General features: G+C 61.8%; 51 protein-coding genes and 5 pseudogenes (1 of these 56 running past the window's edge). 31 read left to right on the forward strand and 25 right to left on the reverse strand.

What is annotated here, in order from left to right:
* Positions 1 to 209: pseudogene (locus AC0L15_RS25030) on the reverse strand (glycine C-acetyltransferase); the annotation flags it as partial.
* 282 nt (positions 210 to 491) lie between these two features.
* On the opposite strand from AC0L15_RS25030, the gene AC0L15_RS25035 reads away from it, so the two are divergent.
* Complete coding sequence (locus AC0L15_RS25035; protein ID WP_353813196.1) at positions 492 to 2564, forward strand: putative bifunctional diguanylate cyclase/phosphodiesterase; 2073 nt, start codon at positions 492 to 494, stop codon at positions 2562 to 2564.
* A 116-nt stretch (positions 2565 to 2680) separates the two neighbouring features.
* Here the strand turns inward: AC0L15_RS25035 and AC0L15_RS25040 are convergent, their stop codons facing one another.
* A complete protein-coding gene (locus AC0L15_RS25040; protein WP_473497459.1) occupies positions 2681 to 3106 on the reverse strand; it encodes a MarR family winged helix-turn-helix transcriptional regulator in 426 nt (141 codons plus the stop codon).
* A 116-nt stretch (positions 3107 to 3222) separates the two neighbouring features.
* On the opposite strand from AC0L15_RS25040, the gene AC0L15_RS25045 reads away from it, so the two are divergent.
* A complete protein-coding gene (locus AC0L15_RS25045; protein ID WP_287250684.1) occupies positions 3223 to 3630 on the forward strand; it encodes a hypothetical protein in 408 nt (135 codons plus the stop codon).
* 400 nt (positions 3631 to 4030) lie between these two features.
* Positions 4031 to 4492 (forward strand): preQ(1) synthase, encoded by a 462-nt coding sequence (gene queF, locus AC0L15_RS25050; protein ID WP_091600610.1) that lies wholly within the window; start codon positions 4031 to 4033, stop codon positions 4490 to 4492.
* 104 nt (positions 4493 to 4596) lie between these two features.
* Here the strand turns inward: queF and AC0L15_RS25055 are convergent, their stop codons facing one another.
* The 3 genes from AC0L15_RS25055 to AC0L15_RS25065 form a co-directional block, all read right to left on the reverse strand.
* Complete coding sequence (locus tag AC0L15_RS25055) at positions 4597 to 5127, reverse strand: hypothetical protein (protein WP_287250685.1); 531 nt, start codon at positions 5125 to 5127, stop codon at positions 4597 to 4599.
* 4 nt (positions 5128 to 5131) lie between these two features.
* Positions 5132 to 5611 (reverse strand): DUF3828 domain-containing protein, encoded by a 480-nt coding sequence (locus AC0L15_RS25060; protein WP_287250687.1) that lies wholly within the window; start codon positions 5609 to 5611, stop codon positions 5132 to 5134.
* 701 nt (positions 5612 to 6312) lie between these two features.
* On the reverse strand, positions 6313 to 7293 hold the full coding sequence (locus AC0L15_RS25065; RefSeq protein ID WP_287250689.1) for a GlxA family transcriptional regulator: 981 nt from the start codon (positions 7291 to 7293) through the stop codon (positions 6313 to 6315).
* 204 nt (positions 7294 to 7497) lie between these two features.
* On the opposite strand from AC0L15_RS25065, the gene AC0L15_RS25070 reads away from it, so the two are divergent.
* From AC0L15_RS25070 to AC0L15_RS25130, 13 genes and pseudogenes are all read left to right on the forward strand, one after another.
* Positions 7498 to 8184 (forward strand): GntR family transcriptional regulator, encoded by a 687-nt coding sequence (locus AC0L15_RS25070; protein ID WP_287250691.1) that lies wholly within the window; start codon positions 7498 to 7500, stop codon positions 8182 to 8184.
* A gap of 511 nt (positions 8185 to 8695) precedes the next feature.
* Positions 8696 to 9607, forward strand: a complete 912-nt coding sequence (locus AC0L15_RS25075) for a dihydrodipicolinate synthase family protein (protein WP_287250692.1) — start codon at positions 8696 to 8698, stop codon at positions 9605 to 9607.
* A complete protein-coding gene (locus AC0L15_RS25080) occupies positions 9600 to 11117 on the forward strand; it encodes an aldehyde dehydrogenase (protein ID WP_287250693.1) in 1518 nt (505 codons plus the stop codon). Before AC0L15_RS25075 ends, AC0L15_RS25080 begins: the two co-directional genes overlap by 8 nt.
* On the forward strand, positions 11114 to 12445 hold the full coding sequence (locus tag AC0L15_RS25085; protein ID WP_287250694.1) for an NAD(P)/FAD-dependent oxidoreductase: 1332 nt from the start codon (positions 11114 to 11116) through the stop codon (positions 12443 to 12445). Before AC0L15_RS25080 ends, AC0L15_RS25085 begins: the two co-directional genes overlap by 4 nt.
* A gap of 81 nt (positions 12446 to 12526) precedes the next feature.
* A complete protein-coding gene (locus AC0L15_RS25090; RefSeq protein ID WP_287250696.1) occupies positions 12527 to 13378 on the forward strand; it encodes a glycine betaine ABC transporter substrate-binding protein in 852 nt (283 codons plus the stop codon).
* A gap of 90 nt (positions 13379 to 13468) precedes the next feature.
* On the forward strand, positions 13469 to 14560 hold the full coding sequence (locus tag AC0L15_RS25095) for a quaternary amine ABC transporter ATP-binding protein (RefSeq protein ID WP_287250697.1): 1092 nt from the start codon (positions 13469 to 13471) through the stop codon (positions 14558 to 14560).
* A 15-nt stretch (positions 14561 to 14575) separates the two neighbouring features.
* Complete coding sequence (locus tag AC0L15_RS25100) at positions 14576 to 15424, forward strand: ABC transporter permease (protein WP_287250698.1); 849 nt, start codon at positions 14576 to 14578, stop codon at positions 15422 to 15424.
* Positions 15421 to 16281 (forward strand): ABC transporter permease, encoded by an 861-nt coding sequence (locus AC0L15_RS25105; protein WP_287055441.1) that lies wholly within the window; start codon positions 15421 to 15423, stop codon positions 16279 to 16281. The genes AC0L15_RS25100 and AC0L15_RS25105 overlap by 4 nt, the downstream gene beginning before the upstream one ends.
* An 18-nt stretch (positions 16282 to 16299) precedes the next feature.
* A complete protein-coding gene (locus AC0L15_RS25110; RefSeq protein ID WP_473497464.1) occupies positions 16300 to 17298 on the forward strand; it encodes a 4-hydroxyproline epimerase in 999 nt (332 codons plus the stop codon).
* A gap of 642 nt (positions 17299 to 17940) precedes the next feature.
* Positions 17941 to 18075: a 2-oxoglutarate and iron-dependent oxygenase domain-containing protein gene (locus tag AC0L15_RS25115; RefSeq protein ID WP_353813197.1), complete on the forward strand. Its 135-nt coding sequence runs from the start codon at positions 17941 to 17943 to the stop codon at positions 18073 to 18075.
* 1 nt (position 18076) lies between these two features.
* A pseudogene (locus tag AC0L15_RS25120) lies at positions 18077 to 18229 on the forward strand (hypothetical protein); the annotation flags it as partial.
* 22 nt (positions 18230 to 18251) lie between these two features.
* On the forward strand, positions 18252 to 18482 hold the full coding sequence (locus tag AC0L15_RS25125; RefSeq protein ID WP_287250700.1) for an isopenicillin N synthase family oxygenase: 231 nt from the start codon (positions 18252 to 18254) through the stop codon (positions 18480 to 18482).
* 15 nt (positions 18483 to 18497) lie between these two features.
* Positions 18498 to 18845 carry a 2OG-Fe(II) oxygenase family protein gene (locus AC0L15_RS25130; protein WP_287250710.1) on the forward strand — a complete coding sequence of 116 codons (348 nt, stop codon included), beginning with the start codon at positions 18498 to 18500 and terminating at the stop codon, positions 18843 to 18845.
* Between the two features lie 38 nt (positions 18846 to 18883).
* On the opposite strand, the gene AC0L15_RS25135 is transcribed toward AC0L15_RS25130, so the two are convergent.
* A complete protein-coding gene (locus AC0L15_RS25135; RefSeq protein WP_287250701.1) occupies positions 18884 to 19762 on the reverse strand; it encodes a LysR substrate-binding domain-containing protein in 879 nt (292 codons plus the stop codon).
* Between the two features lie 156 nt (positions 19763 to 19918).
* Between AC0L15_RS25135 and AC0L15_RS25140 the strand changes: the two genes are divergently transcribed.
* Together AC0L15_RS25140 and AC0L15_RS25145 are read left to right on the forward strand one after the other, a co-directional pair.
* On the forward strand, positions 19919 to 21157 hold the full coding sequence (locus tag AC0L15_RS25140; protein ID WP_287250702.1) for an aromatic ring-hydroxylating oxygenase subunit alpha: 1239 nt from the start codon (positions 19919 to 19921) through the stop codon (positions 21155 to 21157).
* A gap of 4 nt (positions 21158 to 21161) precedes the next feature.
* Entirely contained in the window at positions 21162 to 22229 is a 1068-nt protein-coding gene (locus tag AC0L15_RS25145; protein WP_287250704.1) for an FAD-binding oxidoreductase, read from the forward strand.
* Positions 22230 to 22393: 164 nt separating this feature from the next.
* Here AC0L15_RS25145 and AC0L15_RS25150 read toward each other — a convergent pair.
* Positions 22394 to 22994 (reverse strand): annotated as a pseudogene (locus AC0L15_RS25150) (dimethylsulfoniopropionate lyase).
* Positions 22995 to 23040: 46 nt separating this feature from the next.
* Positions 23041 to 25077 carry an oxidoreductase gene (locus AC0L15_RS25155; RefSeq protein ID WP_473497467.1) on the reverse strand — a complete coding sequence of 679 codons (2037 nt, stop codon included), beginning with the start codon at positions 25075 to 25077 and terminating at the stop codon, positions 23041 to 23043.
* Between the two features lie 148 nt (positions 25078 to 25225).
* Between AC0L15_RS25155 and AC0L15_RS25160 the strand changes: the two genes are divergently transcribed.
* Genes AC0L15_RS25160 through AC0L15_RS25170 form a run of 3 tightly spaced genes read left to right on the forward strand, consistent with a single transcriptional unit; the run spans position 25226 to position 28694 of the window.
* Positions 25226 to 25855 (forward strand): TetR/AcrR family transcriptional regulator, encoded by a 630-nt coding sequence (locus tag AC0L15_RS25160; RefSeq protein ID WP_287250706.1) that lies wholly within the window; start codon positions 25226 to 25228, stop codon positions 25853 to 25855.
* A 15-nt stretch (positions 25856 to 25870) separates the two neighbouring features.
* On the forward strand, positions 25871 to 26665 hold the full coding sequence (locus AC0L15_RS25165) for a pyrroline-5-carboxylate reductase family protein (protein WP_287250707.1): 795 nt from the start codon (positions 25871 to 25873) through the stop codon (positions 26663 to 26665).
* A gap of 43 nt (positions 26666 to 26708) precedes the next feature.
* Positions 26709 to 28694 carry an oxidoreductase gene (locus AC0L15_RS25170; RefSeq protein WP_287250709.1) on the forward strand — a complete coding sequence of 662 codons (1986 nt, stop codon included), beginning with the start codon at positions 26709 to 26711 and terminating at the stop codon, positions 28692 to 28694.
* On the opposite strand, the gene AC0L15_RS25175 is transcribed toward AC0L15_RS25170, so the two are convergent.
* From AC0L15_RS25175 to AC0L15_RS25185, 3 genes are all read right to left on the reverse strand, one after another.
* Positions 28689 to 29384: a corrinoid protein gene (locus AC0L15_RS25175; RefSeq protein WP_023802321.1), complete on the reverse strand. Its 696-nt coding sequence runs from the start codon at positions 29382 to 29384 to the stop codon at positions 28689 to 28691. The two genes, AC0L15_RS25170 and AC0L15_RS25175, sit on opposite strands and share 6 nt — an antisense overlap.
* A 95-nt stretch (positions 29385 to 29479) precedes the next feature.
* The gene (locus AC0L15_RS25180) at positions 29480 to 31129 is read right to left on the reverse strand and encodes an ABC transporter substrate-binding protein (protein ID WP_287249709.1); all 1650 of its coding nucleotides are present in this window, start codon (positions 31127 to 31129) and stop codon (positions 29480 to 29482) included.
* Positions 31130 to 31172: 43 nt separating this feature from the next.
* Positions 31173 to 32723: a trimethylamine methyltransferase family protein gene (locus tag AC0L15_RS25185; protein WP_287249710.1), complete on the reverse strand. Its 1551-nt coding sequence runs from the start codon at positions 32721 to 32723 to the stop codon at positions 31173 to 31175.
* A 92-nt stretch (positions 32724 to 32815) separates the two neighbouring features.
* Between AC0L15_RS25185 and AC0L15_RS25190 the strand changes: the two genes are divergently transcribed.
* Positions 32816 to 33718, forward strand: a complete 903-nt coding sequence (locus tag AC0L15_RS25190; RefSeq protein ID WP_128247843.1) for a LysR substrate-binding domain-containing protein — start codon at positions 32816 to 32818, stop codon at positions 33716 to 33718.
* Between the two features lie 15 nt (positions 33719 to 33733).
* Here AC0L15_RS25190 and AC0L15_RS25195 read toward each other — a convergent pair whose 3' ends face one another.
* Entirely contained in the window at positions 33734 to 34726 is a 993-nt protein-coding gene (locus AC0L15_RS25195; RefSeq protein ID WP_287249711.1) for a zinc-dependent alcohol dehydrogenase family protein, read from the reverse strand.
* Between the two features lie 104 nt (positions 34727 to 34830).
* Between AC0L15_RS25195 and AC0L15_RS25200 the strand changes: the two genes are divergently transcribed.
* Together AC0L15_RS25200 and mutL are read left to right on the forward strand one after the other, a co-directional pair.
* Entirely contained in the window at positions 34831 to 35733 is a 903-nt protein-coding gene (locus AC0L15_RS25200; RefSeq protein WP_287249713.1) for a LysR family transcriptional regulator, read from the forward strand.
* 80 nt (positions 35734 to 35813) lie between these two features.
* Positions 35814 to 37673 carry a DNA mismatch repair endonuclease MutL gene (gene mutL, locus AC0L15_RS25205; RefSeq protein ID WP_287249715.1) on the forward strand — a complete coding sequence of 620 codons (1860 nt, stop codon included), beginning with the start codon at positions 35814 to 35816 and terminating at the stop codon, positions 37671 to 37673.
* A gap of 239 nt (positions 37674 to 37912) precedes the next feature.
* On the opposite strand, the gene AC0L15_RS25210 is transcribed toward mutL, so the two are convergent.
* Positions 37913 to 38806, reverse strand: a complete 894-nt coding sequence (locus tag AC0L15_RS25210; protein WP_023802314.1) for a DMT family transporter — start codon at positions 38804 to 38806, stop codon at positions 37913 to 37915.
* A gap of 89 nt (positions 38807 to 38895) precedes the next feature.
* Here AC0L15_RS25210 and AC0L15_RS25215 point away from each other — a divergent pair, with 89 nt between their 5' ends.
* Together AC0L15_RS25215 and AC0L15_RS25220 are read left to right on the forward strand one after the other, a co-directional pair.
* Positions 38896 to 39819: a LysR substrate-binding domain-containing protein gene (locus tag AC0L15_RS25215; protein WP_287249716.1), complete on the forward strand. Its 924-nt coding sequence runs from the start codon at positions 38896 to 38898 to the stop codon at positions 39817 to 39819.
* Between the two features lie 146 nt (positions 39820 to 39965).
* Entirely contained in the window at positions 39966 to 40199 is a 234-nt protein-coding gene (locus AC0L15_RS25220; protein WP_027153867.1) for a DUF2093 domain-containing protein, read from the forward strand.
* A gap of 107 nt (positions 40200 to 40306) precedes the next feature.
* Here AC0L15_RS25220 and lpxK read toward each other — a convergent pair whose 3' ends face one another.
* The 6 genes from lpxK to AC0L15_RS25250 all read right to left on the reverse strand — a co-directional run bounded on the left by lpxK (position 40307) and on the right by AC0L15_RS25250 (position 45905).
* On the reverse strand, positions 40307 to 41335 hold the full coding sequence (gene lpxK / locus AC0L15_RS25225) for a tetraacyldisaccharide 4'-kinase (protein ID WP_473497472.1): 1029 nt from the start codon (positions 41333 to 41335) through the stop codon (positions 40307 to 40309).
* 1 nt (position 41336) lies between these two features.
* Positions 41337 to 42653 carry a lipid IV(A) 3-deoxy-D-manno-octulosonic acid transferase gene (gene waaA / locus AC0L15_RS25230; RefSeq protein WP_287249719.1) on the reverse strand — a complete coding sequence of 439 codons (1317 nt, stop codon included), beginning with the start codon at positions 42651 to 42653 and terminating at the stop codon, positions 41337 to 41339.
* Positions 42650 to 43438, reverse strand: a complete 789-nt coding sequence (locus tag AC0L15_RS25235) for a lysophospholipid acyltransferase family protein (protein ID WP_128170771.1) — start codon at positions 43436 to 43438, stop codon at positions 42650 to 42652. The genes waaA and AC0L15_RS25235 overlap by 4 nt, the downstream gene beginning before the upstream one ends.
* Before the next feature lie 5 nt (positions 43439 to 43443).
* On the reverse strand, positions 43444 to 43689 hold the full coding sequence (locus AC0L15_RS25240) for a DUF4170 domain-containing protein (protein ID WP_128247851.1): 246 nt from the start codon (positions 43687 to 43689) through the stop codon (positions 43444 to 43446).
* A 76-nt stretch (positions 43690 to 43765) separates the two neighbouring features.
* Positions 43766 to 44575 carry a 3'(2'),5'-bisphosphate nucleotidase CysQ gene (locus AC0L15_RS25245; protein WP_473497475.1) on the reverse strand — a complete coding sequence of 270 codons (810 nt, stop codon included), beginning with the start codon at positions 44573 to 44575 and terminating at the stop codon, positions 43766 to 43768.
* Entirely contained in the window at positions 44562 to 45905 is a 1344-nt protein-coding gene (locus AC0L15_RS25250; protein WP_287249721.1) for a TldD/PmbA family protein, read from the reverse strand. Before AC0L15_RS25250 ends, AC0L15_RS25245 begins: the two co-directional genes overlap by 14 nt.
* A 437-nt stretch (positions 45906 to 46342) precedes the next feature.
* Between AC0L15_RS25250 and AC0L15_RS25255 the strand changes: the two genes are divergently transcribed.
* Genes AC0L15_RS25255 through AC0L15_RS25265 form a run of 3 tightly spaced genes read left to right on the forward strand, consistent with a single transcriptional unit; the run spans position 46343 to position 48411 of the window.
* Positions 46343 to 47317, forward strand: a complete 975-nt coding sequence (locus AC0L15_RS25255) for a glycosyltransferase family 2 protein (protein ID WP_373420475.1) — start codon at positions 46343 to 46345, stop codon at positions 47315 to 47317.
* Entirely contained in the window at positions 47292 to 47978 is a 687-nt protein-coding gene (locus AC0L15_RS25260) for a class I SAM-dependent methyltransferase (protein ID WP_287249722.1), read from the forward strand. Before AC0L15_RS25255 ends, AC0L15_RS25260 begins: the two co-directional genes overlap by 26 nt.
* A complete protein-coding gene (locus tag AC0L15_RS25265) occupies positions 47971 to 48411 on the forward strand; it encodes a GtrA family protein (RefSeq protein ID WP_287249723.1) in 441 nt (146 codons plus the stop codon). Before AC0L15_RS25260 ends, AC0L15_RS25265 begins: the two co-directional genes overlap by 8 nt.
* Before the next feature lie 22 nt (positions 48412 to 48433).
* Here AC0L15_RS25265 and AC0L15_RS25270 read toward each other — a convergent pair.
* Positions 48434 to 49268, reverse strand: a pseudogene (locus tag AC0L15_RS25270) (GNAT family N-acetyltransferase).
* 175 nt (positions 49269 to 49443) lie between these two features.
* Here AC0L15_RS25270 and AC0L15_RS25275 point away from each other — a divergent pair.
* Positions 49444 to 49563: pseudogene (locus tag AC0L15_RS25275) on the forward strand (FAD-dependent oxidoreductase); the annotation flags it as partial.
* A 221-nt stretch (positions 49564 to 49784) separates the two neighbouring features.
* On the opposite strand, the gene AC0L15_RS25280 reads toward AC0L15_RS25275, so the two are convergent.
* Positions 49785 to 50762, reverse strand: coding sequence for an ornithine cyclodeaminase family protein (locus tag AC0L15_RS25280; RefSeq protein ID WP_473497478.1), 978 nt, complete (start codon positions 50760 to 50762; stop codon positions 49785 to 49787).
* Positions 50763 to 50986: 224 nt separating this feature from the next.
* Between AC0L15_RS25280 and AC0L15_RS25285 the strand changes: the two genes are divergently transcribed.
* The gene (locus AC0L15_RS25285; RefSeq protein ID WP_473497480.1) at positions 50987 to 52012 is read left to right on the forward strand and encodes a threo-3-hydroxy-L-aspartate ammonia-lyase; all 1026 of its coding nucleotides are present in this window, start codon (positions 50987 to 50989) and stop codon (positions 52010 to 52012) included.
* Between the two features lie 105 nt (positions 52013 to 52117).
* Here AC0L15_RS25285 and AC0L15_RS25290 read toward each other — a convergent pair whose 3' ends face one another.
* From AC0L15_RS25290 to AC0L15_RS25305, 4 genes are all read right to left on the reverse strand, one after another.
* A complete protein-coding gene (locus AC0L15_RS25290; protein WP_473497482.1) occupies positions 52118 to 52741 on the reverse strand; it encodes a hypothetical protein in 624 nt (207 codons plus the stop codon).
* A complete protein-coding gene (locus AC0L15_RS25295; RefSeq protein WP_473497483.1) occupies positions 52728 to 53891 on the reverse strand; it encodes a hypothetical protein in 1164 nt (387 codons plus the stop codon). Before AC0L15_RS25295 ends, AC0L15_RS25290 begins: the two co-directional genes overlap by 14 nt.
* Before the next feature lie 95 nt (positions 53892 to 53986).
* Positions 53987 to 55999, reverse strand: coding sequence for a glycoside hydrolase family 127 protein (locus AC0L15_RS25300; RefSeq protein ID WP_473497485.1), 2013 nt, complete (start codon positions 55997 to 55999; stop codon positions 53987 to 53989).
* Positions 56000 to 56026: 27 nt separating this feature from the next.
* On the reverse strand, positions 56027 to 56549 hold the 3' portion of the coding sequence (locus tag AC0L15_RS25305) for a carbohydrate ABC transporter permease (RefSeq protein ID WP_027153854.1). 335 nt of this gene lie beyond the right edge of the window; only the last 523 of its 858 coding nucleotides appear in the window; its start codon lies beyond the right edge, outside the window — the gene reads right to left on this strand; it ends in the stop codon at positions 56027 to 56029.

The following is a 56549-nucleotide window of genomic DNA, read 5'->3' on the forward strand; positions in this document are numbered from 1 at the left end:
CGGTCGAGTGCCTGCTTGGCCGCATCGCGCAAGTCGGCGCTATCTGCGAGGCCAAGATAATTGTTGGCGCAGAAATTCAGCACCCTCTCGCCGCCCACCTCGATCTTAGCCGATTGCGTCGAGGTGATCACCCGCTCGGATTTGTAGAGGCCGGCCGATTTCAGCCCTTGAAGCTCGCTGTCGATATGGGAGTGGAATGCCGCGCTCATGATTTGGCCCTGTTGAGATTGAATGGACTGTCGCCCCGCGCGGGCGAAAAATCCACCGCAAAAGCGACGGCTTCGGTGACCCGACAGTCAGTGGCCAGAATGCCGCCCCGGAATGCCGCCAAATAGCAGATGTTCAAATGCAGCCGCGGCAAGAAAGAACGCGATAACCATTTCGCGAGCTTTCCACCGCGGCTGCTGTGTCGACTTCCGGAGCTGTTAACCTTTCAAGCCGATGGTTCTCATACCCCAACAATCTGTCGGCGAGAGGGACCGCCCCAGAAAATGTCGCAGCAACCGATGCAAACCATTTCGGGCAAGCTCATATTGCTGATCAAGGCAGGCTATTGGCTGGCGCTGCTGATCATTGCAGCCATGGTGATGGCCTCCTTCATCCTTCTCCAGCAGATGATGGCTGGCCATCGGCACGAGGACACGCTGCTCGATATTGTCGGCATGCAAAAGGTGCTGTCGCAACGCATTGTCTTCCTTGCCAACGCGGCAGGAGCAGCTACGCCCAACCAACAACCGGCTCTGGTCACCGCATTCAAACAGGCCACGGCCGACTTCGAGAGGAACTACGACCTTCTGCTCGAGCGTGTGGTCGCCGACCCGGCGTCACCGGCAAGGCTCGATCCAAAATCAGTCGAGAACGTCCTTTTCGCCAAGCCGTTTCATCTCGATTACTTCTCGGTCGGGCTTATCGCCAACGGCGAACGCCTGGTTTCGGCGTTTGAATCGCAACTCGGCATGGCCGACAATGGCGGCTACAAGGGTGGCGGCGAACGCGTCAACCTCGACGCTTCCGTCGCCAATGCGGCCCTGTCGGGCTATGCGGCACTCGGCCAGCGCATCAGCGCCCAAGCCGACGCGCGATCGGAGAGCCTTCTCGCTCTCCATCGAACGCTGTTCTACTCCACCCTCGGCGTCATCGTGCTGGTGGCACTTTTCATCTTCAGGCCGATGTCGAACACCATCCTGCGCAAGACGCGTGAACTGATCGATACCCGCAATTCCATGGCCTTCATCGCCGTGCATGACGGCCTTACCGGCCTGCACAACCGCACCTTCCTGACCGACCATTTCGATACGCTGATCAAGGGCGCGCAGCGCCGGCGGGAGCGGCTTGCGGCGGTCCACCTCGACCTCGACCGATTCAAGCAGATCAACGACACGCTTGGCCACGCCGCCGGCGACTATGTGCTGGTGGTGACGGCGCAGCGCATGCGTGATTCCTGCCGGGCGTCGGACCTCTGCGTGCGTCTCGGCAGCGACGAATTCGTGATGATCCTCAACGGTGCCGGCGGCACCGAGGACATCAACACGGTCGCCGGGCGCGTCCTGTCGCAGATCAACGAACCGATCGTCTATCGGGGCGCGACCATCCTTCCGGGCGCCAGCGCCGGCGTCGCCGTCTATCCGGTCGACGCCGACAATGCGCAAGATCTGCTCGTCCATGCCGACCTTGCGCTCCACGCCGCCAAGAAGCAGGGCGGCGGCAGTGTCTCATTCTTCTCCGAGGCGTTGCGGCATGAACTCGACTACCGCAAGCGGCTCGAGCATGACATCAGGATCGCCATCGCGGAGAAGACGTTCCAGGTCTATTTCCAGCCACAGGTTTCGTTGTCGAACGGCACGATCGGCGGCATCGAGGCGCTGGTTCGCTGGAGACATGCCGAGCGCGGCATGATCGCACCAGGCGAGTTCATTCCCATCGCCGAGAAATGCGGACTCATGCCTGCGATCGGCCGCATCGTCATCGCCAAGGCAATCGGCGAGGCGGCGGAGTGGAACCGTGCCGGCATTGCCTTCGGACGGCTCGCCGTCAACGTCTCCGGCTCCGAATTGCGTGAGGCCGATTTCGACGCGTTCCTCTTCGGTGCGCTGGAAAAGGCTGGGCTGCCGCCACAACAACTGTCGCTCGAGATCGTCGAATCCGTCATTCTCGACGACGAGAAGACCGGCATCGCGGCAAAGCTGCGGCACATCCGCGCCGCCGGCGTCCATCTTGAACTCGATGATTTCGGCACCGGCTACGCGTCGCTCAGCCACGTCAACCCGAACGAGATCGACAGGCTGAAGATCGATCGCCGCTTCGTTCAGAACATCAATGAGAACGGCGACAACACCAAGATCGTGCGTGCCATCACCGAACTCGCCCGCGGCCTTGGCATCTCGATCGTCGCCGAGGGCGCCGAAACCGAGGCTGAGCTCGATTCGCTGATGGCAATCGGCTGCGACCAGGTGCAGGGCTACTCGATCGCCTTCCCGATGCCGCAGGACCAGGTACGCGAATGGCTGGTCGCGCGGGCGCCGAAGAGAGCCAGGCTGACGGTGCTACAGGGAAGGCTGGCGTAAGGCGCCAACCTTGACACGCCGCTTCGGAAATGGCGGCCTGATGGGGTTAAGGCCGGTCTGTAGCCGGCTGCCGCTACATCTTGGGCTCGCTGAAACAATGCGTTCGGCAGTTGGGATCACTCAACATTCGCCCGCAGCGTCGCCAAGACTTCTGCGAACTCCGCCAGCCTGTCGTCCGACAACCCGGTCCGCAGCCGCTTGTCGAAGGCAAGGGCTGCCGTGCGCAATTTCAGGAACAGCGCCTCTCCCGCTTCGGTCAGTGCGACCTGATGGACGCGGCGGTTTTCCGGATCGCGGCGCCGGGTCAGCAAACCTTGCGTCTCCATCGCGTTCAGATGATGGGTCAACGTCGCGCCTTGGATTCCGATCATGCCGGCGAGTTCACGTTGGTTGGCCAGCTCGCGCGACTTGATCGACAACAGGGTGACCCAGACCGGCAGCGTGCCGCCCGCCTCGACCAACGTGGCGTCGAAGGCCTGTGCGACAAGCTTTGCGGTGCGGGCGAGATTCATCCCGACTGGCGGGCGGTCAAAAAGCGTCATGATCCGACACTAGAGTAAGGGAAAGGCCGATGGAACTGGGCCCTTGACTTTAAACTGACATCTAATCATTTGATATCTAACCTTATGGCTGGCGATAGGAAAGGAGGAATGCTGTCATGCAGTATGTCTACATCTTCGTCCTCGGCCTTCACGTATTGGCCGGTGTGTTCTGGGCTGGAACGACCATCGCTGTCGCCCGCGATCCGGAGATTCGGATCGAACGGTTTTTCCGGCCGCAAATGAACGCGGCCGGCATGGTTTTCCTGACCGGCGCCCTGCTCTGGTATTTCTTCCACAGCGGCTCTTTCGGTTCGATGGAAATGGTTCTGGCCCTGGGTATCGCGACGGCCCTGATTGCCGCCGGTGTTCAGGGAGCGCTGGTCGGCTCTGCCAGCAGGCGACTCGCCGGCACTGACGCGGCGACGGAAACGCAGTTGCGCGCGAGAATGACAAGGGGCGAACGCATCGCTGGTGGGCTGCTGGTCATCACCGTGCTCTGTATGGCCACCGCCAGGATGTTCTGAGTGGGGCCTGCCGCAAATCACGGTTCAAGAGATCGTACGATGTCTGGCGGCAAGCCGGCGGCGTGCGCAGCGCGCAGATCGGACCGACGTGCCTGGTGGCTCTCCGTACGGAGGTTCGGATGCGCGCCACCAAATCAAATCCGAAGTGATCTTCAGATCCATACCGTCCTCGGAAATAGGCCGGCTCGTGGCTGGTCGACATGACCCGGTTCTTCAGCGTCAAATGTTTGAGCTGATAGGGCTGGAGAAGCGGATCGCTGGTGGTCATCGTCTTCCTGTTTCAAATTGTGCTAATGAGCGGCAAATTTTTGTTTTTGCGCATGTCGTACCCAAAATCCGCGCACCCTCGGGTCGGGCCCGTGGGCAGGCTTTTGGGCGACATGCAGTAAGGAACCCGCCGATGACCGATACGAAAAACCTTACCCAGCTCGGCTCCAACGTCGAGGCGCCACAGAACCCTGAAGCAGCAGTCCTGGAGACCGTGCCGTTTTCGCGCGGCGACGGGCCGCCAGCCATCGTTCGCTTCACCTGCCCGGAATTCACTTCGCTCTGCCCGGTCACCGGCCAGCCGGACTTCGCCCACATCGTCATCGACTATGCACCCGACATGCTGCTGGTGGAATCGAAGTCGCTGAAGCTGTTCATGACCTCGTTTCGCAACCATGGCGCCTTCCATGAAGAGTGCACCGTCATGATCGGCCGCCGCATCATCGCCGCGACCAAACCATTGTGGTTGCGGATTGGCGGCTATTGGTATCCGCGCGGCGGCATTCCGATCGACGTATTCTGGCAGACCGGCGCGCCGCCGGAAGGCGCATGGCTGCCCGACACCGGTGTTGCGCCCTATCGCGGACGCGGCTGAATTCTGCTGCGAGATGTCCGGCGGGACAGTAGGATCGCCAACTCTGGTTTTCGATCGCCATCAGGCGATCGACGCTGTATGTCCCATCCTTAATCGGTCCGTTCTCACTCACACTGATATTGGCTGAGCGCCCATTCGCCGGTCCCCGACAGAAGGTCCGATATCTTCCAGTCGCCGTCGACCTTTTTGAACTTCCATTCCAGCCGGTGCGGAGTGCCGGCAACGACAAAGGCGACGATGACCTTGGCCTCATCGCCTTTGACCGTTTCAACGGTCTTCAGGCTGTTGTCGATCTCGGCCCTGTCGTACGCCGCATTGTCGAGCGCCATGTTGGGATCGAGGCATTCGCCCTGCCCCGATTTCCGCAGCGCATCGCTTTTGTCGAGCACCGACTTCGCGGGATCGACGAAATGGCTGCGCTGAGCCGGATCGAGCTCGAGCCCGACATGCTCGTAGAACGGCTTCACCACCGCTGTTGGAGAGCCCGGCTGCAACGGGGCGGCCGGTGCCCCATCAGTCGGCTTGGACGCGGCCGGCGCATTTGCGGGCGGCGCGCCGAATAGACCCTGGCCAGCGGTGCTGCTCAAAGCCGCGGCCAGCAGGCACACAGTCGCCAGGGCCAGGGCGCGGGCCATGGCATCACTCCGGAGTCTGGCCAGCCAGGCATTCGAGCGCACTCAGCGTCCAGCCGCTGGTCTTCGAGGTGATGTCGGCTACCTTCCACTGGCCGTCGACCTTCTTCAGCGACCAGACCATTTCGCGTTTGGATTCATCGCCTTCCGGGAAAAGGTTGAAGGTCACTGTCACGTTGGCGCTGTCGCCATCCACTGCTTCGGACAGCTTCAACGTCTTGGCGACTGTCTTCTCGTCAAAGTCCTGCGCGTCGAGACCGGGGGCGAAGTCGATGCAAGGCATCTCGTCCGGCTTGTTTTTCTGCGCCTGGTCGTTGAGGTCGAACAGCTTTGTCACCGGCTCGGAGAAACGGTCGCGGTATTTCGCGTCGGCCTCGAACTTGACCTCGGGCATGTAGAAGAACTTCACCGCATTGGAGGCCGGCCCGGCCAAGGCGGCCGCGGGCGCTGCGATCGAGAGAGCGGCGGCAAGCACAGTGAGTCTCATCCGATAATCTCCAGGCTTTCCGTGGTGGAACCCGTTCAATACCACGAATCCTGCATCCCGGCTTTTTTGCGGCCCATGAAATCCGCCATATGAAATCCAAGGGGGCGTTAACTCAGGCACCCTTGGGCGTTAACTCAGGCGTCCAGCCAGACGTTCTGGAGATCCATCTCGAAAATCTGGAAGACAGCGTAATTCTTCACCTTCTTGTTCATGTGGTAGAAGCGCGGAAGTCTGAACTATGATTTTTGCGCAGCCATTGATGATCCTACTGCCCCGCTGCGCAAGCTCGACAAGTCCCTGCAAACGGGCCCTCGGTCGGCTGGCATTCGCGTAATTCCTGTCCGACGTTGGACCGGGAAACGCCGCGTTCGCTATCTATCAACCATAAGATGCCACTAGCAACTATCGGGACCAATCGGACGATTTTTGCACCCTGCGCCGACCGAGGATGCCCAAGCAGCCGTCTCGAAAAGTACCGTCACCGCTCCAGCCCGGAGACGGGGGGCATCAGTCGGTCGCGTTCAGTAGCTTGACCGTACGCAGGCTGTCCAGCCCACTGCCTCGCGCAGAAATGGAAGAGACAACGCACGTTCTCCGTGTATGATGGATACCAAGGCGCGTCCAGTTTCATCGCCGAAGGCGAGAAGGCTCAATCGCCAACGCAAAGCTATCGTCATGGCCGTCACCGGCAGGGTGATAAATCATTCTTTGGCGGGATTGGGGGCTGAGCGGGTTGGATGCCTAAGGTGAGTAGGCGTCATACCGGTGTGCTGACGGAATACACGGCTGAAATGCCCAGCATTTTCGAACCCGCATCGGTACGCGATTTCTCCTATCTGCAAATCGCTGTCCTCCAGCAGGGACTTCGCATAATGCACACGCAGCGCGAGATACGCCGCCATCGGGCTGACGCCCAATTCAGTCCCGAAAAGACGCTCCAGCTGGCGTCTGGAACAGTTCAACCGACCTGAGATCTCGGTGATCGAGACTTTCTCCTGGAGATTGCTTTCCATCAACAGCAGGGCTCGCTTCACCGCACGGCTCGACGCTTGGGGAAACAGATCCCCGACAGGTTGCACGTCTCTTATGTTTCGAATGCGATCAAGGACAAGGATCTTGGCGGCTTTTTCCGCCGCTTTCTGACCGATGAATTGCGACACAAAAAAGCCGGCAAGGTCAGCCGCGCCTGTGCCTCCGGCGCAAGTCGAGCGGCCACGGTCGACGGAAAAGAGACTATCGGCATGGGCGTTCACGTCGGGGAACTCAGCCCGAAAATCCTTGACATGGAACCAGCTGACGGCGGCGCTATAGCCATCTAGCAAGCCGTAACGGGCAAGCACGAAACTTCCCGTGCAAAGCGCGGTAAGAGGCACTCGCTTCTCGGCGGCCCGCAAGAGGAATGCCTCTTTCTCTGAACTGAGGCCACGGTTGGTGTCGAGCAGGCCGCCGACCACGACGACGTTGTCAAAGTCCTCCGGATTGCCGATCTCCTTCGTCGGAAGCAATTCGACGCCGCAACTCGCCCTGATCGGCAGGCCGCGTTCGCCAACGATCTGCCAGTCGAATTCGACCTTACGGCTCCGGTCGCCCTCATCGCCCGCCAAGCGCAGCGTGTCGATGAAGAGCGAGAGCGGCGACAGGGTAAAGTCACGAACCAGGAGAAACGCAAACCTCTTGGGCATTACTTTTTCCTGAGCTGTCGTTGGACCTTGCTCGATCGCAGTGGGACGGATTCGGCTGTCTCCCTCTTGGCGTGTGAGCCATCGATGACGGCTTATATATTGTGTACCATGAAAATACAATCCGTTGACTCACTGACCACCGCATGCGATTCTTCCTGCCGTAATAGATGTCATTGACTATCAGAACCATTCCGAAGGTGCGCAATGAAGGGCAGCAAGGGCAGTCTCTACGATGATCTGAAGCGTCGAATCCTGACGATGGAACTTGATCCTGACGAGGATCTGGATGAGGTGGCGCTAAGCGAGCGCTACGGCCTCTCGCGGACCCCTGTCAGGGAAATTTTCCGCAGATTGGAGGGCGAAGGATACATCGAGATTCGCGCGAACAGGGGAGCTCGGGTTGTCCCGATGAACCATTCGACACTTCGACATTTTTTCCTGGTAGCGCCGATGATTTACGCTGCCATCGGCCGATTGGCCGTCCAGAATTTCAAGCCCTCACAGCTTTCGGATCTGAAGGACACACAGGAGCGCTTCCGCAAAGCAAGCGTGTCCAGCGATGCACTTTCCATGGTCCTCGAGAACAACAGATTTCACGAGATCATCGGCGAGATGTCCGGCAATGCCTACCTTCAGCCAAGCCTCGGCAGACTGCTGATAGACCACGCCCGTATCGGTCACACCTTCTTCCGCCCGCGCAACGCCGACATGCGCAAGCGGCTCCAGAAAGCAGTCGAGCATCACGACGGCTTCATCTCTGCTATCGGCGCTCACGAGGAGGACGCCGTTGTCGATCTCGTGTTCGAGCACTGGGAACTGTCGCGCGAAAACATGGAGATGTTTATCGCGCCCCAAGGATTGAAGGCGGATGCACTCGTTGGCGATTCTTAACCGCAACGGCGTAAGCGACGCGGCGAAAGTCTGGGACCTTAACTTTCAGCATTAGCGCCCAACCCTCTGGGCTAGGATCACACCCCTTTTGCTGAAATGACCTAAGTGGTCCGTCCAGGACGGGCTCGAAATGCGCCGCGTGCGAGAGGAATGCTCCCTCTCTCGCCGCTACTGGTTCTGTGAGCTCGCCGCCCTCGACGGCGGGCCCGCCTCTACTCTCGCGCTTGGGCAGTATGCCGGCAATGAGATAGTCGCGGTCATAGTCAGCCGAACCCAACCGGTCCGCTCGTCGCCCTTGCGAACAGGTATTGTGTTACTAAAATATAAAAAATGTGTACTTAGATAATACAATCGGTTGACACAGTCGCAACCATATGCGATTTTCCCGGCCATTGAATGCGATCGACGGGTCCGGGCACTGAGAATTCTCGCGTGAGAATTCGCAGACGGTGCTCTTGCGCCCAAAGTACGCGTGGGTCGAAACGGCCACTCCATCGATGGAGAAATTGTCTTGAAATTCGAAGGCATCTACACGCCGGCGGTCACGCCGCTCGACCCGGCTGGTCATATCGACAACGCCGCTTTCGCGGACGTTATCGAATCACTCATTGAAGCCAAGGTGCACGGCATCATCGTCGGCGGATCGACCGGTGAATACTATGCCCAGAGCGCTCAGGAGCGCTTCGATCTCGGCGCCTTTGCCAAACAGGTGATCGGCACCCGCCTCCCCTTGATCATCGGAACGGGCGCCACCAGGACCGAGGATTCGGTCGAATATGCCAAGGCGGCGAAGGAGATCGGCGCTGACGCCATCCTCGTATCGTCACCTCCATACGCCTTGCCGACGGAGCGTGAGAATGCGGTTCACGCCCTCACGGTCGATCGCGCGGCGAACCTTCCGATCATGCTCTACAACTATCCGGCCCGCATGGGTGTGATGATGGGAGAAGATTATTTCTCCCGCGTTGGCAAGTCCAGGAACGTCGTGGCCATCAAGGAGAGCTCCGGCGAGATGGGCAACCTCCACCGGCTTGCTCGGAAGTTCCCCCATATCGCGCTTTCTTGCGGCTGGGACGACCAGGCCCTCGAATTCTTCGCATGGGGTGCCAGGAGCTGGGTCTGTGCCGGCTCCAACTTTCTCCCGCGCGAGCATGTCGCGCTCTACGAGGCCTGCGTGCTTGAAAGGAATTTCGACAAGGGCCGCGCCATCATGACGGCGATGCTGCCGCTCATGGATTTCCTCGAGTGCGGAAAGTTCGTCCAGTCGATCAAACATGGCTGTGAGTTGATCGGATTGAGCGCCGGCCCGGTGCGGGCGCCACTGCGCTCACTCAATTCGGAAGAAAAGCGAACTCTCCAGACTGTCGTCGCCACCTTGAAGCGCACGGTCGCCCAGATCACGTCGGGAGCAAACCATGCATGAACCTTTGACCGCCGCCGAATACAAGGCGATCGCCGCCGACATTCAATTTCCGACCAATGCCTTCATTGACGGGGCGTTCCGTCCGGCGAATTCCGGCAAGACATTCAAGACGACCAACCCAGCGACTGGCGACACACTTGCCGAGATGGCGGAGTGCGACGCCAGCGATGTCGATTTCGCCGTCGCCAAGGCCAGGCAAGCCTTCGACGATGGCCGCTGGCATCTCCGGTCGCCTGGTGAGCGCAAGGCCGTGCTCCTTGAATTCGCGAAGCTCCTGGAACGAAACCGTCACGAGCTCGCGGTCATGGAAAGCCTCGACAGCGGCAAGCCGGTCCGCGAATGCCAGACCGTCGATATTCCGGACACGATCCACACCATCCGCTGGCATGCGGAGCTGATCGACAAGCTCTATGACAACGTCGCTCCCGTGGGCTCGAACGCGCTGACCATGGTCGTGCGCGAACCGGTTGGTGTCGTCGGCTGCGTCCTGCCTTGGAACTTTCCGCTGCTGATGCTGGCCTGGAAAATCGGCCCGGCGCTGGCCGCCGGATGCTCAGTGATCGTCAAGCCCGCCCAGGAAACGACGCTGACCACGCTTCGCGTCGCCGAACTGGCGCATGAGTCGGGCATCCCGGCGGGCGTCTTCAATGTCGTCACCGGCGGCGGCAAGGAGGTCGGCGAGCCGATCGGCATGCACATGGACGTCGACATGGTGGCGTTCACCGGGTCGACGCCGACGGGCCGCCGTTTCCTGCACTATGCGGCCGACTCCAACCTCAAGCGCGTCGTTCTCGAATGCGGCGGCAAGAACCCGGCAGTGGTCCTCGACGATGCCGAAGATCTCGACCTCGTCGCCGAACAGGTGGTCAACGGCGCGTTCTGGAACATGGGCGAGAACTGCTCGGCGACGTCACGGCTCATCGTCCATGCCAAGGTCAAGGACGAGTTGCTGCAGCGGATCGGCGCCTATATGCGCGAGTGGAAGACGGGCGATCCACTCGACCCGGCAAACCGCATCGGCGCGCTCGTCAGTAAGAGCCATTTCGAGAAAGTGAAGTCCTTCCTCGACGACGTGAAGGCCGAAAAGCTCTCCGTCTCTCATGGCGGCAAAACGCACAAGGGCATCTACATCGAGCCGACCGTGGTCGACGGCGTCAAGCCCTCGAGCCGCCTGTTCCAGGAAGAGATCTTCGGACCGATCCTTTCGGTGACAACGTTCAATTCTCTTGCCGAAGCCGTGGCTCTCGCCAACGACACCAACTATGGCCTGACCGCATCCGTCTACACCGGAAGTCTGCGCAAGGCGATCAAGCTTTCGCGCGAAATCCGGGCAGGCGTGGTGACAGTCAACTGCTTCGGCGAAGGCGACGCGACGACGCCGTTCGGCGGCTACAAGGAATCCGGTTTCGGAGGACGCGACAAGTCGGTCTTCGCGCATGACAACTACTGTGAATTGAAGACGGTCTGGATCGACGTCTCGGATCGTTCCGTCGACGAGACGATCCGGTGACCGAGACCGTCGTCAAGCGTCTTCCGGCGGAATCCGGAACCTCGGGCTGGGAAGCGATCAGCAGACGCAGCTTCCCCGTCCGGACGCTCGACGGCGACGTGTCGGCCGATTGGCTTATCGTCGGTGCTGGCTTTGCGGGCCTCTCCGCTGCGCGGCGGCTGGCGCAACTGCGGCCTGGCGACAAGATCGTCGTGTTGGAGGCGGGAGAGATCGCCAAGGGTACCTCGGGCCGGAATTCCGGCTACATGATCGACGTCCCGCACAATCTGTCATCCGGCGAATATTCGGTCGCCGGTGAGACCGCGACGAGAACGGAGATCGCCGAGAACCGCTTTGCCATCGCTTTCGCCGCCGATGCCGCGGCGGAATACGGCATGTCCGTGCGCACCTTCGATCCGGCAGGCAAGATCAACGCCGCGGCAACAGAGCGCGGCATGAAGCTCAACGAGACTTACGGCCGCTCGCTCGAGGGCATCGGCGAGGAGCATCGCTTCCTGGATGCGGCCGAGATGCAGGAGATCACCGGGTCGTCCTACTATCTGGGAGGTCTCTACACGCCAGGCACGGTGATGATCCAGCCAGCCGACTATATCCGCGGGTTTGCCGCTGGGCTGGCATCGAAGGCCGACATATTCGAGCACTCGCCGGTGCTCAAGCTCGAGCGCCGGGGCGGAATGTGGAAGGCCGAGTCGCGCAACGGAAGCGTCACGGCGCCGAAAGCCATCCTGGGCATCAATGGCCATATCGAGGATTTCGGCCATTTCCGCGGCCGCTTGATGCACGTCTTCACCTATGCGTCGATGACTGCCCCATTCACCTCGAGGTCCACGGGCAAGGACAGGTGGGCGTTGCTTCCGGCCGATCCGATGGGTGCGACGGTCAGGAAGATCACCAGCGATGGGTCCTCGCGTGTCGTGATCCGGACCCGGTTCACCTATGACTGGACCGTCCAGGTCGGCGAGAAGCGCCTGGCCGGAATCGCCGCCGAGCAGCGGACTTCCCTGGACGCCAGGTTTCCGGATCTCAAGGACGTGCAGTTCGAGCACGTCTGGGCCGGACGGCTTTGCCTCAGCAGGAACCATGTGCCCGCCTTCGGCGAAGTCGACAAGGGCCTCTATTCCGCGTGCTGCGAGAACGGTCTTGGGACCGTGAAAAGCACGCTCGCCGGCGTCATGGCCGCCGATCTGGCGACCGGTACCCACTCGCACATGCTCGACGAATTCTCGGATCAGCCGGTGCCCGCGAAGCTCCCTCCCGAGCCGCTCGCATGGCTCGGCGTCAACATTGTGATCCGATTGCAGGAATTGCGTGCAGGCCGCGAGGGATGACTCCTCGCCGCGCAATATGAAGACTGAGCCGACCGCAAAAGTCTTCAAATGAGAATGGGAACGAAAAAAGGAGTGAGTAAAATGAAGACGTTGTGGAAGGCGCTCTGCGCTGCCGCGATGGTCGGTATGACCATGTTGTCCGCTCACGCGGAGGAGAAGAACATTACCGTGGGCACGATGTCCTGGGAGGACCTCACCCCCATCACCGGCATCACCAAAAAGGTTCTCGAAGACTCCGGCTATACCGTGAAGGTGGTGCCTTTCTCCGAATGGGGCATCGCCTACGCCGCGCTCAGCAAGGGTGACATCCAGATCCTCGCCTCGCAGACCGACTACGTCGCCCAGGACTACTGGGACAAGAACAAGAACCGCCTCGAGAAGATCTCTCCGGTTTCGCATGGCCTTTTCCAGGGCGTGGCGGTGCCGAAATACGTGACGATCGACTCCATGGACCAGCTGAACGACAACGCTGACAAGTTCGGCGGCAAGATCGTCGGCATCGAGCCGGGATCGGGTTTGATGCGCGATACGGCAAACTCGGTGAAGGCATACGATCTGAAACTGCAACTCGTGGAGGGCAGCACCGCAGCGATGACCGCGGCGCTCAAGTCGGCAGTCGATCGCAAGGAATGGATCGCCGTCACGATCTGGGAGCCCTCATGGATGATGCAGAAGTATGACGTCAAGTTCCTCAAGGACCCGAAGGCAGTCTTCCCTCCGCCGCAGAGCTACTACTGGATTGGCCGGAAGGGCTTCTCCGCGGAGAACCCGCACGCCCGCGAAGTGCTCGCCAGCGTCTACGTCCCGCTCGCCGACATCACCGCGATCAACTCTGCCGTCAACGAGGGCAAGACCATGGACGAGGCCATCAAGGACTGGACCGAGAGCCATGCCGACCTCCTGAAGCGCTGGGAGAACATCAAGGCCGAATAATTGTCGAAACGGCGGGCCGCCAGACTCGGCGGTCCGTCCCGGAACTTCGAAAACAGGAAGGCCAACGCCAAGCCGGCCATGGGGAACGCAATGAACAATGCGATGAATGACGCCAGCGAAGTGCTGGTCGACTGCCAGTCCGTGTGGAAGATTTTCGGTGGTCGCGCTCAGGCCGCCGTCAAAGCCATATCCCAACGTGGGTTATCCAAGACGCAGGTGCTGCAGGAATTCGACTGCGTGGTGGGCGTCTCCGACGCCAGCCTCCAGGTCCGCCGCGGCGAGATCTTCTGCGTCATGGGACTCTCGGGGAGCGGCAAGTCGACGCTGATCCGCTTGCTTAATCGTCTGATAGAACCGAGCCTCGGCAAGATCACGGTGAAAGGAAAGGAGATCGCCAAGTTGAATGCGGCGGAGCTCCGCCAGATGCGCGCCCGAAATATCGGCATGGTGTTTCAGAGCGTGGCGCTTCTCCCTCACCGGACAGTTCTCGAAAATGCAGCCTTCGGTCTGGAGGTGCAAGGCGTCTCGAAAGACGAACGCAACAGGACCGCCCGTGCAACTCTCGAAAAGGTCGGGCTTGGCGACTGGATGTCACGGTATCCCGCCGAACTGTCCGGCGGCATGCAGCAACGCGTTGGTCTCGCCCGGGCGCTGGCGGCAGACCCAGAAATCATCCTCATGGACGAGCCGTTCAGCGCCCTCGACCCGCTGATCCGCCGCCAGTTGCAAGACGAATTCCGGAACCTCACGAAGTCACTCGGCAAGTCCTCCGTCTTCATTACCCACGACCTTGAGGAAGCCATCCGTATCGGCGATCGCATCGCCATCATGAAGGACGGCATCATCGTTCAGGTCGGAACGGCGGAGGAGATCGTAAACAATCCCGCCGACGATTACGTCTCCGATTTCGTGGCAGGCATATCCAGGATTCACCTGGTCAAGGCGCACTCTGTGATGCGACCCCTAGCCGAGTTCAAGAGCTCGCAGCCGCATTGCAATGTGGACGCGCTCCTTCGCACTTCGCCGGAGGCTGACATTGGCGAACTCATCGACCTCACCATGCAGTCCGATCGCGACGCGGTAGCGGTCGTCGAAAATGGAACCGTCGTCGGTGTCGTCACTATCCGTGGCTTGCTTCGCGGTGTTGCCGGGGCGCCCGCAGGAGAGTTCGCTGCGGCATAACTCGGGAGGAGCGAAATGGACACGCTATTCATTACGGACACTTTCGATGCCTGGACGGATGCCGCGCTCAGTTGGATCAGCGACAACGGTGAATGGTTGTTCGAATTTTTCAGGACCGTGCTTGAAGGGACCTACGACAGCGTCCTGTGGTTGTTGCAGGTCGCACCGTTTTACGTGATCGCGATCGTCGCAGCGCTGCTTGGATGGCGATTGATCAACGCTTTGTCCGGAGTCCTCGCGGGGCTTGCCCTAATCTTCTGCGCAATCATGGGGCTTTGGAGCGAAACCATGAGCACATTGGCCTTGGTCGCCACTGCCACGATCCTCGCTCTTCTCGTCGGTGTTCCCACCGGGATCGTGGCTGGTTTCGTCAAGTCGTTCGACCGATTTCTCGAGCCAGTGCTCGACCTGATCCAGACCCTGCCGCCCTACATCTACCTTCTTCCTGCGATTGCGCTCTTGGGTTACGGGCCTGCGACCGCACTCGTCGCTACTTTCATCGTCGCGATGCCGCCCGCTATCCGGCTCACGTCCCTGGGCATCCGGATGACGCCGCATGAATTCATCGAGCTCGGCCAGGGTAGCGGCCTGACACCGTGGCAGATGTTCATCAAGATCAGGCTGCCTTTCGCCATCCCAAGCGTGATGGCCGGGATAAACCAGAGCCTGATGATGGCGTTCGGCATGGTCGTCATCGCCGGCATCGTCGGTTCGGGAGGTCTCGGAGAGACAATCTACACAGCCGTACGTACGCTCGACATCGCCACGTCGATCAACGCCGCCATCGCGATCGTCATCCTGACCATGGTGCTCGACAGGCTCACGCAGAGCGCGGCGCAGCGCGCCGAGGGAGGTGCAAGATGAACCCTGATCTGTTCCAGTTTTCGCCGGGGGCTTACCTCGCCCCTGTAGTGGATTGGCTGAATACGAACTTCCATCCGTTCTTCGACGCGGTGACCAAGCTGATCGAGGCGGTGCTGGGCGGCATCGAAACTGTCCTGCTCTACCCGCCTCCCTATGCGACGATCGTCGTAGCTGTCCTTCTCACCGCATTCTTCATCAGCGTCCGGGTCTCGGTGGTGACAGCCATCGCGCTCACGTTCTGCCTGCTGGCGGGCTTTTGGACCGCTTCGATGCAGACGCTGGCGCTGGTGACGGTGGCAGTGATCATTTCGGTGTCGATCGCGTTCCCGCTTGGCATCCTGGCATCACGCTACAGGAAGTTCGAAGCCTCGATTCGACCCGTGCTGGACATCATGCAGACTGTGCCGCCGTGGGTCTATCTCATCCCCGCCGTCATGATCTTCAGCCTTGGTCGCGTTCCAGCGATCATCGCCACGATCGTCTACGGCATACCGCCGATGCTGCGCCTGACAACTCTGGCCTTCAACCAGGTGCCAAAGGACCTCCTGGAACTCGGCCAGGCCACCGGCGCCTCGCCGCGGTCGATTCTGTTCAAGATCGAAATCCCTTCGGCCACCCCCACCCTCCTGGTCGGTCTTAACCAGTGCATCCTCCTGTCACTGGCTATGGTCGTCCTGGCGGGCCTCGTCGGAGCTGGAGGTCTCGGAGCCGAGGTGACGCGCGGATTGACACGGATGGAAATGGGCCTGGGCCTGCGGGCCGGACTGTCGATCGTCGCCGTCGCCATCCTCCTCGACAGGGTCTCAAGGGGCGTGCTGCAGCGCCGCCAGGCGCCTGGCGCAGCGAAGGCCGCCTGAACCGCTAAAGGAAGTACCGTGCGCCGTAGCTTCTTCTGCATCGATTCCCACACCTGCGGCAATCCCGTCCGCCTGGTCGCGGGAGGCGGCCCCTTGCTGCCTCATATCCCCATCGCCGAGAGACGCGACCTGTTCGTACGCGATCATGACTGGGTCCGGCGGGCACTGATGTTCGAGCCGCGCGGACACGACATCATGTCAGGCGCGATTATCTACCCTGCGTACCGTCAGGACTGTGATTTCGCCGTGATCTTCATCGAAGTCAGCGGATGCCTGCCGATGTGCGGTGCCGGCACGATCGGCCTCGTGACCGCGGCAATCGAACACGGTCTTGTAACCCCCCGAGTCCCGGGCAAACTCTCAATCGAGACTCCGGCCGGGCGGGTCGATATCCAATACGAGAAGCCCGGCGAGTTTGTAGACTTCGTCCGGATGTTCAACGTCGCCAGTTATCTGCATGCAGCGGACGTCGCCGTCGACGTCCCTAGTCTCGGTCGGCTCATCGTCGATATCGCCTATGGCGGCAACTACTACGCCGTCGTCGAGCCGCAGGAGTCATGGAAGGGGCTGGACGGCATATGGGCAAGCGACATCGTGTACCTCAGCCGCGCGCTCCGCGAAGCGCTCGAGCCTGTATGCGATCCAGTCCATCCCGAAGACGAGAAAATACGCGGCGTGCACCACGTAATCTGGTGCGACAGGCCCTCAAGCAGCAATGCCGACGGTCGCGGTGCGGTGTTCTACGGCGACAAGGCCATAGACCGCTCGCCGGGCGGTACCGGAACTTCGGCTCGCATGGCGCAACTCCATGGCAAGGGCCGGCTGAAGGTTGGCGATAGCTTCCGCCAGGAGAGCCTGATCGGCACGGTATTCGAGGGCCGCGTCGAGGCGGAGGCCGACATAGGCACCTTCAAGGGCATCAAGCCCAGTGTCGGCGGTTGGGCGCGGATTATCGGCCACAACACGATTTTCGTCGACGATCGCGATCCGTTGGCCCACGGATTCCAGATCCGGTAACGACATGCTCGCCTCTTCATCGCGCCCCGCAGCAGAGCGTCTCAATGCCTTCCGCAACCATTGTCACTGGTCCAAACCCGCCTATTTGCACGCCGTTGTACGCCAAGGCTCTACGCGGTTCTGAGGACGCTTTACATTCGCGCTTAGCCGCGTTTCAGTGTTGCCAGGTTACTACGGAAGGGCGATCGAAGCGGTAAACGATAATTGGCGCATGCACACTGGCAGAGACGCTAACACAGCTAGAGCCCTTCCGCCCGGATCGCTCTCGCTTCGATGTTCTCGGCGACCCTGGCGCCAACGTTGCATAGGCAGTGGTCTTCCATCATTCCCTGTGATCGAGCCTGCAAGTCCCAACGTGTTCCGCGTTGATATCGCTGCGATCAATTTGAAGAGGCTGAAACCATCAGCGCCGGCTCATCCGTGTCGTCCACGCATATGACGGCAGATTACTAAAAGTAATCCGACAGAAATATTTTTGCAGTTGAGGAGATGAGAACGAATGGGCCAAGGTCGACCCGTCTCCCTCCGTCAAACCAAGGTGTCCAATGTCCGTAGATCTCGTTGCCAGACTGGACGACAAGCTGCGTGCGAAGCGCGAAAGCTTCGACAAGAGTCCGGTGGTCGATATCGCGCCCCTTCTCGATGGCAGCAATAAGGGCAGTGGCCAAGCAGATACGTTGGGCGCTGTCGAACACTGGTTTCATGTACGTCAAGAACCATGGCATTCCTCAGGAGTTCGTCGATTCGGTGTTCGATGTGAGTCGCCGGTTTTTTTGATTTACCCATGCCGCAGAAGATTGAACTGCACGTAAGCAAATCGGATGTAGCGCTGCGCGGATACATCGAGCCATTCGGGGAAAACACCGATCCAGGCAAGACGAAAGACCTCAAAGAATGCTTTGACATCGGCCCTGAGCGCTCGACCCTGTAAGGTCCGTTTTTGGCTCCAACCAGTGGCCTCAACCCTGCCCGAGTTTTCCGAGCTGACATACGCATACCATCAGAAAATGGTCATCCTCTCGAAAACACTGTTGAAGGGCATCGCGCTCAGTCTGGACTTGCGGGAAAGTCATTTCGAGAATCTGATGCGCAATCCGATCAGCATTCAGCGCCTTCTCCACTGCCCTCCGCAGGGTGGCTATGTCGGGGAAAACATCATCGGTATCGGTGCGCACACGGACTAGGGCAATCTGATCATCCTGGCGCAGGACGACGTCGGCGTCATGAATCGCGACGGAGACTGGGTAGAGGGCACACCCATCCACGGCACCTTCGTCATCAACATTGGCGATCTGATCCAGCGGCTCACCAATGATGTGTATTTGGCGAACATGCATCGCGTGGTCAGCACCACGGGGCGGGAGCGCTATTCGATCCCGTTCTTTATCGATGCTGATTCCGATGCAATCATCGAACCGCTGGCGTCCTGCGTCACGGATGGCAACCCGCGTGGCTATAAGCCGGTGACTTGTGGCGAGCACAAATTCGGGCGTTTCGCAGCAAGTTACGCCCCACTTGGCCAAGGCATAGCGAGCGCAATCGTGTGAAGCCGCCCGAAGAAGTCAGCGAGCAAGAGAGCAGCTGCTCAAGAGCTTTTGACGAGCCAGCTGGCAAAAAGACGGGCTTTCGAACCTGCCCTGGGATGGATTTTCAGATAAAACGCCCTGGGTGAGGGAATATTGTCGGGTACAAGTGCGACCAGCCGGCCCTGTTCCATCAGGCTTTTGACCAATCCATCCCACCCCAAGACCGCCCCGATATCATCCTGAGCGGCCTGGAGGGCAATCATGTAGTTGTTCACGGAAAACCTGCGGCCATTTGGGATGGTGTGTCCAAGCGCTTGAAACCAGTCCGGCCAGTTCGTCCAGTCGGTTTCCTCGTTATTCGTATGAATCAGAGGTGCCTTGAGCAGATCCTCAACTCGGCCAATGCCGTGCTCGGCGGCGAATTTTGGAGTTCCAAGCGCGACAATGCGATCTTGAAAAAGTTTGTGACACTCCTCGGGACTTTCCTGCGCATCTCCGTAATGAATACTTAGATCACAGCGGATCGCTGTTGCGGGCACGTCGCTGACGATCTGCGAGACAGTGATGGTGGGATGGCTCTTCCAGAAGGCTGAAATCTTCGGCGTGAGCCATAGCGAGCTGACGGCCGTCGTTGTCCGGATGGTCACGTCGGCGGTTTCCGGGCGATCGCGCATGTGAGTGACGGCGTCGGAAATCGTTTCAAGCCCGCGCTGCACGGCAACGAACAAGAACGCCCCTTTCTCAGTCAATTCGACGCCGCGGCTCAAGCGCAGGAACAGGTTGCATCCCAAGTCACCCTCAAGCGCCTTGATCTGGTGGCTGATCGCCGCGGGCGTCACATTCAATTCCTGGGCGGCGTTTTTGAAACTCGCATTTCGGGCGGCCGCCTCGAAGCAGATGAGAGCCGTCACCGAGGAGAGATCGTACGGTCTTGGCATCAACGCCTCTTCGGACCCGCTATTTGGCTCATGATGGCTCGCAGAGCGCAACAGATTAGCTGAACTAAATCGTGCTGAAAATTAGTGCTATTGCGCAAAACGCGTTCAGGCAAGAAAATTTCATCTCAAATGTGCACGCCATCTATGGAATTCCGCATGAACGCCCCCTCGCCCTCGATCCAAGAGTTGCTAGCGCGCCGCGTCTCGGGCTATGCCCTTGAGCAGCCCTTTTACACGTCGCCGACGATTTACCAGCTCGATCTCGAGCACATCTTCTACCAGGAATGGCTCTACGCGGCTCCGGCGTGCCAGCTTGCGAAAGCTGGTAGCTACGTGACGATACGCGTGGGTGCCTATGAGGTGGTCATCGTGCGCGCCCGCGATGGTGAAATCCGCGCCTTCCACAATTCCTGCCGCCATCGCGGCTCGATGATTTGCAAGGCGCGCGAAGGCCAAGTGGCCAAACTCGTCTGCCCCTATCACCAGTGGACCTATGAGCTTGACGGCAAGCTCATCTGGGCAAATGACATGGGGCCCGACTTCGACATATCCAAACACGGGCTGAAGCCGGTCCATCTGCGCAATCTTGCCGGCCTGATCTACGTCTGTCTGTCCGCTACGCCCCCAGACTTCGAACCGTTTGCCGACCTGGCCCTTCCCTACCTAGAGGTCCATGACCTCAACAATGCAAAGGTTGCGCATACGTCGACTATCATCGAGAAGGCCAACTGGAAGCTGGTGTGGGAAAACAACCGCGAATGCTACCACTGCAGCAGCAACCACCCGTCGCTCTGCCGCTCCTTCTCGCTCGACCCGGAAGTGGCCGGGGCGTCTACCGACGGGTCGGTCTCGGCGACCCTCCAGGCGCATTTTGACCGTTGCGAAGCCTCAGGCGCGCCGGCGCAGTTCCGCCTTGGCGGCAGCGGCCAATTTCGCCTGGCGCGGATGCCGCTGCAGCAAAAGGCGGTGAGCTACACGCTCGACGGCAAGACTGCCGTTCGCAAGAATCTTGGCCAGGTGGCGCTGCCCGAAGCAGGCTCGCTGTTGATGTTCCATTATCCAACGACCTGGAGCCACTTCCTGCCGGATCACTCCTTGACCTTCCGGGTCACGCCAATCAGCGCCACGGAAACCGAGGTCACCACCACCTGGCTGGTGAACAAAGATGCCGTCGAAGGGCTCGACTACGACCTCAAGCGCCTGACCGAGGTCTGGATTTCTACCAATGATGAAGACCGTGATATCGTCGAGACCAACCAGCAAGGGATCTTCTCTCCTGCCTATGTTCCCGGACCATATTCGCCGGTTCAGGAAAGCGGTGTGACCCAATTCGTCGATTGGTATGCGAACTGGCTTGGGCGCTCTCAGGCCTCGATGCGATTGGCCGCGGAGTGAAGCAATGAACGTGGTGGCAAAACCCAGGCTGGTTTTCTGGACCGACGCGGAAGAACTCGAATGTGCCTCCTTTCTTCCGGAGGCGCCGAACGTCCTGACCTTTTGTTTCCGGTCGCCGTCCGGAGCGCTGTTCAATTTTGATCCGGGACAGTTCCTCACTTTGGAACTGCCCACTCCCGGCGGTCCGGTCTACCGGACCTACACGATATCCTCATCTCCGTCGCGGCCGACCTCGCTGACCATTACCGTAAAGGCGCAGGCCGACTCTGTCGGAACGCAGTGGATGTTTGACAGCCTCCGTCCGGGCATGCGCCTGCGGGCAATTGGTCCGGGAGGCACCTTCTCGATGGCACATCAGCCAGCCGAAAAGTTTCTTTTCATATCAGCCGGCTCGGGCATCACACCGATGATGTCCATGACCACCCATCTGTATGATTCCGGGGTTGATCCGGACATCGTCTTCGTCCACTGCGCGCGCCGTCCTTCTGAGATCATCTTCCGTGAACGGCTGGAGCATATGGCATCGCGCGTAACCGGCATTGACCTGAAATGGGTGGTTGAACAGACTGATCCATACAGGCCGTGGACCGGCTACAGAGGCATGTTCAACCAGCTGATGCTCGGACTGATGGCGCAGGATTATCTTGATCGCGAGGTGTTCTGCTGCGGGCCCGAGCCCTTCATGCAAGCCGTGCGCGAGGCGCTGGCCGGTCTCGGTTTCGACATGGCGCATTACCATCAGGAAAGCTTCCGCGCGCCGCTTCCTGAGGCCGAGAAGGTCCCGGATGACTTCGTTCCCGCCGAGAACAACGAGGCCGAGATCGAATTTGTCCTGTCCGGCGTCTCGGCGAAATGCGTCGAGACGGATACGATCCTGACTGCGGCACGGGCTGCCGGTCTGGTGATCCGATCGGGTTGCAGTATGGGGATATGCGGGACATGCAAGGTTCGCAGAACCGAAGGCGATGTGCATATGGTCCACAATGGCGGCATCACCGACGAAGAGATTGCCGACGGCTATATCCTTGCTTGCTGTTCTAATCCGGTTGGCCGTGTGAAAGTCGAGATATAGCAACCATTTCGCGATCTTTGATCAAGGCGCTTCTTCGAAATCGGCAGCGCCTTGACGGTCCGCGGCCAACCGACGTCGATGATGAAGCTATTGATGAGTCACGCGCTTCACCCGCAAGGCGGTCTTGGCTCTTCCCTCGACCGGTAGCCGGATTTCGGGCAAGTTCAGTGATGCGTCTGATCCACCAACAGCGCCCAGAAAGCGAACAGCGGCCGATCCAGCGATCTCATTGCGTGTTTGATGCCTGGCGGATTGTAGAATGATCCACCGATGCGGGCGAAAACCAATCCATGTCAGCCTGCTTGAACTCGCCATGCGAAAGCACGAGGTAGGTTTCTTCCGGCGGATGATCGTGGTCGAGATACCGGACCGTGAGGAGCCATCAAGGTGACTCCGAGCCACAGATCGTTTCTGTCCTCGAGGCCGCCCGGGCTAAGGATCATCGCGTTGGCGTGACCGTCGCGGAAATTGCTGCTGGCAGGCGGGCGGGATTTGATTTCAGCCGCCATTCGAGCAGCGGCTCGATCGCCGTGAAGCGCTCAATCAAGTTGCGGAGCGTAGACGGGATCGCCTCATCCGCCAACGCCGGGCCAAGATAGGAACAGACCGGCAAACGGCTCCCGGCCCTGGTCTTTTCAGGCCCGGGAACCTCCGATTGGGCGAAGAGCTGGATGATCGATCTGCGCGATCGCAGGTCGTGTGAGAACTGGTCAAAGCCACGAACGCTGTGTCTACAAAATATTGCAGGGCCTCACTTCTGTTCATCTTTCAGCCCTTGTTGTGAGCGGACGCTATGGTCCGTTGCCGGATGTTAGATATCCTTCGCCAGTCGCAGTGCATCGTAGATCGCGGCGTGCGTGTTGCGAGCTGAAACGGCGTCGCCGATACGAAAGAGTTGGAATTGGCCCTGCGCATTCCGCACCACCGACTGCGGCTGCCCGGCGATGAGCTCATCTTGCGAAATCTCTCCGTGATTGGTCGATTTCGGTTTCAGTTCGAAATAGATGTCGTCCAGCGGAATGGTGCCGTGATTGACGACAACCTGATCCACGACGCGCTGTTTGGATATGCCGCCGTAGTCACTGCCGACATTTGCAATGAGCTGATTGCCATTCTTTTCAACTGACTCGAGCCGATAGGTAACGGTGAAGGTCACATCGAGTTTTTGAAGAGACCTCATGTAGGGCACGAGGTTCATAGCCATGACCTCGGGTGAGAATGAACGGTCCGGTGTCATAATTTCAACCTTCGCTCCGGCGCCGGCGAGGAATTCCGCGGCCTGGAGTGCCGCATGGTCACCCGCGTCGTCGAAGATGAGGACATTGGTTCCCGGCTTTACGTCTCCGGAGATGATGTCCCATGACGACACCACGAACTCGTTGCCCTTGGAAAGGACGTCGGTGTGCGCCACCCCGCCCGTTGCGACGATGACAACGTCCGGATTTTCCGCCTCGATGGTTTCGGCTTCCGCCCAGGCATTGAACCTGATGGTCACTCCATGTTTTTCGCACTGGGCCATGCGCCAATCGATGATGCTCATCATCTCCTTGCGGCGCGGGCTCAGCGCTGTCAGCCGGATCTGCCCTCCAGGGTCGCTGGCGGCCTCGAAGACCACGACCTCGTGTCCCCGCTCACCCGCCACGCGGGCGGCCTCGAGGCCAGCCGGACCTGCACCGACCACGACAATCTTCTTGCGGCTGTCGGCCTTGGCGACAATATGCGGCATGGTCAGTTCGCGGCCGGTCGCGGCGTTATGAATGCAGTATGCCGCCCCGCCCTGATAGATACGGTCAAGGCAATAGTTTGCGCCCACGCAGGGCCTGATTTCGTCTTCGCGCTTTTCGATGATCTTGCGCACGATGTGAGGGTCGGTCATGTGCGCGCGCGTCATGCCGATCATATCCACCTTACCCGACGCAATCGCGTGCCGGGCAGTCGCCACATCCGGTATTTTCGCTGCGTGGAAAGTTGGGAAGTTGGTTGCCGCACGAATCTCGCCGGCAAAATCAAGATGCGGCGCATTCGCCATTCCCTGAATTGGAATGACGTCCGTCAGGCCCGCATCGGTATCGATGTGCCCGCGGATCACGTTGAGGTAATCGATCAGTCCGCTTTCCTTGAGACGCTTGGAGATTTCCATGCCCTCGGACTTGCCAGTGCCACCGGGGAGACGTTCATCCGCAGTATATCGCACGCCCAGGATGAAGTCCTCGCCGACCCGTGACCGGATCGCCTTCAAGACGTCCATGCAGAAGCGCATACGATTATCGAGCGAACCGCCATACGGGCCGTCAAGATCGTTCGTGAGAGGAGACGTGAACTGTTCGAGCAGGTGGCCGTAAGCCTCGAGCTCGACGCCATCCATCCCGCCCGCCTTCATCCGCTCAGCGGCGTCCGCAAAGTCCTTGATGATGCGTTCGATATCCCAGTCTTCAATTTTCTTCGGAAACGCGCGGTGTGAGGCTTCACGATGATGGGACGGCGCCACAACGGGAAGCCAGTCACCTTTGTCCCAGCGTGTACGCCGTCCAAGATGGGTCAGCTGGATCATGATGGCGGCGCCCTCTTCGTGCACCGCATCGGTCATCTGCCTGATCCACGGCACGATCTCGTCCTTGTAGGCGAGCAGGTTGTTGAAAACCGGGGGGCTGTCCTTCGAGACCGCAGCGGACCCGGCTGTCATCGTCATCGCCACACCGCCCTTCGCCCTTTCAACCGTGTAGGCAAGATAGCGCTCCTTCGGCATCCCGTCCTCCGGATAAGCCGGCTCGTGGGAGGTCACGATGATGCGATTGCGCAGGGTCAAATGCTTGAGTTTGTACGGCTGCAGAAGGGGATCGCTCGACATCTGACGGACTCCGGGCTGAGATGGCAAGTGCGAACGCTATCCGAAAATGTACATGCATGTCAAGTTTCACTTCGGAGAGGTCGATAGAGTCGACATAGGTGTACATTTTGCTGGTTTTCACTTTGACATTTTGTTAGGCTGATCGCTCATGGAGCAAATTTCGAACGATAGCGGATGGCGCGGATCGCCGGAGGGGTGGCTTGAAGCCGCCTACGACCTGCTTCTTGAATCCGGCGTCGACACGGTGAGAATATCGCCACTGGCCAAGAAATTGAGCCTGTCGCGCACCAGCTTCTATTGGTTCTTCAAGGATAGAGAAGAATTGTTGGCTGCCCTCGTGACCCGTTGGCGGGACAAGAACACCGGCAACCTCGTCAAGCAGGCTGAGGCATATGCCGAGACGGTCGCCGAAGCGATGCTGAACGTTTTCGACTGCTGGCTCGACAAATCCTTGTTCGATTCCCAGTTCGAGTTCGCAGTCAGAAGCTGGGCGCTTCAATCCCCTGACATTCTGGCGGAGGTGCAGAAAGCCGACCAGACGCGTCTCGATGCGGTGAGCCAGATGTTTGTCCGCTTTGGTTACGACGAAGGCTCAGCCGATGTTCGAGCACGCACCATTTACCTCGTGCAGATCGGCTACATCTCAATGCAGACCAGCGAAGATCTCGCGGACCGCATGAAGCGCATTCCCGGGTACGTGGAGATTTTTACAGGTAAGGCCCCGCGGAAGCGCGAACTCGACCGGTTCTTCGCCAGACATGGCCATTCGGCGGGCTGAGGAAGCGTTTCGACAATGGGTGAACCCTTGAGCATCGGAATAATCGGCGGAGGTGGCTGGCTTGGACGCGCTATCGCCGAGGCCATTATTGATGCGCAAACAGTCGCCGCAGAGCACCTCACGCTCTCTCATAGAACTGGGCAACCCGACTTTCTGCTAAACGCTACATGGACCAGGGACAACCAGGAACTGGTGGATCGATCTGATGTCATCATCGTCTCGGTCCGGCCCCACGATTGGCCTGCCATCGACATTACTGCGTCCGGCAAGCTCGCCATGTCGGTTATGGCCGGGATCACTCTCGACCAACTGGCGGGACGTCTTAAAACCGACCGCGTCGTCCGCACGCTTCCGAATGCAGCGGCAGAGGTGCCGAATTCCTATACTCCCTGGATAAGCTCTCAGGGCGTCACCGCCGATGACCGCAATGTCGTTCGCCGGATTCTGGAGGCCTGTGGCGCTGCCGATGAAGTCAAAACAGAAGCAGATATCGACTATTTGACGGGCCTGACCGGATCCGGTCCAGCGTTTCCGGCGCTTTTGGCGGCGGCGATGATGGACGACGCCCTCAGCCGAGGAATGGATCCAGATATTGCCCGGCGGAGCGTCAGCGCGGTGCTTGTTGGAACCGGAAAACTCCTCGAGGCTCGTCCAGACAATCCCCAAGAGATCGTCCAGACCTTCCTCGACTACCGCGGCACCACCGCGGCAGCGATCGAGGCCATGCGCGCAGCCGGGTTTGAATCTGCCGTGGCAGACGGCCTTGCCGCGGCGCTCCAGAAATCCGTGACTATGGGACAAGCCACCTGACTGCCGAACGAGCCGGGCCTCCCTCCGACCGCTGGTAAGAACTATGTCAAAACTCTTTCCGCATCTGTTCTCGCCAGCAAAGCTGGGCAGTCGCACCCTGCGAAATCGGATCGTGTTCGGGGCTCACACCGCCAACATGGCCGAAAATGGCGTGCCGACCGAACGACACGTTGCCTACTATGCCGAGCGAGCGCTCGGTGGGGCCGGCATGATTGTTGTCGAACCGATGCCCGTCCATCAGGCCGCCGTCCTGACACGCGGCAATTTTCGACCTGGCGACGATAGCGTCATTCCTTATTTCCAACAGGTCACGCGCGCGATCAAGGACCACGGGGCGATCGCCATCCAGCAGCTCTATCACGTCGGTGCGCACGGGGATTCGGACAACTCATTTCACGCGCATTGGTCGCCCTCGGGCCTGCCGAGCTATCATGACAGCGACGGTTCCCACGCCATGTCCGAGGGTGAGATTTGGAAAACCATCGACAGCTTCGTTCAGGCGGCGCGCCGCTGCCAGGAAGCCGGTTTCGACGGCGTCGAAGTCTGGGCTGCTTATCTCGGACTGGTCGATCAGTTCTGGACGCCCTGGACAAACCGACGCGAGGACCAATGGGGAGGGTCGCTCGACAACCGCACGCGGATCTCGCGCGAAATCCTAACCCGCATCCGCGAAACATGCGGCCTCGATTTCATCATTGGACTCTCGGTCAGCGACGAACCCGACTACACAGTCGCGCTCAGTCGCCAGGAACTGGCGGAGATCATTCGGCTGCACGATGAGCAGGGGCTGATCGATTACGTGACCTGCGGCACCGGCAGCTACCTCGATTTCTACAAGATAATGCCGACGTTTCTCTATCCGGAGAAGCTTGGCACCGATCTCGCGACGACCCTCAAGGCCGCGGTCAAGAAGGCCCTCGTGGTCGCCGAAAGCCACATCAGGACGCCTGAAAACGCCGAAACCGTGCTCGGCGAGAAAGCTGCAGACCTGGTGTCGATCGTCCGGGGGCAGATCGCCGATCCGCATCTGGCACGCAAGGCCGCGGCAGACCGGCCCGAGGATGTGCGCGGATGCATATCCTGCAACCAGATGTGCTGGGGCCGTCGTTCGCGCGACTACTGGATCGGCTGCCTTATCAATCCCTCTGCGGGGCGCGAGTTTGAATGGGGTGGTGACCGGTTCACGTCCGCTGCCATCAAGAAACGGGTGCTTGTCGTCGGCGGCGGTCCCGCCGGCCTCGAGACGGCTCGGGTTGCCGCCGAGCGGGGTCACGACGTGGTGCTGGCTGAAGCCTCCAGTAGGCTGGGCGGAAACTTTCTGCTCGCCGGGCTGCAGCCGCGCCGCGGGCAAATCCTCGACCTTCTCGGGTGGTATGAACGCCAGCTTGACAAGCTGAACGTCGACGTTCGACTCAACACCTACGTCGAGGCTTCGGAAATCGCCTCTTTCCAAGCTGATACCGTCATCCTGGCCACGGGATCGGTGTCTCCCGAAACCGGATTTCAGAAGGCTCTGCCGGCAATGCCGAGCCTGCCAGGCATAGAAAAGGGCAATGTTTTCTCGATCGAGTCCGTTATGGCCCGCCATGCACGACCAGGTAAGCGCGTGCTTTTGCTCGACGAGGGCGGAGGCTGGCGCGGTTGTGGCACGGCCTGGAAACTTGCCGAGGATGGCCATCAAGTGACCATTCTCACGCCCGATCCGTTGGTCGGCAAGGAACTGCAGCGGACGGCTGCCGATTTCCCGCTGCGACGGACATTGCGCCAGCTTGGCGTCACATGGCTGTTGGATGTCAGCGTGCTGGAATGGCACGGGGACGGCGTGACCATCGTTGACCACAACACGCGTGAAGAAAGCTTCGTGCCGGGCGATTGCCTTGTACTTGCAACCACCAATGTGGCGGCGAATTGGCTGGCGAAAGAGTTGGAAAGCACGTCCCAGCCTTTCATGGAGGTCGGCGACGCCGTCGCTCCGCGCCAGGCGCCCTACGCCTTCCACGAAGGACGGAAGGTCGCCTTGCGGCTATGACACGCGGACGTTGTGCTTGCGCTTCATGAAGTCCTTGGCTGTCTCGACTGCCACGGCCGCGTCGCGGCAATAGGCGTCGGCGCCGACGGCCTTGCCGAATTCCTCGTTGAGCGGCGCGCCGCCGACCAGCACGACGTAGTCGTCGCGGATGCCCTTTTCCTTCATCGTGTCGATGACGACCTTCATGTAGGGCATGGTCGTCGTCAGCAGCGCCGACATGCCGATGATGTCAGGCTGGTGCTGTTCGATGGCGTCGAGATATTTTTCCACCGCATTGTTGATGCCGAGATCGATGACGTCGAAGCCGGCGCCCTCCATCATCATGCCGACAAGGTTCTTGCCGATGTCGTGGATGTCGCCCTTGACGGTGCCGATCACCATCTTGCCCTGCTTCGGCGCGCCGGTGGCGACAAGCAGCGGACGCAGGATGAACATGCCCGCCTTCATTGCGTTGGCCGACAACAGCACTTCCGGCACGAACAGGATGCCGTCGCGAAAATCCTCGCCGACGATGCGCATGCCCTCGACCAGTGCCTCGGTCAGCACCTTGTAAGGCGCCCAGCCGCGCTCGAGAAGGATGTTGGTGCCTTCCTCGATCTCTTCCTTCAGCCCGTCATAAAGGTCGTCGTGCATCTGCTGCACGAGTTCGTCGTCGGAAAGCTCGGAAAGGATGATCTCGTCGTCGGCCATGTTTGACGCACTCACTGATTCAATGGCTTGCGGTCCGCCGGCACCTGTTTTCTGCAACGGGTGCCGGCGGGTCATTGCCAGCCTTGGGAGCTAACTCAGGCGTCCAGCCAGACGTTCTGAAGATCCATCTCGAAAGTCTGGTGGACCGCGTAGTTCTTCACCTTCTTGTTCATGTGGCTGTACAGCTTCTGCCAGAACGGCTGAATGATGACGCCCGAATCCTGCAGGATCTGCTCGACGTCCTTCATGACCTCGCGGCGCTTCTCCACGTCGATGAGTGAGAGGGCCTGCTTGAGCTTGGCGTCGAAATCAGGATTCGAATACGCCGTTTCATTCCAGGCCTCGCCGGTGCGATAGCCGAGCGCCAACACCTGTACGCCGAGTGGGCGCATGTACCAGATGGTCATGGAATAGGGGTATTTCGTCCAGTCGTTCCAAAAGGTCGAACCCGGCAAAACCGTGCGCTTCACCTTGATCCCGGCATCGCGCAGCTGGCCGGCAATCGCGTCGCCGGTGTTCTTTTGCCAATCGTCCTCGACGGTGATCAGTTCATGCTCGAAATCGGCCTGTCCGGCCTCGGCCATCAGCTTCTTGGCGCCGGCCGCATCGCGTGTCTTCTTGGGCAGCGGAAAATATTCCGGATGGATCGAGCTGACGTGGTGGTTTTCACCTGGGGTGCCGCGCCCGGCGTAGCCAAGTTCGAGCACCGCATTGTTGTCGACGGCCATCTGCAGGGCGTTGCGCACCCGCTGGTCATCGTAAGGCTTGTGCGTGATGTTGGTGCGGGCAACGAGCGTCGTCGCTGTCGCGACCTCCGATTTCACCAGATCCATCTGGTCGAGGATGTCGATGAAGTCGGCGGGCGTCTCGAAATTGACGTCGATTTCCTCGGATTCGAAAGCATTCACCGAGGCGTTGAAGTCGGTGCCGTAGTCGATGAATTCGACACTGTCGAGCGGCGCTTCACCGCCCCACCATTTGCCATTCTCGCGACGCTTGACGACCGCGTTCTGGCCGACCGAATAAGACACAAGCTCGAAAGGCCCGGTGCCGATCGGCTTGGCGAGCGGATCGGCGCCATCGGCATCGAATTTGCGGTGGACGACGAGCGCTGGATAGTCGGTGAAGTTCGGGATCAGCGAGATATCAGGTTCGTTCAGCGTCAGCTTGACCGTGTTGTCGTCGACCTTGGCGATCGCCCCGTCCCTGGCCTTGCCGGTCTTGGCGTCGATCAGCGCACCGACGCGGGCGGCCATCGAATTGCCGGACGCATCCTTCTCGCACCAGCGCGTCAGATTGTAGACCACGTCATCGGCGTTGAAGGCATCGCCGTTGTTCCAGGTGACGCCCTTGCGCAGATGCAGCACGTATTCGGTGGCGTCGTCGTTGACGTCCCAGCTCTCGAGCAGGACCGGCTCGAAAGTGAATTCGCGGGTGTAGCGGACAAGCGGCTCGAGCCAGCAGCGCGAAATATTCGCAAGTTCCACCCAGTCGTAAGTACGCGGATCCTTCTGCGCCTTCACCGACATCGATACGCGCAGCGTTCCGCCTTTCTTGGGCTCTTGGGCCAAAGCCCGGCCCGGCACCGCAAGACCGATCATAGCATAGGCAAGGGCAGTCGATGCCCCGAACGCGCTTGCCAGCGCCAGAAACTCGCGCCGGTCCATCCGGCCTGAGCGGGCTTCTTCAGCCATCGCCTCGATAACGCTGGGGACACGATCACCGTTGTTTCTGAAGAGTGCCATTATTTCCTCCCTTATGGTTGCCTTTGGGTCTTCGCCCGTTGGATTAACTAACGCTGTCCGGCAGCTTCTCCTCGCGCAGCGCGATCAAATCTTTGAGACCATCGGCGATGCCCTCATCGAGCTTCGGCTCCTCATAATCGGCGAGCATGTTGCGCGCTTTCTCGCGGCCGCGCGTGTCGTGGTCCTTTGCCCCTTCAGCCTTCCACTGTTCGTAGGAATTGAAGTCCATGATGCTGGGCATGAAGAAGGCGGACTGGAAATGCTCGAGCGTGTGCTGGGTGCCGAGGAAATGGCCCTGCGGCCCGACCTCGCGGATCGCCGCCATCGCTTCCTTGAAATCGTCGAACGGCAGGCCGCCGGCATATTTGTACCAGCCGACAAGCTGTTCGCAGTCCGTCGCGAATTTTGAATAGCCGCAGGTCAGGCCGGCCTCGAGCCATCCGGCGGAGTGCCAGATGTAGTTGGCGCCGGCAAGGATGGCGGCATGCATCAGCATGTTCGCCTCGTAGCCTGCCTGGGCGTCGTTGAGTTTCGACCCGACATGGAAGCCCGACGTGCGCCATGGCAGCCGGTATCTCCGCGCCAGTGCTCCCATCAAATACATCATCTGGGCGGCCTCGGGCGTGCCACCCATCGGCGCGCCGGTCTTCATGTCGACCGTAACCATGAATTGTCCGTAGATCTGCGGTGAACCCGGACGCAGCAGCTGCGTGAAGGCAACGCCCGCCAGCGCTTCGGCATTGACCTGCGCCACCGCTCCCACCGCCGAGGCCGAAGTCGAGGCGCCGCACAGCGCGAACGGCGCCAGGATCAACGGCTGGTTGTGACGCGCATAGACCTTCATCGCGTCCAGCATGGTGGCGTCCCATACCAGCGGCGAGTTGCAATTGGTGATCGCGACCAACACCGGGTTGTCCCGGACAAAATCCTCGCCGAACACGATGCCCGCCATCGCCATCGTGTCTTCGGCGCGTTCCTTTGATGTCACGATGCCCATGAACGGCTTGTCGGAGTGCTTCAGCGCCGAATGAATGATGTGGAGATGACGCTTCGGCACCGCAATTTCCATCGGCTCGCAGATGATCGAGCTCGACGAATGCAGCGCCGGCGCCATGTAAGCGAGCTTGTGAAAATTCTGAAGGTCGGCGAGCGTGCCATAGCGCCTGACATTGTCGAGGTCGCGCACGTAAGGCGCGCCGTACATCGGCACGAAGATGGAATTCTTGCCGCCGACGCGGACCGAGCGCTCAGGGTTGCGGGCATTGAGCGTGAACTCCGGCGGGACTTTCGAGACCAACTCCATCAAGAGCGCGCGGTCAATGCGGACGCGCGTCTCAGAGACATCGGCTCCGGCGGCCTGCCACAGTGCTATGGCCTCGTCGTCGCGGAACTCGCAGCCAACCTCTTCGAGGATCGACAGCGACTCCTGGTGGATCAGCTCGACAGCCTCGTCCGGGACCATTTGGTATGCGGGTATGTTGCGAACCAGCGTCGGAAACGACGCCATCGGAGTTCCCCGCAGCGCCTTGCGGCCCAGGCGGCCGCCACCTCGGCGGTTGGCATGTTCGGTGACTTCGGCGGCCGGTGCGTTCATGGCAACTCTATCCTCCCAGAGCCAGTCAACTTAGCGAGACAAAATACAGCTGTGACGCTGGAAAATCCTGATCTCTTGTATAAGTTCAGCTTATGCGAAGCCTGCGCCACCTGCTGCCGTCCGCCGGCAGCCTGATCGTTTTCGAAGCCGCCGGCCGGCTGTCGAGTTTTACCGCCGCTGGGCGGGAGCTCGGCATGACGCAGGCTGCCGTGTCCTATGCGATCCGCGGCCTTGAAGAGCAGCTCGGCGCGAAACTCTTCCAGCGTCGCCATCGACAAGTCAGCCTGACCGAAGCCGGTGACCGCTTTCATGCCGACGTCTCGCTTGGCCTGTCGCACATCCGCAAGTCGGCGGAGGATTTGCGCCTACAGGCGACCGGCGGCCATGTGACGCTTGCCGCGTCGACGGCCTTCGGCTCCTTCTGGATGATGCCGCGCCTGCAGCAGTTCCGCGACGAATTGCCGGGCATCGACCTGCGCATCCAGACCGCCGACCGCGATCTCGACATCATCGCCGAGGGCATCCCGCTCGCTGTGCGCGGTGGCGAGCCCCGGGAATGGTCGGATTATCATTCACTTCCACTGGCCGACGAGGAGATATTCCCCGTCGCCGGCGTGAGCTATGTGGCACGGTTCGGGCTGCCGGAAACCGTCGAGGATCTGCCATCACACCGGCTCATCCATCTCGAAGAGCCGTTTCGCGAAGCCGCGAGCTGGGACGAGTGGTTCCAGTCGGCCGGGGTCGCCATCACCGATGCCGGGCGCGGATTGCGCATCAACGACTATGCGCTGGTGATCCAGGCGGTCATGGAAGGGCAAGGCATTGCGCTCGGCTGGGGCCACCTCGCCGAGCGCCTGCTGGCGTCAGGACTGCTGGTGCGTGCGACCGGCCACACAATGACGACCGGCAAGGGCTTTCATGTCATCTGGTCGAGAAACCGCGACCTCAGCGACAATGCTCGCAAGGTGCGGGACTGGCTGGCGGCGCAGGCGTGAGGCTCCCATTAATGCTCAATCAACCGTCACGACGATCTTGCCGAATTGCTCGTTCGACTCGAGAAAGCGATGCGCTTCGACGATCTGCTCGAATGGAAAGGTTTTGGCGATTGCCGGCTTTAGCGAACCCGACATCAATCCGTCGAGGATGAACCCCTTGGCAGATTCCAACTTCACCGGATCGCCAGTGATCTCGTGAACGAGATAGCCGCGCAGCGTCAGCGTCTTGGCCAGCACAGCGAACAGCGGGAACGGCGTCGGCTCGGGGCTCAAGCCGCCATATTCGATGAGAATGCCACCCCGTGCCATCGCCGCCGTCAGAGGTTCGAAAATCGGGCCGCCAACTGCGTCGAAACCCACTCGGATGTTGTCCGGGCTGGCGATTTCCTTCAGCCGGGCTTCCAGATCTTCGTCCGCTGAAGCGACGACATGGGCCGCCCCGAACTTGAGCAGGGCCTCTCTCTTGGCAGATGTCCGCGTCACCGCGATCGCGGTCGCACCAACGATGTTGGCAATCTGGATCGCGGCAAGTCCGACACTGCTCGAAGCCGCGGTAATGACGACGAAGTCGTCTCTGCTGAGCTTGGCAATGTCGATCAGTGCGCCATAGGCGGTGATATATTGCATCCAGACAGCTGCCGCCTCTTCCCAGGTAAGCGATGGCGGGTGCTTGGCCACGAGATGGGCGGGATATGTGGCGATCTCACCATAGGCGGGCCAGCGGGCCATCGATAATGGCGGCACGACGCTGACGGCGTCACCTGGCGCAAAACCGTGCACGGCTTCGCCGACCGCTTCGACGACACCCGCTGCCTCAAGGCCAAGACCGGAAGGCAACGGCGGCGTCTGGATATAAGTGCCCGAACGCAGCAGCGCCTCGGCCCGGTTGAGACCCAATGCCTTGACCCGGATCTGAATCTCGCTCCGACCGAGCGCGGGAATATCGAGATTCTCGATGCGCAGAACCTCGGGACCACCATGCTCATGAAAGCGAACAACGCGTGCCATGCGGCCATGACTCCAAATTAATTGAACCGAATACGCTATGCCATCGGCCCTCCGGCAGATAAATGCTTGCTTGGGCAAGACAGTAGAAACTCGGAGTTTTGAATATGGATCGCCTTACGAGCATGGCCGTGTTCGTCAAAACCGTCGATCTCGGCTCGTTCGCGGCGACTGCTGCCGCTCTCGATCTGTCCGGACCGATGGTCGGCAAGCATGTCCGGTTTCTCGAGGAGCGTCTGGGCGTGCGCCTCATCAACCGGACCACACGCCGCCAGAGCCTGACCGACTTCGGGCGCGCCTACTATGAGCGCTGCCGATTGGTGCTCGCTGAAGCCGAAGCTGCGGATGCACTGGCGGCCGATCAACTTTCCGAACCACGCGGAAAGCTGCGCGTCATCATGCCCGTGCACTTCGGCCGGCGCTGCGTTGCCCCGATCCTGCTGGAGCTTGCGCAGCGATATCCCGCTCTGGAACTCGACCTGTCTTTCAGCGATCCCATCGCCGATCTTGCAGAGGATGGCTGCGATCTTGCCATCCGGACCGGCAATCTGGAGGACCAGGCCGGCGTGATGGCGCGGCGCGTTGCGCGCCAGCGCATGGTCGTCTGCGCGTCGCCATCCTATCTCGGGATGCACGGGCAGCCACGGCGGGTAGAGCATCTCGGCAGCCACCAGACCATCATCTACCGCCGTTCGGGCCGTGTCGTTCAACCGTGGCTGTTTCCGCGTGATGGCCAGCGTGCGCTGGAGGTCATGCCGGTCAGCCGGCTGCGGCTCGACGACCTCGCTGCGATCGCCGATGCTGCGGCAGCCGGCATGGGGCTCGCCTGGCTGCCATACTGGCTGGTCCGTGAGCGCATTCAGGCCGGCGCACTTGTCGTGCTGTTGCCGGAACAGCCGGGATTTCTTTACGACGCCTATGCGCTCTGGCTGCAGACACCTCACTTGCCGCTGAAGGTCCGCCTTGCCGTCGACGCGCTGGCAGCGGCACTGCCCAGGCTGATGACGTGAAATGCAGGAGCACCGTGAGCGGCGCGGATTCCTGAATTCGCCCCTCCCGCTTGGGCGACGAATCCGCGTATAGTACCCCCATGCCCATTCGCCAGCTTTCCGAAACGATGATCAACCAGATCGCCGCCGGCGAAGTCATCGAGCGTCCGGCAAGCGTGGTCAAGGAACTGGTCGAGAACGCACTCGATGCCGGCGCTGGGAGAATAGAGATCGTCACCGCCGGCGGTGGGCTGAACCTGATCCGCGTCACCGACGATGGCTCAGGCATTCCGGAAAAGGAACTGCCGCTGGCGATCGCACGCCATTGCACCTCGAAGCTCGCCGATGACATTCACGACATCCACTCGCTCGGCTTTCGCGGCGAAGCGCTGCCGTCGATCGGGTCGGTGGCGCGGCTGTCGATCCGCTCGCGCACCGCCAACGGCGACAGCGCCGCCGAGATCGGCATCGAGGGCGGGCGCGTGTCCGCCGTCAAGCCGGCGGCCGCCAATCGCGGCACCACGGTCGAGGTGCGTGACCTGTTCTTCGCCACGCCGGCGCGGCTCAAATTCATGAAGGGCGAGCACGCCGAAAGCTCGGCGACCAGCGACGTGATCAAGCGTATCGCCATCGCTTTCCCGGCCGTGCGCTTCACGCTGGCCGGCTCCGACCGCTCGACGCTGGAACTGCCGGCGACCGACGACAGCCCGGAAGGCCGGTTGCGCCGCGTCGCGCAAGTGATGGGCGCCGACTTTCCGGCCAACGCGATCGCCATCGACGCCATGCGCGACGGTGTGCATCTTGCCGGCCACGTTTCGATACCACCCTTCAGCCGCGCCAACGCGCTGCAGCAATATGCCTATGTCAACGGCCGGCCGGTGCGCGACAAGCTGATTGCCGGCGCCATCCGCGGCGCCTTCGCCGACGTGCTGCCGCGCGACCGCCATGCGGTGACGGTGCTGTTCCTGACGCTCGATCCGGCCATCGTCGACGTCAATGTCCACCCGGCCAAGGCCGACGTCCGCTTCCGCGATCCGGGGCTGGTGCGCGGGCTGATCGTCGGCGCCATTCGCGAGGCGCTGGCCAATGCCGGCATCCGTGCCGCCACATCAGGAGCGGCCGGCATGATGGCGGCATTCCGGCCAGGCGCAGCATCCTATGCGCATCCAGGACCGGCCAACGGCCATCGCAGCTACGAAGCGGCCTACCGGGCCTCCGGCTTCGCCGGTTTCGATCCGGCCCGCTCGCCGCAACGGCCGCTGGATGCAGGATCTGCAAATGGCGGCTTCGGCGAAAACGATCAGGCGGCGTTCGCTGCCGGTTCGCTTCACAGCGCCGACGCGCGCGCCGGACAAGACGAAGCGGCGGAGACGCTGCTCGGCATGGCGCTGGGTGCCGCACGCGCCCAAGTACACGAGAACTACATCGTCGCGCAGACCAGGGATTCGCTCGTCATCGTCGACCAGCATGCGGCGCATGAGCGGCTGGTCTACGAGGCGCTGAAGAACGCATTGCATGCGCGCGCCGTGCCGTCGCAGATGCTGCTTTTGCCCGAGATCGTCGATCTGCCGGAAGAGGATGCAGAGCGGCTAGCCTTGCATTCCGAAACGCTGGCCCGCTTCGGCCTCGCCGTCGAACGCTTCGGCCCGGGTGCGGTCGCGGTGCGCGAGACGCCGTCGATGCTCGGCGAAACCAATGTCCAGCAGCTGGTGCGCGACCTTGCCGACGAGATCGCCGACAACGACACCGTCGACACGCTGAAAGTGCGGCTGGACAGGATAGCCGCGACCATGGCCTGCCACGGCTCGGTGCGTTCCGGCCGCCTGCTCAAGCCGGAAGAGATGAACGCACTGCTGCGCCAGATGGAGGCGACGCCCGGGTCCGGCACCTGCAACCACGGCCGCCCGACCTATATCGAGCTCAGGCTCGCCGACATTGAGAGACTGTTCGGGCGACGGTGAAGGGACTGAGCTTTTCAGTTCTGACGGCGCAGCCCCCTCTCCGGCCGCTTCGCGGCCCTCTCCCCCATTAAAATGGGGGCGAGGAAACACCAATCGCCAAGGCCGCGACCCCAGAAAACTTGGGTTCCTCGCCCCACGAAGTGGAGAGAGGTGGTTTGCGAAGCAAACCGGAGAGGGGAAATCATAAAGAGCCGTTCGAAACAGCTGTCTATGATTCAAGCAACCTCCAACCCTCTGATTCACCGCTTCAAATTCACCACGACCACGCCGCCGAGCGCCAGCGCGCCACCGAGAATGCCGAGCAGCGTCGGCACCTCGCCCAGCCAGAAGAAGCCGATCAGCGTCGCCACCGGGGAAACCAGATAAAGGAAGTTCGAGGCGCGCGCCGCCGGCAGCCGGGAAAGTGCTGTCGCCCAGGCGGCGTAGGCGATGAGGCTTGGCACGATGCCGAGAAAGACGACGGCGCCGAGACCGGCGGTATCGGCAACTGCCGCCTGCGCCAGGCCGTTCGGCAGGAAGGGCAGCAGACAGAGCGCGCCGAGCAGCATGTTCGAGGCCGAAATGGTCAGCGGATGATGGCGGGCAAACAGCGGCTTTTGCACGATGGTGTTGACCGCCGAGCACAGCGCCGAGCCGAGGACCAGCAGCGCGCCATTGTTGAAATGCAACCCTTGCCCCTCGCCCATGGCGATGATGCCGATGCCGGCGAAGGACAGGAATGTGCCGGCCCAGGCCAGGCCCGAGAAGCGTTCGCCAAGCAGCGCCATCGCCATGATCGCGGTGAAGATCGGGCTGACATTGATGATGAAGCCGGCGGCACCCGCCGAGACGGTCAGCTCGCCGAAATTGAGCATTACCGTGTACAGCGCAACGAAGACGGCGCCGCCGAAGGCAAAGCGCCATAATTCATCGAGCCGGGGCAGCGCCGGCCGCTTGACGGCGAGGAAGATCGCCGCCGGCACCGCCGCGATGGCGAAGCGCAGCGCGCCAAGTTCCAGCGGCCCGAAAGCGACGAGGCCGGCACGGATCGCCGGAAAGGCGGAGGCCCAGCCGACCACTGTCAACGCCACCGCAATGGCCGCCGTGGTGTCGATCCGCTGTGTCGTATTCAACGTGCCGGTACAAGCGTTCATTTCATTATTCCCGCGTTTCATGCTCTCAACATACAAAGCGCCTTTCCCGATCGGTTGACAAACGACCAAATCGAGGGTCAGCTGTGACTATGGATCACAGCTCAGACGCGATGCTGCCGCTCGAAACCCTGCGCGCCTTCGACGCCGCGGCACGGACGGGCAGCTTTTCGGCCGCTGCCGAAAAACTCAATCTCACCCATGGCGCCGTCAGCCGGCAGATCGCCAAGCTCGAGGATTGGCTCGGACTGAAAGTGTTCGATCGCGGCGCGCGTGGAGTGTCGCTGACGATCGAAGGCAACCGCCTGCATCTGCGCACCACTGAGGCCTTCGCGCTGATATCGAGCAATTCGGACCGCTGGATCGAGCCGCGCGGCACCGCCGTGGTGCGGCTGACCTCGATCCCCTCGGTCAGCGGGCTGTGGCTGATGCCGCGCATGGCGGCGCTGGAAAACAATCCGTCCAGGCTGCGCATCGTGCTCGACGTCGATATCCGCCAGGCGGACCTTGCCGACGAGGGCATCGATCTGTCGATCCGCTGCGGCCGCGGCCGCATCCCCGGCCGCGTCTCGGTGCAGCTGTTCGAGGAACATGTGTTTCCGGTCGCCGCGCCGGACCTCGCCCGCGACATCGGCCGAGGCGACCCTGCCCGGCTGCTCAAATTCCCGCTGATCAACGATTCCGACGCCTCGGCCTGGCGTGCCTGGTTTGCCGCACAGGACATCGACTATCGCCCGCGTCCGCAGGACCGCCGTTTCGAGGACTACAATCTGGTGCTCGGCGCCGCCGCCCATGGTCTCGGCATCGCGCTGGCGCGGCCGCCGATGACCGAGGATCAACTGAAGTCTGGCCGTATCATCGCCGCCGACGAGCGCGTCGTCCTCAGCCCGATATCCTACTGGCTCGACCGGCCTATCGGGCGCCCGCGCGCCGCCGCAGCCGAGCTTGCCCGGCGCATCGCGGCCCAAGCCGGACTGGCGGCGGAAAAGATCGAGGATTTCATCGCAGCCGAGTAGTAGGATGCGGGGCATCCACTTTGCCGGCCTGCCCGGCTGGTTGCCGTTCGAAACGAAGCCGACTGAAGCCAATCTTGCCTCGCTCGGAGCTTGACCTTGCCGGCATTTTGTGGCGATGACATCGTCATGAACCTTGGCTCCATGTCATGATGAATCGCTTTGAAGGCCCCGGCGGCAAGGAAGCCCGTATCCGCTACCTGGACGGCGACTTCCAGGTGACCAGCCCCGGCGCCTTCGTGCGCTGTGCGGTCACCGGCGAAAGCATCCCGCTCGATGAGCTCAAATACTGGAGCGTCGCCAGGCAGGAGCCCTATGTGAGTGCCGCGGCCTCGCTGCGCCGCGAGATCGAGGCACATCCCGAACTGCGCAGCCGGCGCTAAACCGGTTACGCAGAATGAGACCCGATCTGTAACGGTCCTTCGCGCCCCCTCTGCCTGCCGGCATTCCGCAAAAGGTTCTGCCGTCGCGACTCTCGAAAGCCCCTGGATCAGCCCTGCAGCTTGCGCTGCCGCCAGGCATCCAGCGTCTCGACGATGATGCGTTCGGGCACGTGGTCGGGATCGAACACGGTGTCGATCTCCAGCACATCGAGCTGTCCGAGGAAATCGGCCGACGTGGCATCGTGGCGCAGCCGGGCGGCGTCCTTGGCGGTGGTGATGAGGCCAAGTCCGGCACCTCGCGCTGTCGTTGCCAGTTCGGCCAGTTCGTCCTTGCCATAGAAATGATGGTCAGGAAACGACCGGGCCAGCGCAACCTCGCCGCCGGCCTGACGGACCGTGTCGAAGAATTTCTCGGGATGGCCGATGCCGGCAAAGGCCAGATATCGCTTGCCGGCCAGCCCCGCCTTGCTGGTTGGCCGCGTATGCGCCTCGAAGATCGGCCGGCCGGCGCGCGCCGCCTGGCGAACGACGGCATCGGCAGCAAGGCCCTCGCCCATCTTCAGCAGCGCGCTGGTGAAAACCAGTTGGTCGACGATACCAGCCCTGAGCGGACCGCCAGGAATGACGCGGCCGTTGCCGACGCCGTAGCGTGCGTCGACGACGACCAGCGCGTAGTCGATGTGGATGCGCGCACTCTGGAAACCGTCATCCATGATCAGGAAATCACAGCCATGCTTTTCCAGCAGGAGGCGGGCGCCGGCGGCACGGTTCGGCGTCACTGCGACCGGTGCGTGCGCAGCCAACAGCAGCGGCTCATCGCCGACATGCTTGGCGGCGTCATGGTGCGGATCGACGACATGCGGCCGCGCAAAGGAACCGCCATGGCCGCGCGACAGGAAACCTGGATTGAGCTGCATGCGCCTCGCTTGCCGGGCCAGTGCGATCGCCACCGGCGTCTTGCCGGTGCCGCCGACGGTGAAGTTGCCGACGCAAAGCACCGGCGCCTCGATCTTCTCGCGGGCCGCTGAGCGCAGGCGGCGGCCGGCAACCAGCGCATAGACAGCCGACAGCGGCGCCAGCGCCAGCGCCCGCCAGTCCGGTTCTTCCCACCAGAAGGGGGGTGCTTCGCTGGCCATCTTAACGGCCGTTGGCGCCCTTGAGGCGCGATTTGACGACCAAAGGCTGAATGTAGGGTTCGAGCGATTTCAAGGTGAGCGCCAGCGCGCCGCGCATCTCTTCGACAGTCGCCGCACCCGCCGCCATCATCTCGTGGCGAGCCACCTCGTTGGTCAAAAGGAAATTGACGGCGCCGGCCAGCATGTCGCGGTCGCGCACCAGCTTGGCGCCGCCGCTGTCGAGCAGGCGCTGATAGGTCTCGCGAAAATTCTGGACGTTGCGGCCGGCCAGCACCGCGGTGTCGAGCATGGCCGGCTCCAGCGGGTTCTGGCCGCCCTCCGAGGTGAGCGAACGGCCAACGAAGGCGATCTCTGTCAGCCGGAGATAAAGCCCCATCTCGCCCATCGTGTCGCCGAGCAGAATGTCCGTATCGGCGATGATCCGGTCGCCCTTGCTGCGCCGAGCGACTTTCAGCCCCATGCCCGAAATCTGGGCGGCAAGCGCTTCAGCGCGATCGGGATGGCGCGGCACGACAATGGTCAAAAGACCGTGGTGACGCTTGTGCAGCATCGCGTGAACCTCGGCGGCGACCGCCTCCTCGCCGTCATGGGTCGAGATCGCCGCCCAGGTCGGGCGGGCGCCGATCTGGCGCTTCAGCGTGTACAGCGCCCTTTCATCGGCCGGCGGCGGCGTGGTGTCGACCTTGAGATTGCCGGATACGGTGACCGGCCGGGCGCCGAGCGAGAGGAAGCGCTCGCCGTCGACATCCGACTGGGCGACAACATGGGCGAGATTCTCGAACAGCGCCTCGGCGATGTTGGCGCGCTTCTTCCAGGATTTGTACGAACGGTCCGACAGCCTGCCATTGACCAGCACCTGCGGCACACGCCGTGCGCCGAGCTCGAGGATGGTCATCGGCCAGATCTCCGATTCGGCGATGATCGCCAGATCCGGCCGCCAATGGTCGAGGAAGCGGCTGACCGCCGGCTTGAGGTCGAGCGGCACGTATTGGTGGATGATGCGGTCGCCGAGCCGTTCCTCGGCAACCTGAGCGGAGGTGACGGTCCCCGTCGTCAGCACGATGTTGACACGGTAATCGAGGATGCTCTCAACCAGCGGCACGACGGCGATCGTCTCGCCGACGCTCGCCGCATGGATCCAGATCAGCGGCCCTTCGGGGCGCTCGCGCCCGGCGATGCCATAGCGCTCGCGCCGGCGAATTCGATCCTCCTTGCCTCTGGAGGTGCGCCAGGCGACATAGGGCCCGACCAGGGGATAGGCGGCTGCGCCTGCGAAACGATACGCCGTCAGGAAAGTGCGCGCCCAGCGCTCGCTCATTTTGGGCCATCCACGAGGCGGTAGGCCTCGGCGGTCGCGGCGTTGAGCGCGGCCGTGACCTCCTGGCGCTTGCGTTCCATTTCAGCCTCGTCGGCGTTGGCCGGAACGAACACCGGCGCTCCAAGCACGATCGAGGAGCGGCCGAACGGCAGATTGATCGTGGTCTTGTCCCAGCTGCGCTCCAGCACCTTGCGGCGGCTGGTGGCGATTGCGGCGGGCAGGATCGGCCGGCCCGAAAGCCGCGCCAGGAGAACGATGCCAAGCCCAGCGTCGCGCGGCGTGCCATGCGGAATGTCAGCGATCATGGCGACGTTCTTGCCGGTGGCGAGTGACTTTTTCAGGGCGATCAGCGCTTTGGCGCCGCCCTTGTCGCGACGCTTCGAGCCTTCGCGTCCACCCGAGCCGCGCACCGCCTCGATCCCGAATTTCTCGATCATCAGTGCGTTGAGCTCGGCATCGGCACTACGCGACACCATGGCGACTACTGGCCGTCCTCCGGGATAGTAGGCCGGAGTCAGAAGATGCTGGCCGTGCCACAGCGCAATGATGGCGGGTTCGAACTGCGAGTAGGCGCCGCCCGACATCTGCGCCGATCCGTCGACAGCACGATTGGTCAGGCGGACGAGGCGAACGAACTGCGCAAACAGGCTGGCGATGGCGTTCTTGACGAATCGCGATTGCGCCAGCGGTTCGCGTATCTTGCGCCAGAATGTCTTCGGGGTGCCACCGCGACGCCGCCTTGCCGCGGACCTCGTGGCCGGCCCTTTCACGCCTTCATGATCCATCCATGTCAACCGGCAGGCTTGTTGTCGGGGTCGAGCAACCGGTGCAGGTGAACGACGAAATAACGCATGTGGGCATTGTCCACGCTGGCTTGGGCCCTGGCTTTCCACGCCGTTTGCGCGGATTGATAATCCGGATAGATGCCGACGATGTCGAGCGTCTCGAGATCACGGAATTCTGTTCCGCCCAGCGTCTTCAGTTCGCCGCCGAACACCAGGTGCAAAAGCTGCTTCTTTCCGTCTTCCGCGGTCATGTCGGTCCTTCACATATCGTGAGTTTGTGACAGGTCTAGACCAAAGCCGCCGACTTTGGAACCATTGATGACATGTTCAATCGTCCAGCCCTGCAACGACGGCGGAGAGGACGGCGAGCAGTTCGCCGCTGCCGGCGACCAGCGCGCCGTGCTGGATGACTTCGCCGGCATAGCGCGGTGCGCGGCCCTTCTGGTCGAGCAATGCGCCGCCGGCCTCGCGCAGAATGAGATCCGCCGCGGCGATGTCCCAGTCATGTGCGCTGGGTTTGACGAAGGTCGCGTCGAGCCTGCCATTGGCGACCATCGCCAGCCGATAGGCGAGCGAGGGAATATAGGGCACGCGGCTCAGCCGGCCCTGCCATTCCGCCGGCATCAGGGCGATCAATCGCTTCGGCCCGCCAATTTCGACCATCGCTGCCGGGCGGCGCACGGCAATGCGACGGCCATTCAGGAACGCCCCCTCACCTGGCAGCGCCCAATAGGTCTCCTCCGTGGCAGGACATTCGAGCACGCCGGCAAGCGTGCGGCCGTCCTCGACCACCGCGACGCTGACGCACCAGGAGCGCAGGCCTTCGAGGAAGCCGCGCGTGCCGTCGATCGGATCGACGACGAAGGTGCGGCGGGCGGCAAGCCTTGCCGGATCGTCGGCCGTCTCCTCCGACAGCCAGCCATAGTCCGGCCGGGCTGCAAGCAAGGTTTGGCGCAGATAGGCGTCGGCGGCGTGATCGGCCTCGCTCACCGGTGAGGTGCCGCCCTTCATCCACACTTGCGGATTGTTGCCGAAATAGCGCATGGCGATGGCGCCCGCCTCGCGGGCAGCGTCGCGCAGCAGCGGCAGATCCTCACGAGCCCCGGCGGCGGAGGCGACCTGGTCAAGCTCCGGCAAGGGTCATGCCTTCGATCAGCAGCGTTGGTGCGGCGGTGCCGAAATTGCGATCGAGATCGCTCGCCGGAACCATGTTGAGGAACATCGTCTTCAGGTTCGAGGCGATGGTCACTTCCGCAACCGGATAGGCGAGCTCGCCATTCTCGATCCAGAAGCCGGAAGCGCCGCGGCTGTACTCGCCAGTCACCATGTCGACGCCCTGGCCGAACACTTCGGTGACGTAAAAGCCTGATTTGAGCGACTTGATGAGGTCCTCGGGCGTCCGCTCGCCCGGCTCGATGGCAAGATTGGTCGATGACGGCGAGACCGAGGAGCCGTTGCGCGAGCCGCGCCCGTTGGTGGTCAGCCCCAATTCCCGCGCGACTGAGGTCGACAGGAACCAGTGGTTCAAAACGCCCTTCTCGACCATGAGCAGCTTTTCGCCCTCGATGCCTTCGCCGTCGAACGGACGCGACGCCTGGCCACGGAGCCGGAGCGGCTGGTCGGTGACGGTGATCGCGGCCGCCGCCACCTGCTTGCCCATCATGTCGCGCAGAAAGCTGGTCTTGCGCGCGACGGAGGCGCCATTGATGGCGCCGGCGAGATGGCCGGCGATGCCGCGGGCGACGCGCGGGTCGAACACCACATCGACCGGCCCGGTCGCCGCCTTGCGCGCGCCGACGCGTCGCGCGGCGCGTTCGCCTGCCTTGCGGCCTATGTCCTCGGGTGCGTCGAGATCGGAGAAATGCTGGCGCGAGGAGTATTCATAGTCGCGCTCCATGCCGGTGCCCTCGCCGGCGATGACGCTGGTCGAGCGCGAAAAGCGCGAGGCGACATAGTGGCCGACAAAGCCGTGCGAGGTGGCGAGCACCAGCCCGCCAAGCCCGGCGCTGGCGCCGCTGCCGGCCGAATTGGTAACGCCCTTGACGGCAAGGGCCGCCGCTTCCGCGGCCAGCGCCGCTTCCTTCAACTGGTCGGCCGAGACTTCCGTCGGATCAAACAGATCGAGGTCGCGCGGCTTCTTGACCAGCAAGGCCGGATCGGCGAGGCCCTGGTAGGGATCTTCCGGCGAGACTTTCGCCATCGCCACGGCGCGCTCGGCCAGCGCTTTCGGGTCGGAGGCAGCGGTCGCCGAGACGCTCGCCACCCGCTTCCCGACGAAGACGCGCAGCGAGACATCCTCGCTCTCGGACGCCTCGGTGCCCTCGACCTTGCCAAGCCGCACCGACACGCCGGTCGAACGGCCGCGCACCGCAACCGCGTCGGCGGCGTCGGCGCCGGCCCGTTTGGCAGCCTCGACCAGGGCCGCGACCCGGTCGGTCAATTTCGCTGAGTCCAGCGTATCGGTCATGCGCATAGTCCTGTTTTTCCACCTGACATAAGGGGCGGCCGCTCCGCACCATCTATTGTTCTGATGTGGCTTGTGCAATGGCAGAAGTGGCAAGCGGGGCAGATCGGCCAGCAGACACCCGTTTTTGGGCGGCATGATCGAAGCGGGTCCTCAAAGGTTGCTTCGCGGCGGTTTGGGACGGGCGATAGCCCATTGACGCCGTGCTCCGACCACAAGTGGACGTTCGATTGCGGTAACGCCTGTGTTCCTTTCCACGCATGATCAGCACCTGGCCGAAACCGCTAAATTTAGCGATTTCTTGTATGTTCTTGGAACTTTGTAGCTTGCGTTCCATTTTCAACGGCATGCGAGACCCTGTGATCCAAAGCATCAGGACTGCGGTGAACGTGTCGCCGCCCCGGTACTCGCTGGTCCTTCCCATATACAATGAAGAACAGGTGCTGCCGCGACTGATCGAGCGGATCAGTTCGCTGATCGGCCGGCTGGACGGCGAGACTGAGGCGATCTTCGTCGATGACGGAAGCCTCGATGGGAGCGTCGAATACCTTCGCAACGTCGTCGCCGTCGAGCCGCGCTTCCGGCTGATCGAGCTTTCCCGCAATTTCGGCCATCAGGTCGCCATCACGGCCGGCATGGATGCGGCTGCGGGTGATGCCGTCATCGTCATGGATGCCGACCTGCAAGACCCGCCGGAGGTGGTCCTCGATCTGGTGGCGAAGTGGAAGGAAGGCTTCGAGATCGTCTATGCCCGCCGTGTCAAGCGTGAGGGCGAATCCTGGTTCAAGCGCCTGACGGCGAGTCTTTTCTACCGCCTGCTGGAGAAGATGACGTCGGTCGACATCCCCCGCGACGTCGGCGATTTTCGCCTGGTCGGGCGCAAGGCTCTGGAAACCTTCAAGCAAATGCCCGAACACGACCGTTTCGTCAGGGGCATGTTCGCCTGGATGGGGTTCAAGCAGACAGCGGTGCCTTTCGAACGCCCGGCGCGGACCCTTGGCCAGACCAAATACCCATTCTGGAAGATGATGCACCTTGCCGTTCACGGCATCGTAAGCTTCTCCGAGAAGCCGCTGCGCATGGCGCTGTGGGGCGGATTGGCGATCTCCGCGCTTGCGGTGTTGTTCGGCATTTACGCCATCTTCGCCTGGATTTTTGAAACCGGCATCATTGCCGGCTGGACATCCACCGTGGTGATCGTGTCGCTGCTTTGCGGCATCAATCTTTTCATGACCGGCGTGGTCGGGCTCTATGTCGGCGGCATCCACGCCGAGGTGAAACGCCGTCCGCTTTACGTGATCGATCGGGTCGCCGGCTTCGACAAGGCGATGCGTGCCGCCAGTGAGAGCCGTCGACCGTTTCGAAAACCCAGGAACGGAGCCTCGGCTGATGGCCGAACTCTTCGACAGCTATAAATCGAACTATGGCGAGGCGGTCGCAGGATCCATCCGGTTTTCCGGACTCGGGCACGACTTTTTTCTGATCGCCAAGGCCGACCTGCTGCGGCGTCTCGTTGTCGAGCGTGGGGTTCGACAGGGCGGGGTGCGGGCGCTGGATATCGGCTGCGGCGTCGGGTCGCTCCACCCTTATCTCGAAGGCGCGTTCGAGAGCCTGGATGGCTGCGACGTCTCGGAAGAATCGATCCTGCGCGCCGGCCAGGACAATCCGTGTGTGACCTACAGGGCCTGCACGACGCCGCGCCTGCCTTATGGCGACGGCGCGTTCGATCTGGCTTTCGCCAGTTGCGTCGTCCATCACGTTCCGCCCGCCTCCTGGCTCGATTTCTTCCGGGAAATGCGGCGCGTCGTGCGGCCGGGCGGCGTCGCCTGCATCATCGAGCATAACCCCCATAATCCGCTGACGCGTCTTGCGGTGTTCCGGTGTCCGTTCGACCAGGACGCGGTCCTGCTCAACGCCGCCAAGGCAAGATCCCTTTTTCAGGAGACGGGTTTTCAGGATATCCGATCCGAGCACTTCCTGCTGCTGCCGTCGGCCAGGTCCTTCGCCAGACGACTCGAGCGCCTGCTCGCGCCTCTGCCGCTCGGGGCCCAGTATGCGTGCAGCGCGCATGTCTGAGGACCGTTCGACTGCCGGTGCCGGGCTGAAGCTGCTGGCGCGCTTCGGGTTGGTCGGCATCGCCGCGACAATCCTGTATGCTGCCCTGGCTGTCGGTTTGGTCGAATCGAAATGGATCGGCCTTTCGCCGGTCCAGGCGTCGCTCGCGGCTTACGCCGCGGCTGCCGTGTTTTCATATTTCGCCCATAAATCAGTAACCTTCATGTCGAATGGATCGCATCGATCGGAAGCTGCGCGTTTTCTCCTGCTGACGGCGACAGGCTTTGCCGTGGCTTATGCGGCGCCGGCGCTTTTGACGGCGAAACTCGGCCTGCCGCCGATCATTGCCATTCTGGTTACATGCCTGCTTGTTCCGGCGGTCAATCTTCTCATGCTCGACCGATGGGTTTTTGCGCAGCGAGGACCCGGCGAGCACGGCGACCGCTCCACCTGATCCATGGCCTTCTGAGTTGGGCTCAGCCGAGGGCCTGGCTGGCCAGGGCAAAGATGCGTGCGTTCGCGGAACCCGGGATATTGCTTGCGCCCCGGAGCATGGCAACCGGCCCGCCCACATGGGCAAGCCCCAATCCTTAGCCGGGTTGAAAGGCCGGCGTCTTCAGGGATGTCGATGCGCACGAAGCGGCCCTGCATTCCCGAGAGGATGAAGGCGATCAGGGCTCTCGCCTGATCGCGATCCTGCGCCACGACCGGTCCGACGACCTCGCCCCTGCCAAATGCCCTCACGGCTCCGAAGGCCGCGATGCCGTCCTCGTTGGTGATGGCCGCAAACCGTCCCTCGCCCGCCAAGGCGTTCATGAGTGCGGCGCGATCCGCACCGAAGGCGGCGCGATCGAGCGCGGTGAGTGTCGGAAGGTGCTCGGACCCGATCCATTCCACGGCCGGGGGCGCACTGACCTGCCCGACGGTGCCCTGGTGCTGGCGAACATCGTGCGTCGCGAAAAAGCCCAGCTTTTCATAAAGAGGCAGTCCGTCGGCCGTGGCGGTAAGGCGGCACTCGCGGTCTCCGGCCTGCTCGAGCGCGGTGGTGGTCAGCCGCCGTCCCAGCCCGCGACCACGCATTGCCTCATCGACGATGATGGTGTTGAGCGTTGCGCAGGTATTTCCGAAGGGGGTCATGAAGGCGGTTCCGACCACCCTGCCGGCTTCCAAGGCGACCTGACCTTTGCTCAGGGACCAGATCATGGCCCAGTCTTCCCTCCGGTGCGGCCAGCCGGCCGCTCGCGACAGGGCCGTCGCTTCCTCAAGATGGTGCGCTTCAAAAAGTTCGAATGTGATGGACTGGGTGTTCATGAGCACCAGGACTGTTGGAGTGGGAAGACTGACACGACGATAGAATCGCCCCTTCCGCGTCCCTCGCCGAATGCCGGCGATATCCGGTGCAAAATACCAAGATGCCACTGCAGTCAGTGCATTCTGCGGCGCCGGTCGCCGATACTGCGAGCTATCGTTGATTGCCGAGGCCGCCATGTCCCCTTTAATCCACCACATCAGCAGCGATGAAACGCTGCCCAAGTCAGCGGACGTCGTGGTGATCGGCGGCGGGATTGTCGGCGCCAGCGCGGCCTATTCCCTGGCGCGGCGCGGGCGCGCTTCAGGCACACAGCTTCACCGCGTCCACGGCGCATGTCCGCCATAGTCCGGCGTGGCAGTTCGTTCCTTTCGGACAGAGGAAGCTGTGGTCAGTTCTCAGCGATGACGAAGATCTTCTTGAGTGGACCCTTCAGGGCGAGCTGATTGACTGTTCCGTGCGCAACGAAGATCGCGTCTCGAGCTTTGTTCCGTCGCCGTCGGTCACTTCGGCCCGGCCTACCAGCGCCATGGCACGCGCGTTCCCGTGCCCCGGCTCCTGGCCTGTCGCCAGAGCATATCCGCGACCGTCAGATCCTGCAGCGCGAGCCCGGTCATATCGAAGACCGTGATGTCGGCGGCATCGCGCCTGAACGGAATTTTTCCGGTCAGAAGATCGCCGATTTCGATTGCCCGGCAGCCGGTGTCCCACTGGCCTTCGCCGACAGCGGCCGATTGCTCGCAGTCGTCGGCAAAGAGCCGTACCCGGCGAAGCAGGCCGTCGGGCAGTTCCCGCTTGCCTTGCGTATCGGCACCCACGGCGTTGATGTGCGTGCCGGGCCGCACCGCTTCTGGCGGAAACAGCGGCCCGCTGCCGGGGGTCGCGGTGATAATGATATCGCTCGAGCCGACAGCTTTGGCGGCTTGGTTCGAATGGGCCGGCGCGAAATCATCGAATGCCGCCTCGAACGCCGCGTCGGGGCGGCCGTCCGCCGTCAGGTAATGGATGGTGTCCAGACCGGGCATGGCACGCAGGGCCAGGCGCAGCTGGATCCGGCCCTGGGTGCCGGTGCCGAAAATGCAGATCGACCGGCTTTCGGGGCGGGCCAGCAGGGTCAGGCCAATGGCGCCAGCCGCCCCTGTGCGCAAGGTGGTGATGGCGTTCCCGTCGATTATGCATAAGGGACGCCCGGTATGCGGGTCGAAAAGCACGATGGTCGCCTGATGCGGCTCCTTGCCGAGTTCGCGGTTGGCTGGCCAGAAGCCCGCTGCCTTGAAGCCCAGAAGATCGGCTTTCGGCACGTCGCCCGACTTGATACCGAAAATGCCGCCGGTATGCAGCTTCTCGCGCACAAGCGGAAAGACCCTGCCTTCGCGCGCACTGTGAAGCTCGAAGGACCGCCGCACGGCATCGAGGACGGCATCCGGCTCCAACAGCGGCGCGACCTGATCGCCTGCAAGCAGCAGCAGCTGCGACTCGTCTGCGGTGACGGACATGACATCTCCCCGGCTTTCCCTCATTCTAGCGAGCGGTTCTCAGGGGAAGACAGCGGTGTTGGCTAACCAGCGGCATTTCCTACGGTTTGTCGCCCGCCATTCGGGCGAATGTTGCGCCGACCTTCCCATCGAATACGATCGCCGGTTCGCGCAAACACGTATCGTCGCAGACAAGCCAGCCCATCGGACAGCCCACCACCGGCAAGCGTAGAAGGCGACCCGCAATGCCCCTCAATATCCCGACATTCGACGATGTTCTGACCGCCGCGGCGCGCCTCGCCGGATTGGCCCACCGGACGCCGGTGCTGACCTCGCGCACCTTCAACGAGCTGACCGGCGCCGAGGTGTTCTTCAAGTGCGAGAACTTCCAGCGTGGCGGCGCGTTCAAGTTCCGCGGCGCCATGAACGCGCTTCTGGCCTTGGATATTTCGGCGCGGGCGCGGGGAGTGGTGGCCTATTCTTCGGGCAATCACGCGCAGGCGCTGGCCTATGCGGCGGCGATCAAGGGCGTGAAGGCAGTCATCATCATGCCCAGGGATGCGCCCGAGCTGAAGGTGCGTGCCACCCGCGGCTATGGCGCCGAAGTGATATTCTACGACCGCTACAGCGAGAACCGCGAAGAGATTGGCGGCAGGATCGCCGCCGAGCGGGGAGCCGCCCTCATTCCACCCTACGACCACCCCGATGTGATTGCCGGGCAAGGCACGGCGACACTTGAACTTATCCAGGAGGCCGGCTCTCTCGATGCCCTTTATGTCTGCCTTGGCGGTGGCGGCCTGCTCGCCGGCGCCGCACTGGCGGCAGCGGAATGCGCGCCCGCCTGCAGGGTCGTCGGGGTTGAACCGGAGGCCGGCAATGATGGTCAGCAATCCCTCGCGCGGGGTGAGGTCGTCACCATCGAAGTGCCGAAATCCATCGCCGATGGCGCGGTCGTCACCCATCTGGGCGCGCATAATTTTCCTGTCATCCGCGACAAGGTTGCCGCTATCACCACGGTCAGCGACGACGCGCTCGTCGAAATGATGCATTTTTTCGCCGAGCGCATGAAAATCGTGGTCGAACCCACCGGTTGCCTTGCAGCGGCGGCGGTTCGCAGTGAATCGCAAAGCCTGCGAGGCCAGCGCATCGGTGTCATCGTTAGTGGCGGCAATGTGGATCTCACGCGCTTCGCCAGCTTGATCATGGCGGCCGCAGACAAAACACCTCGCGAGCAGGCCATGGCGCGCCCCGGGCCGGAGACCTTTCGCTAAGGCGCGCTCGGGCGCAGCTGGTACCGTGCGGCCCTGTACCGGTCGCCAGCGCACGGCAATGCTCGCGCGTCGTGAGATGCATGGACTGCAGGCCGTTGAGCGTGATCAAATCGCATCCAGCCGCAACGACACCAGCTTGATGGAGCGCTTGTAGATGTTGCTGGCGGCCGGAGTCGGCGGAATGCCGTCGAGATAGTCGAAGGCGATTTCGAGTGTATCGGCCTTGCCGAGAGCCGCCGGTGGAACGACGAACGAGACCGTTCGTGGTTCTTTGCCAGACAGCGTCTCCGCATGCACCCGAACACCGTTCACCGAGATCACCACCCTTTGCGTGATCTGCGGTGGACGAATGACGGCGGCCATTTGCAGCGTGGCCATCAGGCCGTCGCGGAGCGGCGGTATCTTCACGCGAAGCCGCGAGGTCTCGCCTAGCGAATGGGTGCCGTCGCCTGCCGACCCCGACCAGCCGCAGACCTTTATGCTGGCTGCCCGTTTGGCGCCGTCGCTCCGGAACGATACCGTCTGGCCAAGTGTGTAGCTGCCGGTCGCATCGCGATTGAGGCAGGTCGTCGTCCGATCGATGTAAAAGGCGCGATAGTCCGCGTTGACGTCCGGATTGAGAGCAAGCGCAAGGATGACGATCTCGGACCCAGCCAGAACCGCCGCGAGCGCGTAGCCACCGAACCAGGCAGCGCGCCGATGCGGGTCCGGAACGTCAGACCAGGGCAAGGTAGCCTCCGATCCACGCCACAGTCATCAAATAACAGGCGCCAAGGAAGAGAACCAAAGCCGCGAGCCAAATCAGCCTCGACGCCGACAACAGGACGACGAGCAACATTGTCAGGGGCGCAAGCCCAATCACATATCTGACCATCGAGGCCAGGTTGGTGATCAGCGGCAGGATGATGCAGAGCGCGCAGAAGAGTGCCGCGCCATATTGCCTGCGAGCCGCCAGACCGGCCGACAGCGCCAGTCCAGCGATCGCGGCGAGCGCGCTCCATTGCGGCGCCGTGGGCAGCCAGCCCGTCTTCGGAACAACGGAGAGCCCGTCCCATAGGAAGACCAGCGGATTGCCGGCCACCCGTCCGAAGGCGCGCTGGATGTGCAGGAATGCAAAGCCGTCTCCGACGGTAAGGTACAGGAACAGGATGTAAGCGAACAAACCGGCCGGCGAGATGAGGACAGCGACCAGCAGATCCGGTCGGCCAAGCAGCCAGCGCGGGAAAGACAGCGCCGATCCGCCCTGCCGGCGGTGCTCGCTGAACATTTGAATGACGGTTGCAAAGACCACGAAGACCCCGACCAGCCTGGTCGCCGACAGCAGCGCGGATGAAACGCCCGCGGCGAGATAGCTGGAGCGCTTGAGCGCCAGAAAAACGCATGAGGTCAGCAGCACGAAAAACGGTTCGCTGAGGAAGGTCGTGAAATGAAAGGAGAACGGGCCGCTGAGCAGAAACGCGCAATACAGCACATAGGCGCTCATGTTCTTCTCGAGCAGCGGCCACGCCACCAGACAGGCGGCGTAGCTGCACGCAATCGAGGTGATTGTCGCGATCAGTATCGTAGGAAAAGGGAAAACTGACCGGATCACCGCCACCAGCATCGGGTAGAGCGGGAAGAAGCCCCAGCGACCGACATTGCTGTGGTCTGGAATGGGAAACCGCTCATAGCCCTGTTCGCTGATGCCAATGTACCAGGCGCAATCCCACCGGCACAGCGCACGGGCATAGGCCGCGAAACCTGTTTCCTCCGACACCGAAGCAAAAGCCGCATAGCGAATGGCCAGCCCGCTGAGCACGAACAGCAACGGCACCGCCGCGACGGTCACGACCATAAGCCGACCGCTGGCGTTCGCACGCACAACAGCTTCGAGCGCCACAATCTGCCTCCGCCCGTTCAAGTGGCTGACGCCACTCAAAACTAGATGACGCGCGCCATGGTGAATTCAAGATATGCTGAAATCGGCGATCCCGCCTATCCGACGCTTCTGATCCAGACCAGCATCTCGCCGGGATCGCGGTTGTCCCAGGCGAAATAGGGAACGGCGGTGATTTTTGCTTCCTCAACCGCCGGCGGTTCGGTGCGGTAGAGGCCGTCGTCCCAGTTCTCAAACGCCTCTTTCCTGGCCAGAACCGAAAGCGTCACGACGCCGCCCAACAGGTTCGGCTGCTTATGCGCCTCGATGTTTGCCGCGCGTGGCAAGGCAATGCGGTGCAGCTGGCCGGCATTGTCGGTCTCCTCGACGCAATAGATCAGCGGACCGCGGGCCAACGCGACGCGGCCGATGTCCTGCCGCACCTGAGGGTTGGCATAGAGCTGGTCGATGGCCATTTCGAGATCGAGTTCGACCTGGTCTCCCTTGCGCCATTCGCGCCGGATCGCGGCATAGCCGTCGCTGGTTACATCCACCAGATCGACCGCCTGCCCGTTCACCTTGAGCGCCGCCTTGCGGCACCAGGCCGGCAGGCGCAGATGTAAGGTAAATGTCGTCGGCGCCTCGGGTTCGATCGTGATCGAGACCGCGCCGTCCCATGGATAGTTGCTGGTCTGGCGCAGCTCCATTTGCGTTCCTGCGATATCGAAACGAGCCGTGCTGTTTCCATAGAGATGGACGGCAAGGGCATCGTCGGACAGGCCGTAGAAATAACTGCCGATCGAGGCGACCATGCGGCCGATATTGGGCGGGCAGCACGGGCAGCGATGCCATTTCCAGCGGTTGTGCTTGCCCCGGCTTTCCAGCGGATTTTCATAGAAGAACAGCGAGCCGTCGAGCGACAGGCCCGAAATCGAGCCGTTGTAGAGCGCCCGCTCCATCATGTCGGCGTAACGCGCGTTGGGGCCCATGCCGAGCATGCGGCTCGCCCAGAACACCAATCCGACCGAAGCGCAGGTCTCAGCATAGGCGGTTTCGTTGGGCAGATCGTAGTCTGATGTAAAGCCCTCATTGTGCGACGACGGTCCGAGGCCACCGGTGATGTAGAGGTTCTTGGTGGTGAGGTCGTCCCACAGCCGGTCGAGCGCCGCCCGCAGCGTGTCGTCGCCATATTCGGTCGCGATATCGGCCATCCCGGAATAGAGATACATCGCCCTCACCGCATGGCCGACGACCTTGTCCTGCTCGCGCACCGGCTTGTGCGACTGGCTGTATTCGTAGGTCTTGAAATGATAGGCTTTTGGGTCGGCGCCGCGGGCACGCGCCTCCTCGTCGAAATAATGCGGCTCAAGGCCGCGCTGGTCGATGAAGTATTTGGCCAGTTCCATGTACTTCTGCTCGCCGGTGACCCGCGCGAGCTTGACCAGCGCCAGCTCGATCTCCTCATGGCCGCAATAGCCTTTCTTCTTGCCGGGCTCGGCGCCGAAGGTCTCGGCGATATGGTCGGCATAGCGGCACATGATGTCGAGCAGCTTGCGTTTTCCCGTCGCCTGGTAGTAGGCGACCGCGCCCTCGATCAGATGGCCGGCGCAGTAGAGCTCGTGGCAGTCGCGCAGATTGGTCCAGCGCAGGCCGGGCTGGATGCGCTGGTACCAGCTCGACAGATAGCCGTCCGGCTGCTGCAGTCTGCCGTACATGTCGATGACGGCGTCGATCTTCTTCTCCAGCGCGTCGTTGCGGCGGCGGTACAGCGAGTAGGCGGCGGTCTCGATGGTCTTGCCCCAGTCGGAGTCCCAGAACATCTGGGTCGTCACCGTCGATCCTGTGAATTCGTTGCCGGCGGTGGCTGCTTCGTCCGGCGAAGGTGAGTGGAACGGAATGACGACGCCCGGCGATGGCCGGTCCGGATCGATCTGCTCGAGCATGCGCGCCTCGACGCAGCGATCATAGAGGATGCCGGCGGTCGTGGTGGCGACGGCATCGGCACGTTCGCCCCAGAAGCCGCGCACATCGACCTGCGGCACCGGCAGCGGGCGGAAGGCGCGTTTTGGCTTGTCCGACTTGCCGGTTTGGTCCATCTCGGCAGCCGGCTTGGCGGATTGCGATGCGGTCATCAATTTACTCCGATTCGGTTCGATTGGTCACTTCACGGCCCCTGCCATGAGGCCGCGGATGTAGAACCGCTGCAGCAGCAGGAACAGCACCAGGCATGGCACCATCATCACGGTGACCCCGGCCTGCACCGCACCCCAGTCGATGGCGCCGAAGCGGCCCGACTGCAGCGCCGTCATCATGATCGGCAGCGTGAATTTGGACTGGTCGGTCATCAGCACCAGCGCTGCCAAGAACTCGTTCCAGGCGCCGAGAAATGCGAACAGCGCGATGGTGACGATGCCCGGCCAGACCAGCGGCAGCATCACCCGCAGCAGCATGGTGACGTTGTTGGCGCCGTCCATGCGCGCCGCTTCCTCGATCTCGCGCGGCACCGCGTCAAAAGCGTTGCGCATCATGAAGATCGAGAACGGCAGCTGCAGCGTGACATAGACGCAAACCAGCCCGGTCAGCGTGTTGTGCAGGCCGATCTTGGTCAGCACCAGGAAGATCGGTGTCAGGATCGACTGGAACGGGATCATGATCGTCGACAGGATAAGGACGAAGAGCAGG

The sequence above is a fragment of the Mesorhizobium sp. WSM4846 genome (assembly GCF_055811415.1).

Excerpts from the sequence above, each read along its gene's own strand:
- AC0L15_RS25035 (WP_353813196.1), top strand. The coding sequence starts at position 492 with ATGTCGCAGCAACCGATGCAAACCATTTCGGGCAAGCTCATATTGCTG.
- AC0L15_RS25040 (WP_473497459.1), bottom strand. The coding sequence starts at position 3,106 with ATGACGCTTTTTGACCGCCCGCCAGTCGGGATGAATCTCGCCCGCACC.
- AC0L15_RS25045 (WP_287250684.1), top strand. The coding sequence starts at position 3,223 with ATGCAGTATGTCTACATCTTCGTCCTCGGCCTTCACGTATTGGCCGGT.
- queF (WP_091600610.1), top strand. The coding sequence starts at position 4,031 with ATGACCGATACGAAAAACCTTACCCAGCTCGGCTCCAACGTCGAGGCG.
- AC0L15_RS25055 (WP_287250685.1), bottom strand. The coding sequence starts at position 5,127 with ATGGCCCGCGCCCTGGCCCTGGCGACTGTGTGCCTGCTGGCCGCGGCT.
- AC0L15_RS25060 (WP_287250687.1), bottom strand. The coding sequence starts at position 5,611 with ATGAGACTCACTGTGCTTGCCGCCGCTCTCTCGATCGCAGCGCCCGCG.
- AC0L15_RS25065 (WP_287250689.1), bottom strand. The coding sequence starts at position 7,293 with ATGCCCAAGAGGTTTGCGTTTCTCCTGGTTCGTGACTTTACCCTGTCG.
- AC0L15_RS25070 (WP_287250691.1), top strand. The coding sequence starts at position 7,498 with ATGAAGGGCAGCAAGGGCAGTCTCTACGATGATCTGAAGCGTCGAATC.
- AC0L15_RS25080 (WP_287250693.1), top strand. The coding sequence starts at position 9,600 with ATGCATGAACCTTTGACCGCCGCCGAATACAAGGCGATCGCCGCCGAC.
- AC0L15_RS25090 (WP_287250696.1), top strand. The coding sequence starts at position 12,527 with ATGAAGACGTTGTGGAAGGCGCTCTGCGCTGCCGCGATGGTCGGTATG.
- AC0L15_RS25095 (WP_287250697.1), top strand. The coding sequence starts at position 13,469 with ATGAACAATGCGATGAATGACGCCAGCGAAGTGCTGGTCGACTGCCAG.
- AC0L15_RS25100 (WP_287250698.1), top strand. The coding sequence starts at position 14,576 with ATGGACACGCTATTCATTACGGACACTTTCGATGCCTGGACGGATGCC.
- AC0L15_RS25105 (WP_287055441.1), top strand. The coding sequence starts at position 15,421 with ATGAACCCTGATCTGTTCCAGTTTTCGCCGGGGGCTTACCTCGCCCCT.
- AC0L15_RS25115 (WP_353813197.1), top strand. The coding sequence starts at position 17,941 with ATGGCAGCAATAAGGGCAGTGGCCAAGCAGATACGTTGGGCGCTGTCG.
- AC0L15_RS25135 (WP_287250701.1), bottom strand. The coding sequence starts at position 19,762 with ATGCCAAGACCGTACGATCTCTCCTCGGTGACGGCTCTCATCTGCTTC.
- AC0L15_RS25140 (WP_287250702.1), top strand. The coding sequence starts at position 19,919 with ATGAACGCCCCCTCGCCCTCGATCCAAGAGTTGCTAGCGCGCCGCGTC.
- AC0L15_RS25145 (WP_287250704.1), top strand. The coding sequence starts at position 21,162 with ATGAACGTGGTGGCAAAACCCAGGCTGGTTTTCTGGACCGACGCGGAA.
- AC0L15_RS25155 (WP_473497467.1), bottom strand. The coding sequence starts at position 25,077 with ATGTCGAGCGATCCCCTTCTGCAGCCGTACAAACTCAAGCATTTGACC.
- AC0L15_RS25160 (WP_287250706.1), top strand. The coding sequence starts at position 25,226 with ATGGAGCAAATTTCGAACGATAGCGGATGGCGCGGATCGCCGGAGGGG.
- AC0L15_RS25165 (WP_287250707.1), top strand. The coding sequence starts at position 25,871 with ATGGGTGAACCCTTGAGCATCGGAATAATCGGCGGAGGTGGCTGGCTT.
- AC0L15_RS25170 (WP_287250709.1), top strand. The coding sequence starts at position 26,709 with ATGTCAAAACTCTTTCCGCATCTGTTCTCGCCAGCAAAGCTGGGCAGT.
- AC0L15_RS25175 (WP_023802321.1), bottom strand. The coding sequence starts at position 29,384 with ATGGCCGACGACGAGATCATCCTTTCCGAGCTTTCCGACGACGAACTC.
- AC0L15_RS25180 (WP_287249709.1), bottom strand. The coding sequence starts at position 31,129 with ATGGCACTCTTCAGAAACAACGGTGATCGTGTCCCCAGCGTTATCGAG.
- AC0L15_RS25185 (WP_287249710.1), bottom strand. The coding sequence starts at position 32,723 with ATGAACGCACCGGCCGCCGAAGTCACCGAACATGCCAACCGCCGAGGT.
- AC0L15_RS25190 (WP_128247843.1), top strand. The coding sequence starts at position 32,816 with ATGCGAAGCCTGCGCCACCTGCTGCCGTCCGCCGGCAGCCTGATCGTT.
- AC0L15_RS25195 (WP_287249711.1), bottom strand. The coding sequence starts at position 34,726 with ATGGCACGCGTTGTTCGCTTTCATGAGCATGGTGGTCCCGAGGTTCTG.
- AC0L15_RS25200 (WP_287249713.1), top strand. The coding sequence starts at position 34,831 with ATGGATCGCCTTACGAGCATGGCCGTGTTCGTCAAAACCGTCGATCTC.
- mutL (WP_287249715.1), top strand. The coding sequence starts at position 35,814 with ATGCCCATTCGCCAGCTTTCCGAAACGATGATCAACCAGATCGCCGCC.
- AC0L15_RS25210 (WP_023802314.1), bottom strand. The coding sequence starts at position 38,806 with ATGAACGCTTGTACCGGCACGTTGAATACGACACAGCGGATCGACACC.
- AC0L15_RS25215 (WP_287249716.1), top strand. The coding sequence starts at position 38,896 with ATGGATCACAGCTCAGACGCGATGCTGCCGCTCGAAACCCTGCGCGCC.
- AC0L15_RS25220 (WP_027153867.1), top strand. The coding sequence starts at position 39,966 with ATGATGAATCGCTTTGAAGGCCCCGGCGGCAAGGAAGCCCGTATCCGC.
- lpxK (WP_473497472.1), bottom strand. The coding sequence starts at position 41,335 with ATGGCCAGCGAAGCACCCCCCTTCTGGTGGGAAGAACCGGACTGGCGG.
- waaA (WP_287249719.1), bottom strand. The coding sequence starts at position 42,653 with ATGAGCGAGCGCTGGGCGCGCACTTTCCTGACGGCGTATCGTTTCGCA.
- AC0L15_RS25235 (WP_128170771.1), bottom strand. The coding sequence starts at position 43,438 with ATGGATCATGAAGGCGTGAAAGGGCCGGCCACGAGGTCCGCGGCAAGG.
- AC0L15_RS25240 (WP_128247851.1), bottom strand. The coding sequence starts at position 43,689 with ATGACCGCGGAAGACGGAAAGAAGCAGCTTTTGCACCTGGTGTTCGGC.
- AC0L15_RS25250 (WP_287249721.1), bottom strand. The coding sequence starts at position 45,905 with ATGACCGATACGCTGGACTCAGCGAAATTGACCGACCGGGTCGCGGCC.
- AC0L15_RS25260 (WP_287249722.1), top strand. The coding sequence starts at position 47,292 with ATGGCCGAACTCTTCGACAGCTATAAATCGAACTATGGCGAGGCGGTC.
- AC0L15_RS25265 (WP_287249723.1), top strand. The coding sequence starts at position 47,971 with ATGTCTGAGGACCGTTCGACTGCCGGTGCCGGGCTGAAGCTGCTGGCG.
- AC0L15_RS25280 (WP_473497478.1), bottom strand. The coding sequence starts at position 50,762 with ATGTCCGTCACCGCAGACGAGTCGCAGCTGCTGCTGCTTGCAGGCGAT.
- AC0L15_RS25285 (WP_473497480.1), top strand. The coding sequence starts at position 50,987 with ATGCCCCTCAATATCCCGACATTCGACGATGTTCTGACCGCCGCGGCG.
- AC0L15_RS25300 (WP_473497485.1), bottom strand. The coding sequence starts at position 55,999 with ATGACCGCATCGCAATCCGCCAAGCCGGCTGCCGAGATGGACCAAACC.